The organism is Pseudomonas sp. TH41, from assembly GCF_016650695.1.
Taxonomy (GTDB): domain Bacteria; phylum Pseudomonadota; class Gammaproteobacteria; order Pseudomonadales; family Pseudomonadaceae; genus Aquipseudomonas.
Map to the genome: position 1 here is coordinate 859,609 of NZ_JAEKFH010000005.1, position 57,671 is coordinate 917,279.

Sequence of the window (57,671 nt, forward strand, 5' to 3'; positions counted from 1 at the left end):
AATGCCCCGACTAACGCTTCGCGGGTCTGTTCGATTCGCTGCAGTACAAGACTCATGGTGATCTCCTTAAAACTGCGGACCTGGCGCGGCGATGGCGTCCCAACCTTCTTTGACGGTGCGAAGCAAACCTGCGACTTCGTCGAGAATCTTTGGGTCGGTCTGGATGTTGGCGTCAACCAGACGCTTCATCATGTAGGCATAGAGGTTATCCAGCTGCCCCACTTCATCGGCCTTGTTCTCAAGATCCAGGCCTTCTCGCAAGCCGCCAATGATGCCGATGGCCTTGCTGATCAATACACCTTTACCCGGAATATCGTTGCGCTCCATGGCGCCTTTTGCCTGAGCAATACGATCCAACCCACCCTCCATCAGCATCTGCACCAAACGGTGCGGACTGGCTTCGGAGACTTGGGCTTGCGCTCCAACTTTTTGATATTGCCGAAGGGCCAACATCGGATTCATGTTTCTACCTCATCACAACTCATGGACTCGCTTAACCAATATATCGTCTGCGAGCCAAAAAACTTTAAATCAAAAGACAAAAACCCGGCGCGCTAAAACACAGCCGGGTTTTTTTCTGTCACATCATCGCTGCTTAGCTGCGTTGTTGTGCATCCAGGCTATTGAAGAACGAGCTGATGTTAGTCGCCGTCGCCTTCATTTGCCCAACCAACAGGTCCATGGCGTTGTACTTGGCGGTCAATGTCGCCGTCAGCGTGGTGACACGCAGATCCAGCGCCGCCTGCTGGTCAGTCAGGTCGCTTTTCTGCTTGTTCAGGCTGGTGGAGCGCTGATCCAGGATACCGCCGGTCTGCGAATAAGGGCTGATCGCCGCACTCATTCGGGCCAGCAGGCCATTCTTGCTGTCGGTACCGGTAAACAGTGTTTGAATCTGACTGCCCAAACCCTTGGTGGTCATCGCCGTATTGAACTTTACGGAGTCAAAATTCAGCGTACCGGCCTTCTGGTCGGTCGTGATACCCAGTTGCGCCAGTACCGAGAGCTGCCCACCCGGACCTGGAGTCACCAGCTCCTTGCGGATATCAGCCAGGAGCGAACGAGGCATGGAGTCACCGGTCATTGGAGCAGAGACCGTCAGTTTGCCATCGCTATCGGCGGAGGCCTGGGTCAGTGAGGTGACCGTCTTCACCAAGGTGTTATAGGCGTCGACGAAGGACTGCAACGAAGTCTGCAACCCGGTCGTGTTATTTGCCACGGTCACTGTCGAAGTGCCCGCCGCCACCAGCGTCATGCTCAAGCCGCTCACGGCACCATTGACGGTGTTGGTTTTGCTGGTCACTGCCAGACCATCAATCGTCAGACTCGCATCGGCAGCCAGCGCACCAATCGTACCTGCACTGTTTGGATCAGGAATGGTCTGGCCCGGGTTGCTCGGATCAGGGATAGTGCCCATGACTTGAGTACCGTCGATTGCCAGACCGGCAATACCACTGACCTTCAGGTCCGACCCCTTGCCGGTCGTAGTCGACCCGATAACCAGGCGTGAGCCGGAGCTGTCAGTGACGATGTTGGCCGAGATGCCTTGAGCACTCAGCGTGGAGTTGATCGCGTCACGAGTGGACTGCAACGTCGCACTCGTCGGAATAGTAACGTTGTAGTCAGTGCCATTTTGACTGATGGTCAAATTACCACTCGGAATGGCACTGGTAGCACCGCCCGCAAAAGAAGCACTGGCCACTTTCGAACCGGTAGCCAGGTTGTTGACCTTGATGTTGTACGTACCGTTGACAGCCGTGTTGTCGGAGGTCGCCGTCAAGGTTGTCGCAGTCGACGAGGTTGCCGCAAAACCCGCAAACGCTGGAGCTGTGGAGCTGTTGAGCTTGTCCATTGCGGCCTGATAAGCGGCCAGGGCACTTTTGAGCGAGCCCACACCCGATATCTTCGATGTAGTGAGCGTGGTCTGGGTGGTGATCTGGTTCTGCTTGGCTGATTTGTCACTATTGACCAGCGCTGTCACGATCGAACCAATATCCAGACCGGAACCAAGACCTGTACCCGGTGTAATTGGACTTGCCATGTGCATCTCCCTTTCTGTCAGTCGCCGGCCTTTTGACCGGATGCGCCGTCAACTCAACGTACAAACACGATTCATGCCATTTCTCAGGCTTTCGCGTCGAATAGCACGTTGCTGGCCGTATTCAAACTTTCCGCCAGTTTCAGGACTTCTTCGGAAGGGATCTGCCGCACTACCAAACCCGATTCACTGGCAATCACTTTCACAACCACTTTGCCGGAAGCCTCGTCGATAGAGAACTCCAGATTGCGTTTGACCGACTGTACGAATTTTTCGATCTCTTGCACGGCCTGCTTCAACTTGCTCGGATCCAAGCTTTTGCTTTCAGCCACAGGTTGAACGGTATCGTTGTCGCTGCGAGACACAGTAGCCGGTTTATCGGCAGCGGTGCCGGGGGCGGCCGGGTAAGACAAATTCAGCTTAACGCTCATGTCCATATCCATCACCTTCTAAAGCAAAAAAGCGAGAGAGCACGACCAGCGCACCCCCCCGCCAAAACTCATTCAGAAATTACTGAAGCAGTTTCAGTACAGCGGAAGGCAGCTGGTTGGCTTGAGCCAGAACAGCGGTGGAAGCTTGTTGCAGGGTTTGTTGCTTGGTCAGCTCAGAAGTCTCTGCTGCGAAGTCAGTGTCTTGTACACGACCCAATGCAGAGGTAACGTTCTCGTTGACGTTTTGCAGGTTGGCGATGGTGCTGGTCAGACGGTTTTGCGAAGCACCGAGGTTTGCACGGTTGGCAGTTACGACGGCGATAGCGGCGTCGATTGCGGTGATTGCACCGTCGATAGCCGAACCGGCGGCAGCACTGGTAGCACCGGTCAGAACAACAGTACCGGAACCCACGGACAGGCTGGCGGCGTCAAACTTGCTGCTCAAGGTCAGGGTGATCTGGTTGGTAGTACCGGTGTTGGCACCTACTTGTATAGTCATGGAGCCGGCAGAACCGTCCAGCAGGAATTTGCCGTTCAGGTTGGTGCTGCTCGCGATACGAGTCAGTTCGTCCGACATCTGGGTGAATTCAGAGTTGGTCGCGGTACGGTCAGCAGTGCCGTTGGTGCCGTTACGTGCTTGTACAGCCAGTTCACGCATACGCTGCAGAATGTTGGTGGTTTCTTGCAGAGCGCCTTCAGCGGTCTGAGCCATCGAGATACCGTCGTTGGCGTTTTTGATCGCTACGGTCTGGCCGCGGATCTGGCTGCTCATGCGGGTAGCAATCTGCAGGCCGGCAGCGTCGTCTTTTGCGCTGTTGATTTTCAGGCCGGAAGACAGGCGAGTCATGGAAGTAGACAGGGCGTCCGATGCACGGCCCAGGTTCTTCTGGACGTTCAGGGAAGTAACGTTAGTGTTTACGCCTAAAGACATGTTGAGTTCCTCGTTGGTTGGGTGCTGCGGCTTCCGGCCCTGGCAACCGCCGGGTATGGCCTAGAGAACCTTCGTAGTAGTTATCGTCGCGATTGCAGGTTGCTTGAGGGCTTTTTTGAAAAAAGTTGCCATCACACTGCCACCCCTCCGAAAACAAAGGCTTGCACGGGACCCACGAGAGAAAAATGACGCCAGAGAGTTGCCGGCAAATGGGACACGAGAGGATCGCGCTGGCCGGCAAAATATCGCTCAGAGGTGAGCCTGGGCCGCTTCCAGCAACTCGATCAATTCATACTCCATCGAATCAGCCAGCCCCAGCCAGTCCTGTGCTTCTTGAGCCGCGAACATCGACATGAGCAAGTGCGCCCACTGCTGCTGGATCGCTTGCGGTGTTTGACTGAACAGGTCTTGCGACTTTTCAAAGACGTCGACCATGGCCAGCGCCGCCTCGACATCTCGCCCGAGGCGAAACAGCCCGGCGCATTGACGGCAATCACTGATGCATTGTGCAAATCCACTCACTGCACGAACTCCTGATTGAACGTCGTACCGACAATCATCGCACCTGCCCGACTACTGTTAAAAAAGCGTACCTGCGGATGCCCGGCGATGTAGCGCTCCAACTCACACAGGTAACTGCGAAAATTCAGCTGCGTGCGCACACGCTGCCCATGCCCGTCGAGCACCCAGTGCTTGGCCTGGCTCACCCCGGGACCCAGCTCGCCATCATTCCAGCCGGCATGGGTTTTGTTCATGGGGAACGCGAAGTCGGCGCCGAACAGCGTAATGCGGTCCGCGCCCATCTTCACGGCCAGATCCACCGCTGGATGGATCACACTGCCGCCGACATACAGTTCAGCCTTGCGGATTTGCTGGCGGATAGCGGCATAGACCGGACTGGCGGAATACCCGACGTAACGAGCCCCTTGCCACGCGGCCAAGACCTGAGGGTCGCTCAGCGGCAGATAGACCAGAAGGATGTCGCCCGTGTCCTCGGGCGGCAAATGCCTGAAGCTGATGCGTTGGTCGATACTGACCACCAGGTCCGGCGTGATGCCGTGCTCACGCAAGGGTCGATAGGCGGTATCGACACTGATGAACAAGGGCCGCTGTGCCTGCGCGCGCACCGCTCGAAGTTGCTCGAAATGCTGCTCCAGGCTCGGCCCCGTGGCAATCACGTACACTTCCCGACCCTGGCATGTCGCAAACAACGCGGCGACATCGGCATCCTGGCTGACGAGTTCAACACTCTCTTCCAGCCGCTGAACAATCTCCGGGGACTGCGGGTCGAACTCGCGATTATTGAAGGCAAGGTGCACTTCGCTGATCAGTCGGTCGCGAATCTTGGCATTGAAATCATCGGCCAGCAGCATCTCGGAGGGCAACGCAAAAAACGGCAGGTGGATGTCCGGCGAATCCCCGGCATACCTCAACTCGACCCGTGGATCACTGAGCCACTGCCGCTGATCGAGCAACTGCAGCGTCAACAGGAAAATCGCACCATTGAGGATATGCACGTACAAACGCTGAAGATCGGTGCTTTCAAGCAAGACGGCCGGCAAGTCACCCAGCCCGGTGCCATAGACATGCACTACCGGGCTGGCCGGGGGCAGGCTGGCGGCTTGCAGTTGTGCTTCACGCGTACGGTCATGGCGACTGGTGAGCTGAATGCCGGCAATGCTCAGGGTCGAGCCCAAACCTTCGACCAGCTCAGCCTGCTCTTCCATGCTCGCTTCGATGATCAACCGCGCAAACAGTGCCGGCCAGCGTCGCTCTATCACCGGAGCATTGTGGTCAAAGCTGTCGCTCATATCGCCTCGCTCGCCATACAAAAAAATAGCGCTCAAGGTTACACCCTGAACGCTATTTTTTATGCCCCAACGTCAGCTCAAGGACGATAAATGATCGCCGAACCCCAGGACAATCCAACGCCAAAACCGCTCAACGCGACGCGCTTCCAGCTGGAATTCAGAACGTGTTTTTCCAGCAGCAACGGAATGCTCGACGACACGGTATTACCGGTCTCGACCATGTCCTTGATGAACTTTTCCGGCTCTCCTTCGAAGCGTCGTGCCACCGCATCGACAATTGCCGCACTGCCCTGGTGAATGCAGAAGGCATCGACATCGTCAGCCGTCAGTTGCGCCTCAGCGAGCAGCTCATGCAAATGCGCCGGAACCTTGAGCAGTGCGAAGTTGAAGACCTGACGGCCGTTCATGTAGAACACGCCATCGGTCACCTTCAGGTGCGGTGCACCGGAACCGTCGGTGCCGAACTTGGCCTTGCCCAGCTGCCATGGTGCGTCTTCGCCCATCCAGGTGGCGGTAGCAGCGTCACCGAAGAGCATGGTGGTGTTGCGATCTTCCGGGTCGACGATCTTCGAGTACGGGTCAGCCGTTACCAGCAGGCCATTTTTCAGGCCCGCGGCTTCCATGAAACCTTTGATCGCATAGATGCCGTAGACGTAGCCAGAACAGCCCAGGGAGATATCGAACGCGGCGACGGTGGTCGGCAGGCCCAGCTTGTCCTGAACGATCGCCGCGGTATGGGGCAGGCCTTCTTCATCGCCGTTCTGTGTGACGACGATCAGCACGTCGATCGCTTCACGTTTCAAACCGGGATTGTTGGCAAACAGCGCGTTGACTGCTTCGACACACAGGTCCGATGTTTCCTGCCCGGCGTCTTTGCGCGGCAGGAAGGCCGAACCGATCTTGCCCAGGATGAATTCTTCATCCTTTTCGAATTTTGCACCTTGTGCGTAATTGTCCACGCCGGCTACAGGAACGTAGCTCGCAATGCTTTTTATGCCAATCATTACGACTTCCCAATAATAAACAGCCAAAAACCACCACTCGCAAGGAATTGAGGGGCGCCGACAAACGGAGAAAAACGTCACCTCGAAGAGGCGACAGCAAGAAGAATAAAAAGCTATCACTGGCCAAAAACTGAGACCAGGCGCCACCTTCCCGATTAATACAATACAGTGAAGATGCGCGTTCTGACTCGCAGGTCACTCTATTTTGCCGAATCAGGGCGATAAGGCGTTATTCGACCAATGACCAGTCCAGTGGCGTCCCACGCTTGATAGCGTGGCGCGCGCGGCGTCCCAGAAGGGTTTGCGCGTGTTTGGGGGCCAGCCCCAGCCCTGGACGAATGGCACGCAAATTGGCGACGGTGAAGGGTTCACCGGCCGTCATGTCCTCGGTGACGTAGAGGGAACGGCGGTACACCAGCGACTTTCGCTCGGCCTCGGTCACACCGTAATGCACGTGCCCCATGGCCTGCCAGGCGCGTTCGGTTTCGATCACCAGGCTGGCGAGCTCAGCAGGCTCGAGCGAAAAACTGGCGTCCACGCCCCCGGCGGCACGGTCGAGGGTGAAGTGTTTTTCCACCACCGTCGCCCCCAGCGCGACCGCTGCCACCGACACGCCGACGCCCATGGAGTGATCGGACAGGCCCACTTCACAACCAAACAATTCGCGCAGATGAGGAATCGTCCGCACATTGCTATTGGCTGGCGTCGCCGGGTAGGTGCTGGTGCACTTGAGTAACACCAAATCCTGGCAACCGGCCTCGCGGGCGGCACGCACGGTTTCGTCGAGTTCCGCGAGGCTGGCCATGCCCGTGGAAATGATCAACGGTTTGCCGGTAGCAGCAACCCGTCGTATCAGCGGCAGGTCGGTGTTCTCGAAACTGGCAATCTTGTACGCCGGCACGTCGAGGCTTTCCAGGAAGTCCACCGCGCTGCCATCAAACGGCGTGGAGAACGCCAGCATGCCCAGCTCCCTGGCACGGGCGAAAATCGGGGCATGCCACTCCCAGGGTGTATGGGCCTTCTCATACAGCGCGTACAGCGAAGTACCCGCCCACAGGCTGTTCGGGTCCTTGATGAAGAACTCCCCTTCGGACAAGTCCAGCGTCATGGTGTCGGCGGTGTAGGTTTGCAGCTTCAAGGCATGCGCGCCGGCCCTGGCCGCGGCTTCGACGATCTGCAGCGCCACTTCCAGGGACTGGTTATGGTTGCCACTCATCTCGGCAATGATGAACGGCGGCGCATCAGCACCAATGGAGCGGTTGCCAATCTTGAAGCTAGTCATTTAGGTGATCCTTCAATATGCGCGTGAAGGCGCAAGCACTCTGGGTGAAGCCGGCTTCGCGAAACACTTTCAGCGACGGCTGATTCGCCGGTAAAACCTGCGCGGTGATGGTGTGCAGTTGCGGCCAATGCTGCGTCACGAAAACTTCGCCTCGCGCCAGCAACGCCCTGCCCCAGCCCAGGCCGAATCGCCCTTCGAACAGGTAAATCGAGACTTCGGCTTCGAAGCCGCGCAGGTCGTAACGCAGCACCCCGACCGGGCCGTCATCGGCTTCGGCGATCAACAGCACGCGCTGATCATTGCTCAAACTGGCAGTCAGCCAGTTTTGATGCGACTGCCATTTAATCACCCCGGTTTCCAGCGACCAGCGCCGCACCGCCTCGGCATTGCGTCCTTCAAACAACAACTGTGCATCGCCTGCTGTTGCCGGCCGGACCCGCAACACCGCACCGGCCAGCGCTGCCGCAACGCGCTGCGCGCCTCGCCCATCGACTAATTGCCGTGAGCGTTCGGCCAGACTCTGGCGTAATCCCTGATTGCCGGCGACAAAACCGATGGCCTGACGCAACTGCTCGACGCTGACCTGCTCGCGGGTGCCCAGATAAACATGAGCCCCCGAGGTCGCCATCACCTCGCCGTTGGCTTGCTGATTATTCGAGACCGCAATGCAGATCGTCGGCAGCCCCATGGCCGCCCTCTCCCAACTGGTTCCGCCGCCGGCACCGACAAACAGGTCGGCTTCGGTCATCAAGCGGTAAAAGTCGTCGACAAAACGATGCAAGCGCCAGTTCGGATGATGTGCCGCCAGAGCCCGCATTGCCTCCCACGCCGGGTTATCGCCACCGGCAACAAAATCGACTTCAAGTTGATGAAGATCCGCCAGTGCCAGCATCGCGTGGTGAGTCTGCATCGCGGCATCGAAGCCGCCGAAGTTCACCAGCACCCGCTTCGCCTGGCGCTTGATCTTGATCGCCGGGCAGCAGAACTCATCCCGCAGCATGGCGAAACGTGGACCGATCAAGGTCCGACAATCGGGTGCAAGCAGTCCGGCATAAGCCTCAGGCGTACCCGACAGATTCTGGTTCAGCAGCAAATCGACGCTGTAGGTGCGCGTCGCCAGATCATCCACCGCTGCAATCCGCGACGCCCAGCGACGAGCCGCTGTCTGCCAGTGATGATCGAGCCCGTAGTGGTCGACAATGATCCAGTCGAAGGCCGGATGGTGTTCCAGCGCCTGCCCCAGCGCGGCAATGTCTGCCTGCCACGGCAACAGGGCTTCGATGGCTTGCTGCGGGTCTTCGTCGGGATAGCGATCCGGTAACGCAAAGGTTTCAAAACCTTCGGCGGCGAGGCTGTCGAGTCGATGGCCCGGCAACCGGCGACAGGCAAATGCCACGTGCCCGCCCTGCTGGCGCAACACCCTGGCCAGGGTCAGGCAACGGGCAATGTGACCGCTGCCAATGGTCGGTGAGGCGTCGGCACGGATCAGCACTCTCATTGCAGCTCCCCACCCGCCTTCAGCGCCGTGTAAAGGTATTCGGCACGCTTCCAGTCTTCGAGGGTATCGATGTCTTGCACCAGATAGCGCGGCAGGATCACCGGCAGGCTTTGCGGTGAATACAACACCTCGCCCTGCAGCCAGGCACTGCTGCGGCCCCAGTAGAACTGCCCGGCGTCCTGATAGGCCGGCGGCAGGTCCTGGGAGCGCGTCTCGCGAAACTGCGGGTACAACGCCGTCAAGGCACCCTGCTCATCGAGGGTCAGCGCACGCTGCACCGGGAAGCCGAAATCGCAGACCGAGAAGGCGAAGGACTTGTCCGGATGCTGCTCCAGCAGGTTTAAACCCTGCTGCAAAAACCGGGTTTGCAACAGCGGTGCCGTGGCGTAGATACAGCAGGCAAAATCAAAGTCGTGGCCCTGAGCGAGCAACGCTTCCAGGGCATGGGCAATGACCGCTGCCGTACCGGTGAAATCATCGGCCAATGCCGCCGGCCGCATGAACGGTACTTGCGCACCGCAGGCCCGGGCCAGTTCGGCAATTTCCGCATCGTCGGTGCTGACCACCACCTGGGTGAACAGCCCTGAATCGAGGGCGGTTTGAATCGAGCGGGCAATCATCGGCACGCCGTCGAACGGCTTGAGGTTCTTGCGCGGTATGCGCTTACTGCCACCGCGAGCCGGGATGATTGCGACGTTGTTCACGAGCGTTTTTCCAGCAGGAACCATGTGATGTCGTCTACCGGGAACTGCGGGTCGCGGTGATAACCAAAACCGTAATCCAGCAGTTGCAGGTCGTCGTAACGATCAAGCATTTCACCGGCAAAATCGCGCTTGAACAGTTTGCCGCTGTTACCGCGATAGGACACGTCGACCGGCGCCGGGTTGTAGTACTCGGCGATCAGGATATAACGCTGGCTCAACGCATACAGCTGGTCATACGCGGCAGCCAGCAGTTCCGGCGCCAGATGAATCAGCACGCCTTTGCTCAGGGTCAGGTCAAAGCTGCGCTCGCGGGGGAAATCGAACAGCGAACCGTGCCAGATCTGCGCGATGTCCAGCGCCTGGGCCTGGGCACAGGCGCTGGCATTGATCTCCACACCGAACAGTTCGCACCGGGGCAACAGCTGGCGCAGCGCCTGCAAGTTATTGCCGGCATTGGTGCCCAGCTCAACCAGGCTGTCAATCCGCCCGGCACGTGTCAGCGCCTTGGCGAACAACGCCAGGTTGGCTGCTACCAGGGGTTGCCCGACGTTGCGGTCAACGTACTGGTTACCGAAGTCGCCCTGCCAGAATCTTTCCTGCTCACTCAGTTCGCGCATCACACAGTTCCCATTCGCTCACGTAGGAGCTGCCGAAGGCTGCGATCTTTTGATCTTTTACAACTCACCAAAAAACAGGTCAAAAGATCGCAGCCTTCGGCAGCTCCTACAGTAAGCCTGAAGATATTTATTCGGTCAGTCGGCGCAGTTGCTCGACCACATAGTCCTGTTGTTCATCGCTCAGCAACGGAAACAACGGCAGGCTGATGGCCTCGGCGTAGTAACGTTCGGCCTGCGGAAAATCGCCCTCGGCGAACCCCAGGTCGCGATAGTACGGCTGTAAATGCACCGGAATGTAGTGCAGGTTCACACCGACCCCGGCGGCCCGCAACCCTTCAAAGACCTGTCGATGGCTGAGGTTGATGCGATCAAGCTGCAAGCGCACCACGTACAGGTGCCACGCCGACTCAGCCTCGGGCTGAACGCTCGGCAAGGTCAGCGGCAAGTTCGCCAGCAACCGGTCATAACGCGCCGCCAGTTCACGCCGGCGCTCGATGAAGCCATCCAGCTTGCTCAGTTGCGACAGCCCGAGGGCGGCTTGCAGGTCGGTGATGCGGTAATTGAAGCCCAGTTCCACTTGCTGGTAATACCAGGGGCCATGACTGGCCTCGGTCATGTGCTGCGGGTCGCGAGTCATGCCGTGGCTGCGCAAGCGTTGCAGGCGCTCGGCGAGGTTCTGGCGATTGGTCAGGACCATGCCACCCTCGGCGCTGGTGATGATTTTCACCGGGTGAAAGCTGAACACCGTCATCGCCGCGAAATCACCGCAGCCCACCGGTCGACCGGCATAGGACGCGCCGACCGCGTGGGAGGCGTCCTCAATGACCGTGAACGCATAACGCTCGGCCAGCTCGGCGATCATCCGCATGTCGCAGCTCTGGCCGGAGAACGCCACCGCCACCAGCACCTTGGGCAGCGTACCGTTGTCCTCCGCCGCTTCCAGCCTGGCTTTCAGGGCGTAAGCATCGAGGTTCCAGGTCAGCGGATCGATGTCGACGAAGTCCACCTCGGCACCGCAATAACGACCGCAATTGGCCGACGCCAGAAAGGTGTTGGGCGTGGTCCACAAACGATCACCCGGCCCGAGCCCGGCCGCCAGGCAAGCGATGTGCAACGCCGCCGTGGCGTTACACACTGCCACCGCATAATCGGCCTCGCAACGGTCGGCCATGGCCTGTTCGAATCGCTCGATGGTCGGCCCTTGAGTCAGCCAGTCCGACTGCAACACGGCGACCACCGCGTCGATGTCCGCCTGATCGAGACTCTGCCGACCGTAGGGAATCATGCCGACAGCTCCGCGTGCAGATCAGCAATCTGCCCCACCGTCAGGAACTGCGGGTTGGTGTCGGAGCGATACTCGAAGTCTTCGCTCACCGGCTGGCCCTGCTCGCCCAGTTTGTCCACGGCAAAATCCACGTCGACGCTGGTGAAGCGGATCGACGGTTGAATCGTGTAGTGATCGTCGAACTCCAGGGTCATACGCGCGTCGTCCAGCGGCACCATCAGCTCATGGAGTTTTTCGCCCGGACGAATGCCCACGTTCTTGTGCGGCAAGTGCCCGGCCATGCCCACCGCCAGATCGACGATGCGGATCGACGGAATCTTCGGCACGAACACTTCACCGCCATGCATGCGGGCGAAGCTGTCGAGCACAAACTGCACACCGTGATCGAGGGTGATCCAAAAGCGCGTCATGCGCTCATCGGTGATCGGCAACTCTGTCGCGCCCTCGGTAATCAGCTTGCTGAAGAACGGCACGACCGAACCTCGGGAGCCGGCCACGTTACCGTAACGGACCACCGAAAAACGGGTGTTCTGGTCCCCGGCAATATTGTTCGCGGCGACGAACAACTTGTCCGACAGCAGCTTGGTTGCGCCGTACAGGTTGATCGGGCTGGCGGCTTTGTCGGTGGACAACGCAACAACTTTTTTCACGCCGTTATCGATGGCCGCGGCAATGATATTTTCCGCGCCATTGACGTTGGTACGAATGCATTCGGTGGGGTTGTACTCGGCGGCCGGCACTTGCTTCAGGGCGGCGGCGTGCACGACGTAGTCAATGCCGCGCATGGCCTGGCGCAAACGCTCGGCGTCGCGTACATCGCCCAGGAAGTAACGCATGCACGGCGCGTTGAACGTCTGCTGCATCTCGTATTGCTTGAGCTCATCACGCGAAAACACCACCACCCGCTTGGGCTGATATTGCTCGAGCAGGCGGCGGATGAAGTTGCGACCGAACGAGCCGGTGCCGCCGGAGATGAAAATCGATTTACCGTTGAACATGCCGCGAATCCTTCTACCTGTGCACCAGACTTAAGCCAGCAACCGCGCCCAATCCACGCTGGTCGCGCTACCAAGGGTGAAACCCTTGCCGGTCAAGGCGAGGTTCTTGTTGTACGCCAGATCATGCTGGAACGGCCCCGCCCACTTTTCACGCAAGGCCTGAAGGGCCTGCGGCGCATCGGGCAAGTTGCCTAGGTGAATGACCTGTACTTGCGGCGTCCACACCACCAGATAACCCGCTTGACCGACCTTCAGGCACAGATCGACATCGCCGAAGGCATCGCTGAAGGCGCCTTCGTCCAGACCGCCGACCTCGTCGAACAACACTTTAGGGATCATCAGGCACACAGCCGAGACGGCCGAATAGTTCTGTTCCAGCACCAGACGATTCAGGTAGCCCTTGGCATCCTTCGGCTCACCGACAAAGGCCGAACCGACACCGTCGTTCATGCCCAGAATCAACCCGGCCTGGGTAACGTTGCCGTCGCGATCCTGCAACTTGGCACCGACCACGCCGACTTCCGGGCGCTGGGCCTGGTTGAGCAGGGATTCGAGCCAGTTCGGGTTGACCACTTCACTGTCCGCCGCCAGCAATACCAGGTATTCACCCTGGGCCTGCTGACTGGCTTCGTTGTACAAGGCCGATGCGCTGAGACGCTCCTGCGCGCGCACGACACGGACCCGGTCGCCCGGCTGCCCGAGACCGTCCAGCCATTGCAGGAGGTCGGGGGACTGACTCGCGTTATCGGCAATCAGCACTTCGTAACGGGTGTAGCGGGTACGTTGCACGATGCCGGTCAGGCAACGTTGAAGCTGCGCCAGGTTGTCCTGGCTCGCCACAATGATTGTCACCAGCGGACGTTCAGTGTGACGGTAGTCGATACGGTAAGTGCCAGGTTCGTCCGAGCTGACTTGCGCCTTGTAGCCACGGGTCGCGAGGTGACGGATCAACGCCTGACGCTCGTGGGCGTTTTCCTCCAGTACCGGTGCACGGGCGATCAGCAGCGGCTCGTCCAGATGAGCCAGCCAGGCCAGGCCGCCCTGTTCGATGATGCGCAGCAGCAGGTCGAATTCCAGCGCCTTGCTGAAGTCGGCCTGGTAACCGCCGGCGTCCAGCAACACATCCTTGCGAATCAGCCAGTGCCGCGCCATCAGCGCTGGCAGGCTTTGCAGCAGGTCGAGGTTAAAGCCCGGACGGAACACATCGATCAACGCGCCATTGGCATCGCGATGAATCTCGTCGCAGGCCACCGCTCGGCATTCAGGCGCAGCGCGCAGTTCCAGTCCGGCGCGCAGCAGACCACCCGCGGTGAACTCATCGCCCGCCTCGGTCAGCAGCAACCAGTCACACGTCGATTGACGCGCGATCTGATTGAGCTTGTCGACATAGTTGACCGGGGTCACGCGAACAAAGTGCAGCGTGTTGTGCTCTGTGGTTGCAGCCAACGATTCGCCCGTGGTGAACACCACGATTTTGAAGGCGTGGTTGTGACCTTCCAGCAAACTGTCGAGGGTGATTTGCAGTTTGGCCGCGTCGTTTTCGAGGTCCAGCACCAAAATGCCAAATTGTGGACCGCCGTTGTGGTCGGCCAGGAAACGCGAAGTCGCGGCGACTTCGTCAGCATCCGGGGCGCGCGCCGCCAGCCACTTGAGCAGGCGACCGGAGCGCATGGCACCGAACGCCTCGTCATTGCCTTGCGTCGATACGGCATCTAGGCGCTCGGCCCAGGCAAACATGTCCCGCGCCTCGTCGGCTTCGCCCAACAGCTCCAATTGCTGCGCCAGACGCTTGACCACCTGACGGTTGAACGGGCCGCTGGCAAACGCATGCCACAGCCGATCGACGACGCTTTCGGCGGTGTCGTTGTTGCGCGGGCGCATCATGTTTTCCTGCTCGGTCCAGATGCCTTCGAGCCCTTGAAGCTGAACACGGCCGGCCGGCATGGCGTGCAACAGAAACTCATACTGGCTCAACAGATCGAAGAACGGCTGATTGTAGTAAGGCAACTCAACGTACTGCAAAAACCCGAATCGACGATCCGGTCCCTTCTGCACATTGGTCCAGCGCGACTCGATAATCGGTTCGGCGGTCAGCGAGCGCCCGCTGCGCAGGCAATCGGCCATCGCCTCGAAACTGTCCAGTGCCAACTGCTTGCCCTGCGCCGGGTCTAGACCGGTCTGTGTGCTTGGCAATGTCGACAGCAGCTCAGCGAATACCTCACGCTCCTCCACCGATTTGGCATCGCTGGCGGTCAGAGTGGTGTAGATCTCGGTCTTGTGCTCCGAGGCCAGGTAATTGACCTCGCGGACCACGTAAGGGATCGGCAGAAGTCGTGCCTTGGCCCGTGCCAGCATGTAGTACGCATGGCCGATTTCCTGCCATTCGAAACTGGTGTTCTCCGGCATGACCGCGTACCAGTCCCGCAACAGCTCGACGCGGTGAACGGCGTAGAACGGCGGAATGTACTGCTGCATGAAATCGAGGACCCGGTCCTGAGCACGCTCGGACGAATAGTCTTCACAGACTTTTTTGTCCCGGCGGTAGTAGCTCACGCTGCTTGCCAGGGTCAGGTACATCAGGCAGTAGCCGTGGCACATGCCATAGTCCGGGTTCGACTCCAGGAACGAGACCGACGCGGCGAGCGCGTCATGCACGATGAAGTCATCGTCGGAGGCGAACACCATGTACGGCGTGGTGACCTGCTGCACGCCGTAGTCAAGCTTGGCGCGCAGGCCCTGGTAGCCGAACTGCGGCACATGCCGGTAGTCGACCGAAGGGTACACGCCTTCGATGCCATCGGTGACGTCAGTCGAAGAGTCCAGCAGCAAAATCCTGCAAGGCAAGGTGCTGTAAAACGTGACTGCCCGGCGCACAAAGGCCGGACGGTTATGGGTGACCAGCACCACCGTCAACAACTCGTTCAGTGGTAATCCGCTTTCAGAACCGTACTTGCCTTGCATTTTCTTCCCCGCAACCGGCGTATCGCCCGATGAACTCGACAATGATGGTGTTGCTTAACGAACCCGACGCAGATAGCCGTCCGGCGCCACGGTGATCAGCAGCTTGTTCTGCAACTGACGATCGATCTCGAAGTCAGCGTTCTCTTCCAGGTATTTCCACACGGCGGTTTTCGGGTTGTCGCCCGGGCCCCAAGGACGATCCGGGAAGAAATCGGCTGGCATGTCTTCGACCACGGTGTCCATGACCACGCAATAGCTGTCCACCGAAACCAGTGGCGCGTACAGGCGCAGCTCTTCCAGCACGTGATCGTGGGTGTGGTTGGAGTCCAGCACCAGAATGACTTTTTTACCTTCGGCGGCAGCGCGTACTTGCTCGGCGATGGCCGCATCAATGCTCGAACCTTCGATCATTTTGATGCGTTTGCTCATCGGGTGGCTTTCGATGGCTTCGCGGTTGTGCGGGCGAATGTCGAGGTCAATACCGAGCACTTCACCGTGGCCTTGCAGTTCCAGCAGCGATGCGTAGTAGATGATCGAACCGCCGTGGGCGATACCGCATTCGATCACCAGGTCGGGTTTGACCTGCCAGATGATTTCCTGCATCGCCATCATGTCTTGCGGCAGCTGGATGATCGGACGGCCCATCCACGAGAAGTGGTAGCTGTACTTGTGCTTGGCCGATTGATTAAAGAAATCCTGAGCCAGACCGGTCAGTTTCTGGTCATCGCCCTGACGCGCGATTTCTGCCTGGCATTCGGCTTCGAAGGCTTCATTGATGGTGGTGTCGGTCATTTTTATAGAATCTCAATAGTCACTGGAACGAAGCGCTGTCGACGGCGTGATAGACGTAGCGTCCACCGGTCATCCGCTTGATTTCTTCGAGGTAATTGGAGTTCATCACAAACAGGTTGGCGCCTTCGGGCAAGGCGTCCATGGCTTCTTGCGGCGAGGACACACGCGCGCCGCTCAGGGGCAGATAGCGGCCCTGTTTGGCCGGGTTGATATCCACCACGCGATCCACCGCCACACCGGCCCGCTGCAGGAACAGCGAATAGATCACGCCCTTGGACGACGCGCCCCAGATCGCCGAACCTTGTTCGGGTGCGGCTTGAATAATCCGCACTGCGTGCTCAAGGCTGCTGGTGAAACCTTCCGGCAGCGCCAGGCTCGGCACCGGTTGTTCCGGCGTCAGGCGCAAGGTCGCCAGGTCCGCAACGATGTACAGGTATTGGCCACCGAACAGGTGACCGGCTTCATGCACGGTGCCGAACATCCGGCGCAGGTCATCGAGGCGAAAATAATTGACGTGCTCGTAGAACAGGTCGAACCAGGCGCGGTGCTCGAGGATCCAGTCGAAGCACGGCACTTCGATGTAGATCTGCCCGCCCTGATTGGCGTCGGCCATCTCGGACAGAAAACTCACCGGGTCCTGAATATGCTCCAGCACATGGCGCAGCACGATGGCATCCGCCGCCAGGCCCAGGCCACGCGTAAACGGCGCCTTGATCACATCGGCGTTGCTGCCTTCGTAGGCCGGGTCGATACCGGTGATGGCGTAACCCAGGTCTTTCAGGCGTTCAAGAAAGTAGCCCTTGCCGCAGCCGACTTCGATCAGTTCCTGACCCTTGAAATGCCGGGCAATAATGCCTTCGACGTCGCTCAGGTGCTTCTGGAACTGGCCGGAATGCGCCTGCTCGTTCTGGTAGTCGACGTCGTAGCTGAGCTTGTCGGCATCAAAAGCCTGGTTGAAGATCAACCCGCTCTTTTCATCCTGCACCAACACCATGTCGGCACACGCCGAAGCCTTGGCCGATGCCGGGTCGGCAAAGGTGCGGTTCTGCAACACCGGCAGGTCGGCAACCCGATACAGCTCATGCCTCATGCTCTGCTCCCAGTAGCTGTTGCAAACGGTCCGTCACGCCCCAGAACGCCATCGGCTCGTGGGTCGGGTATGGGTAATGACCCAGGTTCAAATGGATCGACGCGCCGCGTTCACGCAGCCGCTGCTCGACCAGCGCCCGCACCGACATCGGCTTGCCACTGGCACAATTGATCACGCCGTCGAAGTCGCGTTGTTGCAGGATCGCGGCGAGGTAACCGGCAGCGGTATTGATCGCCAGGTAATCACGCAACTGTTCGCCCGCCGACATGTTGAAGCGCTCGTCGCCAGCGTCGATCGCCCGGTCCAGTGAGGCCAGCAAACTGTTGGGGTTCTGCCCGGCGCCGTGCAGGTAAAACAGCCGCGCCCATTGCAGGGTGAACGGTTGAACGCGCTGTAAATTTTCGAGAAACAGACGCAACGTGTTTTTCGCCAACCCGTAAGGATTGCTCGGCTGCGGTTCGGTCTGCTCGCTGAGCGGTCCGCTCTGCAAGCCGTATTCGAAACAGGTCCCGGTGACCAGCACTTGCGAGACACCCGCCTCGACCGCGTTCTTGATGAACCGGTAATCGGCCATCAGATTGTGTTCGAAGTGAAACAGCGCCTGATAGTTCGGCAACCCCGGCCAGGCCAGATGTGCCAAGGCGTCAATGCCATCGGTCAGCGCAGCGATGTCGAGGTCAACGGCATGAATATCCGCTGCAACAAACTCCACCGCATTGATCCACGGCAGGTTCGCGGCGGTCTCGGCGTTGCGCGCCACGGCCCGGACTTCGCAGCCACAGGCGAGCAAGGCTTCAACCAGATGGCGGCCGACAAACCCGGTGGCACCGGTCACGAGCACTTTCACAGGACGGTCAACTCAGGCACGGCGATCACGAAGCGGCCATCCCATTGACGCACCTGGGCCAATTGTTGACTGACTTCATGCAGCAGGTTCCACGGCAGGACCAGCACGTAATCCGGTTTTTCCTGTTCGATTTGCGCCGGCGAAACAATCGGGATGCGACTGCCCGGCAGGTACTTGCCTTGCTTGTGCGGATTGGCGTCGGCGACCCAGGCCAACAGGTCCGGTTTGACCCCGGCGTAGTTGAGTAACGTGTTGCCCTTGGCGGCAGCGCCGTAACCGACCACGCGTTTGCCATCAGCCTTGGCCTGCAACAGGAAACGCAGCAGTTCGTGTTTGATGCGTTCGGCAGCAGGCGCGAGGGTCGAGTAGTACTCGGCGGTTTTTACGCCGGCGTCGAGCTCGGCCTGCAGTTGCTGTTGAACCGTCGGCTGCACGTCGCGGCGAACGCCATCGGCGCGCTGGACGAAGACCCGCAGCGACCCGCCATGGGTGGTCAGCTGACTGACGTCGAATACTTCCAGACCGTTGCGCTCGCACAGCTTCTGCACGGCAGTCAACGACAGGTAGGAATAGTGCTCGTGGTACAGCGTGTCGAACTGCTGGCCAGCCATCAGCGTCAGCAATTGCGGAAACTCGAACGTCGCCACGCCGGTCGGTTTGAGCAAGGTTGCGAAACCGCCCAGGAAATCGTTGATGTCCGGCACGTGGGCCAACACGTTGTTGGCGGCCATCAGGTCGGCGGCCCAGCCTTCACTGTTCAGCTGCGACGCGGTGTCGCGACCGAAGAACAGTTCACGGATCTCCAGGCCTTTTTCCCGCGCCGCTTGCGCGGTGCTGCGGGTCGGCTCAACGCCCAGGCAAGGAATGCCGCGCTTGGCCACATACTGCAACAGGTAACCGTCGTTCGCGGCGATTTCCACCACGCGGCTGTCGGCGGTCAAGCCGAAACGCTCGACCATCTCGGCCACATAGCGCTCGGCGTGGGCCAGCCAGGTGCTGGAGAACGAACTGAAATAGGCGTACTCGGCGTCGAACAGACTGTCGGCGCGGGTGTAGTCCTCGGTCTGCACCAGCCAACAGTGCTGACACACCACCACTTTCAGCGGCACCCATTGCTCGGCGTGCTCAAGCTGATCGGCGCGCACATAGGCGTTGGACGGCGGCGACGTGCCGAGATCGATCAGCGGCAAGTCCAGAGGAGTCCCGCAACCACGGCAGTTCATACACGTACTCCAGCGAAGTACTGATCGAGCAAGGGATGGCTGGAATCCCTGGCCGACAGATTATTGACAGGCAGCGGCCAGGCGATCGCCAGCCGTGGATCGTTGACACTCAAACCGCCTTCATGCGCAGGCGTGTAGTCCGCGCTGTGCAGGTAAAGCAACTCGGCGTCGTCGGTGAGGGTCTGGAAACCGTGGGCGAACCCGGCCGGGATCAGCAAGCTGCGGCCATCGCCGGCCCGCAGGTGTTCGGCGTGCCAGTGCAGGAACGTCTCGGAGTCGGGGCGCAAGTCCACTGCCACATCCCAGACTTCACCGCGCAGGCAGGTGATCAACTTGGCTTCCGGCGCGCTGGCGTTCTGATAATGCAGACCGCGCACACTGCCGCGTTCACGGGTGCAGGAATGGTTGATCTGACGGATATGAAACGGCTGGCCGAACGCGCTCAGGCTGCCTTCGCAAAACAGCCGCGCGAAATGCCCGCGCTCATCCTCGAAGCGTTTTTGTTGCACGCTGAACAAGCCGGCCAGCGGCAACGGTTCCAACAGAAACTCGCTCACAGCGCGCCTCGGTACAGGTTCAATTGACCCAGGGTAATGGCGCGCATGTCGTCGCCGTTCTGCCAGGCCAGGTGCCAATCCAAGGTGTGGGTCAGGCACTGCTGCAACGACCAGCGCGGCTGCCAGGCCAACAATTGGCGAGCACGGCTGCTGTCCAGACGCAACAGACCCGCTTCATGCAAATCACTCGGTTCGATACGCAAGCCACGCGCTTGCGGCCAGCGGTTGGCAAGCAACTTGACCACTTCGCCAACGCTGCACATGTCCGCTTCGCTCGGGCCGAAGTTCCACGCGCCGGCAAACTCCGGGCCGTGCTCGTAGAGGCCGGCGGCCAGTTGCAGGTAACCGGCCAGCGGTTCCAGCGCGTGCTGCCATGGGCGCACGGCGTGGGGGTAGCGCAGGGTCACGGGTTCGTCGGCGGACCACGCCTTCAAGACGTCGGGAATCAAACGCTCCGGAGCAAAATCACCACCGCCCAGCACGTTGCCGGCGCGCGCCGTGGCCAGGGCCAGGCCATGCTCGGCATATTTTTCGGCCGGGAAGAATGACGCCGCATAAGACTGCGCCAGCAACTCGCAACAGGCCTTGCTGCTGCTGTAAGGATCATGTCCACCGAGGGCTTCGTTTTCACGGTAGGGCCACACCCATTCCTGATTGGCATAGACCTTGTCGGTGGTCACCAGCACACACGCGCGAACGCCGCCGACCTGACGGATCGCTTCGAGCAGATTGAGCGTGCCCATGACATTGCTGGAGTAAGTCCCCAGCGGATCGCGATAAGCTTCGCGCACCAGCGGTTGGGCCGCCAGGTGCAGGACGATTTCCGGTTGGGTTTCAGCGATCAATTCCAGCAAGGCGCCCAGGTCACGCAGGTCTCCGCGCTGATCGTTGATGCCTTCGTGAACACGCGCCAGTTCGAACAGGCTCGGCTCGGTGGACGGATCAAGGGAAAACCCGCTGACCTCGGCACCGAGGCTTTGCAGCCACAACGTCAGCCAACTGCCTTTGAAACCGGTGTGGCCGGTCAGCAGAACCCGCTTGCCGCGCCAGAACTCCGGGCTCAGTCCCATTGTTTCCATGGGGCCTCCCCACTCAGCCACAGGTGCTCAAGGTGGTTTTTGTCGCGCAGGGTGTCCATCGGATGCCAGAAGCCATCGTGCTGGAACGCTTGCAGTTGCTGTTCGTTGGCCAACGCGGCCAGCGGCTCGGCCTCCCAGGAGGTTTGATCGTCGGCGATGTACGGCAGCACTTTTGGCGAGAGTACAAAGAAACCGCCATTGATCCAGCCGCCGTCACCACGGGGCTTTTCAATGAACCCTTTGACGCTGTCGCCATCGCGTTCCAGGGCGCCGTAACGGCCCGGCGGCTGCACGGCCGTCACGGTCGCGAGCTTGCCGTGCGTCAGGTGGAAATCCACCAGGGCGCCGATGTTGAGGTCCGAGACGCCGTCGCCATAGGTGAAGCAGAACGCCTGTTCGCCTTCAACGTAACGGGCGGCACGACGCAGGCGGCCACCGGTCATGGTGTCTTCGCCGGTGTCGATCAGGGTCACGCGCCACGGCTCGCTGTAGTTCTGGTGGACGTCCATACGGTTGTTGGACATGTCGAACGTGACGTCAGAGGTGTGCAGGAAGTAGTTGGCGAAGAAATCCTTGATCGCATAGCCCTTGTAGCCGAGGCAAATCACGAAGTCGTGAATTCCGTGAGCGGAATATTGCTTCATGATGTGCCAGAGAATTGGCTTGCCACCGATCTCGATCATTGGCTTGGGCTTGAGGTGCGACTCTTCGCTGATACGCGTGCCCAGACCACCCGCCAGAATAACTGCCTTCATCTTTTCCCCTCTTGTTCGTCACAGGGCTTGCCCAAGCCTGACAAGGCTTTGCGGCCATCTGGATAAATCGCATGAGGCGGCACCCATCAGCTTCTGGCTGCGTCGCACATGCTAGATTTATGGCGATTTTCAGGGGACTTGCAGGAAACGCGCCAGCTAACACTGACACCAGGAACGGGAACGGGAACGGGTGTAGGAGCTGCCGCAGGCTGCGATCTTTTGATTGTGCTATTGAAAAGATCGCAGCCTGCGGCAGCTCCTACGAAGGCAAGGGGTGGGTCAATCGGCCAGCCAGCCATTTTCCCAGTACCGCACGTTATCGCCGCGCAGCATGAAATCGCGCAGTACCGCCTCGCGCAGTTCATCGCCCATGCGGTAGCTCGCCTCCGGGTCCGCCAGGTGCATGCGGATGGCTTGCAGCCACTCATCGGTGGAGTTGCTGACCACACGCGTGCAAGGCAGGTAACCGCGGTATGCCTCGGTATCGGTGCAGACCACCGGGTAGCCGCACGCGCCATACTCCAGCAGGCGCAAGTTGCTCTTGCAGTCGTTGAAGATATGGAACTCCAGCGGTGCCAGCGCCAGGTCCAGGTTCAGACTGGCCAGCTTCGCCGGGTAGACGCTCAGGTCGATCACCCCATGGAACTCATGCATGTAGGGCTTCAACTCTTCGGGACACATGCCGAAGAACACCCAATCGACCTCGTTGGCCAGTTCGCGAACCACGTCAGCAATGATCGCCAGGTCACCGGAGTGGCTGGTGCCGCCACCCCAGCCAACCCGTGGTTTTTTCGACGTGCGACGCTGGCTGCGCAGATCACTCCACAGATGAGTGGCGAGCATGTTCGGCACGACCCGAATATCGTGGTGCATGGACGACAACGCATCGGCCAGCGACTGGGTCGAAACCACCACGCGATCGCACAGGCCGATGCCGCGACGGACCAGTCGCTCCATCTCGACGTTGTCCGGCATATTGCGAATGTGCGCGTTCTTCTTCGGCGCCTTGATGACATAGTCATCCAGCTCGAAAATCAGACGGGCATTGGTGTAGGGCTTGAAGGCGGCGATCTCGTTGATCGGTCCTTCGCTGTAGCGCCCCTGCAAAATGATCACGTCAGGTGACTCGCGCTCGATCTCGAAAATCGACGGCAAATCGTAGTAGACCCGTCCGGTTGCCCGGCCAGCCTTCTCCAGCTCGATCAGCGGCTGGATCGCCCGATAGTGCCCGACCGCCGAGGAGTTGACCGGCAGCGCCATGACCTTCGGCAACTGGCGAACGGAGAACGGGCTCCACCCTGTACGCAAGCCCGGCTCTAAACTGTAGCTGGAGCCGCCCCACGTATTGAGCATCAAGTTGGGATTGTAGGCCGGGTCGCGAGCGACAATGGGCAGCCAACGGCGGTAGAACGTGTCCTGTTCTTGACTGCGCAGCGCAATCTCGGCCGCGTCAGCCACGGCCGCAGGGGCTGTGCCAAGGGCCAGTTGGGCATACGGCGTCCAGACCACCAGGTATCCGTTTTGGCGAATCCGCAAACACAGATCCACCTCGTTAAGGGTCAAGGCAAAGTCCTGCGCCTGAAAACCACCCACGCTTTCGAACAGCGATCTTCGCACCATCAGGCAATCGGCACCGACCGCGCTCAGGTCCTGCACCACCTGCATACGGTGCATGTAACCGGCCGCATTAAGGGGGTCGCCGAAAAACGGTGAGGTTGCCGGCCCTTGCAGCCCGAGAATCAGACCGGCATGCAGAACCCGGCCATCGGAGTTGAACAGCTTGGCCCCCACGACCCCGACTTCCGGGCGCTGGGCATGATTGAGCAGCTCATCCAGCCAGTCCTCACGAGTGACTACCGCATACGGATCGAGCATCAGCAAATACTCGCCACGGGCCTGCTGCGCGGCGAAATTGCGCGTTGCCGCGACATTACCTTGCGGCGCAAACGCCTTCACCCGCAATCGGTCACTGCCCATCTGAGCCATGGCGCTCAACCACTCAAGCATCGGCGGCGACTCACTGCCATTGTCGATCAACAGCAACTCGTACTCGCTGTATGCCGTTTTCTCCAGGAGCGTTTCGACACAACGCTGCACAGCAGCCAACTGGTCTTTGCAGACAATGATGATCGACACCAGCGGCCGGCCCGCATGCCGGTAATCGACACGATTGAGCAAGGTAAAACTGCCCTGGCGTATATCATGGGCAACGCCCAATCGTTGCAGATGCGCCTCCAGCACCTGCGGGTTGAATTCAATGACTTGCGGCAGTGCCAGCCATTGCGCCAGCCCGAGCGTCGACTCCAGCATCACCTCGGCAATATGCTCGACGACCTTGATGCCGTCCTTCTCGACCATGCGCCACAGCACATCGTGAGGCGCCAGTTCGCCGTAATTCGAATTGAAGCCACCCAGCGCCAGGAACTGCTCGCGCTGAAATGCCAGGGCGCGCCCGACGTAGGGATAACTGCGCATCAGGTCCAGGTTGAAGTCTGGCTTCAGGATCGGGTCCACCGACTCACCGTCACGCAAACTGCCTTCATCGCTATAAACACACAACGCCTCTGGCGACGCGCTGATCTTCTCGGCCAGCAGCAACAAGGCCGGCTCGACCAGACGATCACCGGCGCGCAACACATAAAACCAGTCGACGCCGTCGAGCTGTGGCAGCAAGCCGTTGAGCTGTTCATAGCCGTCATCCTGCAACGGCAGGTTGAATACTTTGCCGTCGAGTTGCGCTTCGGTGCAGGCGCTGGACAACACCAGGATCAGATCCGATGCATAGAGCTGCCCGGCAAGGCTGTCGAGGGTGAGATCCAGACTGGCGCGACGCCCCAGATCATCAATAATGATCGGCAGAATTTTGGGTTGCCGCGACCAGCCAGCCAACGTGTCCGGCAGAAGACTGCGCTGGGTTTCGCTGAGCGTGCGACACGCCAGCCATTGCGCGTAAACCTCGGAAAAACTCTCGCTGGCGATACCGACACGATATCCCTGGTTGGCCTGGCGGGCACCCAGAGTCCGGCTCAGGGGCAGTTCGTCCCAGACGCGGGGTGCCTCGTCGCTGCGGCTCAAGGGCAGGTAACGCACCCAACCGGCCGCCGGTGCGCCTTCGCCACCGCGAACCTTGAGCATTTGCACCAGCCACTGTCTTTCCTGTTCCGCCGCATCTTTCATCGACTGCTGACGGCTCAAACGCTCCGGATACAGGCGCTCGATACTCAATACATAATTGAGCAGCGCCAGGTTACCCCGACGCAGCAGGCAGATGTACAGGGCCAGATCGAGTGACGCAACAAAACAATGGCCGGGCTGAGTCAACGCGGGCATTAGTTCCTGTAGATCCTTGCGGCGGAACAGCGCACCACTCAAACCACCGAGGAAGTTGACCGGAAAGCTCTCGAAAATCGCCAGCAGGTCATCGCCCTTGAAGATTCCGCAAACAGGCGACAGCGTGCTGTTCTCCAGACGAGACGGCAACGGATGATCGTCAGCATCCCAGAAGGTCCGCTGGGCCAGCACCAGATTGATGTCCTCCTGCTGGTCCAGCACTTGTGCCTGGCGCTCGATACAGGCCGGCGACAACTGATCGTCATCACACAGAAATTTGATGTACTCGCCTTTGGCTTCGTCCAGGCACGCCAGCAGATTGCCAACAAAACCCAATGTCCCAGGGTTTCGTACGTAACGCACTCGCTGCGCGGCATCGCCCGTCAGCGACTCGACAACCTGACGAATTTCATCGCCACGACTGTCGTCGCACACGATGATTTCAAGGTTGGCGTACTGCTGGATAAGGGCGGTGTGCAGGGTCCCGGCAAAAAAGCGCGGATTGAAGGCGGGGATGACAAGGCTGACAAGCGAAACTGGATTCACGGCGGAGCTCTCAAGTGGTGGCCGCCCACCCGGCCGGATGAGCGCCTCAAACCGCTGAAAAAAGACGATGGGGATTCGGCGGTTTACGGCCGTGCGCTGACGCGCAAGGCCCCGTTAGATTTTGTTGAACAGACCCAGTTGAGTGATTTTGCTGAACGCCAGTTGCGAAGCCTGCAACATCGTCTGCTGCAAGGTCAGACGTGTCATCACCTCTGCCGGATCGGAATCGCGAATCGACGCCTGGGTCTGGGTGTTGGCCAGCGACAGGCCCTGGTTGGTATCGTTTTGGGTATCGAGGGCAGACCCACGCGCACCCACCGAACTCAGGGCACTGGATAACTGGTCAGTACCACTTGCCAGGTTGGCGATGCCCGAGCCCACTGCCGCTTGCAGCTTTTGCATCGCGATCGCATTGCCATTGGTTGGCGTGCTCAGTGCGGTTTTCAATTGGCTCACGGTATCCAGAATGCTCTGGGTTTCATGTGAGTCGACGGCAACGTTGAACTGATCGCCGGCACTCGGACCTGGCGTCGGCGCGGGACCGCTCGCCACGGTGAAGGTCACACCGGACGCGGTGCCAACGCCAGCCACTACCGTGCCACTGGACACAGGCTTGCTGTCGGCGGTCAGAGGCGCCGCATACAGATCAAAGTTAGTGGCATCCTTGAACTTGACGATGGCCGAACTGCTCGGAAAACTGGCGTGATAATCGGTAGCGTTGGTGATACTGCTGCCCGTTATTTGTGCCGAGCTCGGATTGCCAGGGCTGCGGGTCGTGGTGAACGTATCAGGCTTGGATTCCAGCGTAAAAACGTTAGGCAGCGTGGCCGCCGGACTGTCCGCAGCGCTCAGATTGATGTTAAGACTCAGCTCTACGCCGCGAAAACTGACGGCTTGGCCAGCCGTGGTGGTCGGATCGAACGTTCCGCCCTGACTGGCTTCTGCCGTTACGTCGTTACCGGCCGAGTCAGTGATTTTCAGCTGGGTACCACTGGCGAACGCCACCGTGTAAGGCTCGCCGCTGCGGAACTTGCTGTTGTAGGTGATGTTCGACGAAACCTGGCCATTGGAAAGCGTTACCTTCCCGTTATCCGGCGACGGAGCCGTCATGGTGACCTGACTGCGACTGGTGTTGACTGCCTGCTCGAACGCTTCCCAACCGGTGCTGTTAGTGGCCATCGACATGGTGTCGCCAACGGCAAGATTCAGCGTCGTCTGATCGCCGTTGTAGCTGTAGGTGCCGTCGCTGTTACGCGAGAACGGAGCGGTATCACCCTTGGAGCCGGCGAAAATGTACTTGCCGTTTTCATCCTTGGTATTCATCAGGCTCAGCAGCTGATCTTCAATCTGGCCGAGTTCGGACGCATTCGCCTGACGGTCAGCGTCGCTGTAACCGGTGTTACCGACACCGATTGCCAGCTCCTTGGCGCGCTGCAAGACGCTGGTGATGCTGGTCATGACCGACTCGGTCTGACCCAGCGTCGCCTTGATCGTGTTGGAATTGGCCGCGTACTGATCAAGCATCGAAGCCTGCTGACCCAATTGCAGCAGACGCGAAGCCCCTACCGGATCATCGGCGGCGGTGTTGACGCGAACCAGACTGCTCGCCTCTTCGCTGGTCTTGACGGCGTTGGCGAAGTTCTTCTGATAGTTCGCCGCAGTGGACTCGTAAAACTGGCCGGTGGAAATGCGCATGGGCTACGACTCCTTAGAGACTGTTGATCAGTGTGCTGAAAATTTCCTGCGCAGCCTTGATGATCTGCGAAGAGGCGGTGTAGTACTGCTGATATTTGACCAGGTTGCCGGTTTCCTCATCGAGGTCAACGCCCGACACCGAGTCGCGCGCACTCTTGGCGTTCGCCAGGATGGCGGTGGTCGCGGCACTGTCGAGGTTGCCTTGCGCAGCTTTGGAGCCCACGCCCTCGACCAGTTTGCCGTAGGCGTCGGCCAGGGAAATGCCGTTGCTGGCCGAGCCGGTGTCGACGGTTTGTGCCGTCTGCAAACCTGCCAGAACGGTACCGTTGCGGTTGTCCAACGTGCCCGGCTGGCTAAGCGTGACGTTGATCCCGGTGCCTTTGCCAGGCGAACCTGCCACAGTCATGTCAAAGCTGACGGTGCGTTGAACAACGGGCGGACCCGGATCATTGATCGGCGCCCCGGTGGAATCCTTGAGCGGAACACTCAGGCTCAGGGTGTTGTTTTCACCAGGCTTGATCGTGCCGTTGCTGATCTCGGCACCATTGGCGTCGAGCAACTGGTAAGTCTGGCTGGTGCCGTCGGTCGACGTGTCACCGAACACCACTTTGACCGGCATGGAATTCTTGATGCCGTTCTGGATAGCGGTCGTCGTTGCGGTGTCGTAGATGTCGAACTGCGTCGTCATGGTCGGCTGACCACTGGACGGAATCGTCAACGAACCGGTGGCACCTGGCGCAATCGCCGCCCCCAATGGCGCCGCGATCGCCAGGCGCTTGGAGTCGGTCATCTCGGTCTTGATGCTGCCCGATGCATTGCGAGTCGGGGTGATCTTGAACGTATCGCCAGTGGCACCGCCGCCAGTGAACTTCAACGAGAAGCCGTCGATGACCGGCGGTGTCGTGGCCAGCGTACTGAAGCTGCCCATTGAAGTATTGTCGGGCAAGCGCTGCACGGTGTAGTCAGTGGGCCCGGTGAACGTCACCTTGTAATCGTTGATGGTCAGCTTGCCGGAGTCCGCGATGTTCACATCGAAGTTGCCGCCGCCGGTGTTGCCGCCGGACGCGATACTGCGCTGAGCGACCTGGGCCGCGCTATTGATGCTGCTGAACAGGTTCGAACCAAAATCACCGTTCTTGTCGATGCCCTGGGACTGGATGCTGTTCATCTGATCGGTGACGACCAGGGCCACACGACCCAGTTCGTTCATGGCCGGATCCAGCACGGTGCTGCGATAACGCAGCAGGCCACCGATTTCGCCGCCGGTCATGATCGAGGTGATATCGATAGTGCTTGAACCACGATTGAGTTGCAGCGATAAACGTCCCGGATCGTCTGTGCCCGGGACCGCTTCAAGCTTGTTCACCGTATTGCCCATCACCAACGGCTGACCGCTGCCCAGATAGATGTCGATGTTGCCATCGCGTTCAACCGTTTGGGCGCCGGTGAGGCTAGAGAGCTGGCGAATCGTTTCGTTGCGGGAGTCGAGCAGATCGTTCGGCGAGCCGCCGGAACTGGAGACTTCAGAAATTTTCTGGTTCAACTGCGCCACGGTAGCGGCCAGTTTGTTGACCTGATCGGCCATGCTCGTCAGGTTGCCGTTGATGTTGGTGTTCTGCGAATTCAACTGCGTGGAGATCGAGTTGAAGCGGCTGCTCAAGGCCTGGGCATCGCTGAGCAGCAACTGGCGAGAGGCGTCGTCGCCCGGCTTGGCGTTGACGTTCTGGACCGAGGCGAAAAACTTGACCAGTGCGCCGTTCATGCCGGTGCCGCTGTCCGAAAGCAAGGAATCGAGTGGGGTGACCTGGCCCTGATACGCCGCCGCATCGCTATTGAGCGACGTGGTGGTCTGCAATTGTGCATCGAGGTAGCTGTTGTACACCCGACGAACATCGGCCAGGGTCGTGCCGGTGCCGATGTAGACATTGCCGAACTGCTGCGAAGCCTTGGTGCCCTGCACGGTCTGCTGACGCGAATAACCAGCGGTATCGACGTTGGCGATGTTGTTACCCGTAGTCATCAACGACGATTGGCTGGATGACAGCCCCGACATCCCGATATTGAGCAAACTCATGGTTCAGACCTTATACCTTGTGCCTATAAAGGCGTGGTGGAAACGCCCGCCGCAGCGTAGTTCTGGTAACTCGTCATCTGCTTGGCTATCTGCGAAATCTTGCTTGCGTAGTCCGGGTCGGTTGCGTAACCGGCCTTTTGCAACTCGCGCACAAACTGTTCTGGGTTATCGGCCGACTTCACAACATCTTGATAGCGATTGTTGGTTTGCAGCAACGTCACAAGGTCATGGAAGCTGTCCTTGTACGAGTCATAGGAACGGAACTCAGCCGTCTCCTTGACCATCTCGCCATTCCTGAATTCGCTGGTAATCGCCCGCGCCGAATCGCCCTTCCAACTGCTGCCGGCCTTGATGCCGAACAGGTTGTGACTGCTACTGCCATCCTGGGCACGCATGACCGATTTACCCCAACCGGTTTCCAGGGCGGCCTGAGCCACCAGGTAACGCGGATCGACACCGATACGATCGGCGGCTTCTTTGGCCATTGGCAGCATGGTGTTGACGAATTCGTCGGCGGAGCTGAAGGCTTTCTTCGCCGGCGCCAGGGGAATTTGCGCCATGGCACGGCCGTAAACCTGAAGGCGACCGCTGGATGGCGCATCCACTTTGGTCAGCCAATCGCCGTTGTACAGAGGCCCCGAACCGGTGGTCGTGGCGCGCTCTGCCAATTGAGTTTTGTTGACTGTCGCAGGGGCGGTCGCGGCGGACGGCACCAGGCCCGCGAGCAACCGGTCGGCCAGTTTCGGCGGCAACGCCAGACGCCGCTGATTGATCAGCGCCATGTCATTGCGATGTGCACCCTCACCCGCCGCTTGCGGGGTACGGACCGAGCGCGACGCCCACAACGGACGCTCGCCATTAAGGCGCGACAATGGCCCGCCGGTGGCGGTCGTACCGGCGGCAATCGGCGTTTCCACGGCGGCTTTCGCAGCCGCTTGTTTGGCCGCCGACGCGGCCGCCGCTTCGCCGGAAGCCAGTGGCTTGTTCTTCGACATCTGGCGCATTAGCACGTCCGCCAGGCCGATACCACCGCCCTCACGGGACATGGAAACGGCCAACTGCTGGTCGTACATTTCCTGGTATTGCTTGGCGGCCGGCGTGTTGAGCGGATTGTCCTGACCCAGCGCCTCGGTGGCCGAGCGCATGGACTTGAGCATTTCACCGAGGAACAGCGACTCGAATTCCTGCGCCACCTTGCGCATGTTGCCGTCACTGTCCTTGTCGCCGACCTTGAGCTGGTTCAGACGATTAAGGTCCGAATAGGAACCCGAGTCGCTACTACTGACCACACCGCTCTTGCGCATGTCCATGGTCGCCGTCCTCAGATCACAATCAGGTCGGCTTGCAATGCGCCGGCCTGTTTCAGCGCTTCGAGGATGGCCATCAAGTCACCCGGTGCCGCGCCGACCTGGTTCACCGCACGCACGATTTCGTCGAGGGTGGTCCCGGGGCCGAACTTGAACATCGGCTTGGCTTCTTGCTGAGCGTTGACTCGCGAGCGCGGCACGACCGCCGTCTGACCATTGGACAGAGGGCCGGGCTGGCTGACGATCGGGTCTTCGGTGATCGTTACGGTCAGGCTGCCGTGGGTCACGGCGGCCGGGGAAACCTTGACGTTCTGGCCAATCACGATGGTGCCGGTGCGGGAGTTGATGATGACTTTCGCCACCGCCTGACCCGGATCGACTTCGAGGTTCTCCAGGATCGACAGGTAGTCGACCCGCTGGCTTGGATCAAGCGGCGCGCTGACGCGAATCGAACCGCCGTCGATGGCCTGGGCAACGCCAGGGCCGAGCATGTCGTTGATCTTGTCGACGATACGCTTGGCGGTGGTGAAGTCCGAACGGTTGAGGTTCAGGGTCAGGCTGTTGCCCTGGTTGAAACCACTCGGCACCGCACGCTCCACCGATGCACCGCCCGGGATGCGACCGGCCGACGGAACGTTGACGGTGATCTTCGAACCGTCGCGACCTTCAGCATCAAAACCGCCAACCACCAGGTTGCCCTGGGCGACCGCATAGACGTTGCCGTCGATACCTTTGAGCGGTGTCAGCAACAAGGTGCCGCCGCGCAGGCTCTTGGAGTTACCGATGGACGATACGGTGATGTCGATCTGCTGACCCGGTTTGGCGAACGCCGGCAAGTCGGCACTGATCGACACCGCCGCGACGTTCTTCAACTGCACGTTGCCCGAACCCGGCGGCACCTTGATGCCGAACTGCGAGAGCATGTTGTTGAAGGTTTGCAGGGTGAAGGGGGTCTGCGTCGTCTGGTCACCGGTGCCGTTAAGCCCGACCACCAGGCCATAACCGATCAATTGGTTGGACCGCACGCCGGAAATACTGGCGATGTCCTTCAGCCGCTCGGCTTGAACGTTGAAGGCCGCGGACAACAAAAGCGCGGCCACCATGAGGCTTCTGAAATTCAACGTAGCCACCTAGAAAGGGAACAGCGGGCTGAGGAAGAAACGGTCGAACCAGCCTGGCTGACTCGCATCGGCAAACGATCCGGTGCCCGAATAGGTGATGCGTGCATCGGCAATGCGCGTCGACGAAACCGTGTTATCGGTGGCGATGTCGTCGGCCCGAACCAGGCCGGCAATCCGCACCAGTTCGTCACCGGTGTTGAGCGTCATCCACTTCTCGCCGCGCACGGCAATGATGCCGTTGGGCAACACGTCGGCGACGGTCACGGTGATCGAGCCGACGAGGCTGTTGCCCTGTCCGGCCTTGCTGTCGCCCTTGGTCGCGCGGTCGCCGCTGTAGGCGGCATCCAGACTCAGGTCACCGCTGCCGAACGGGTTATTCGTGTTGGGCGTACTGCCGAACAACGAGGTCAGGCCAATGCTGGTCTTGCTGGTCTTGCCGATCTGGGAGTTGGCATTCTTGCTGGCCTGGGTCTTCTCGTTCAGGGTGATGGTAATGATGTCACCGACCCGGAACGCCTTGCGGTCGCCATACAGGTTTTGTTCAAAACCGGCCTGGTAGATCGAACCATTGTTCGCGGCAGCCGGCAACGGCGTACGCGGCAATACCGGGGCGTAGTAAGGGTCATTGGGCTTCGGCGTCGAAGGGACGCAGCCCGCGAGCACGGTGATCCCACTCAGTGCCAGAACAGATACAAAGCGATTCATGACCCTACCTCACGGTGTTGCAGGCAGCCTCATGGCCGCCTCATAGACTTGATTACAGATTCTGCGTTACGAACGAGAGCATCTGGTCGGCGGTGGAGATCACCTTGGAGTTCATCTCGTAAGCGCGCTGAGTGGTGATCATGTTGACCATCTCCTCAACGGTGCTGACGTTCGAGGTTTCCAGGGTGTTCTGCAGCGTGGTACCGAAACCGGCGAGGCCTGGCGTACCGACTTGCGGCGCGCCGCTGGCTGCGGTTTCCAGGAACAGGTTGTTGCCCACCGCTTGCAGGCCGGCCGGGTTGATGAAGTCGGCGGTTTGCAAGTTGCCGATCACCTGCGATGCCGGGTTGCCGGCAACGGTAATGGACACGGTGCCATCGCGACCGACCGTAAAGGTCTGGGCATCGTTGGGGATGACAATGGCCGGTTCCAGGGCGAAGCCGCTGGCGTTCACGATCTGGCCGGTGGAGTCCAGGTGAAACGTACCGTCACGGGTGTACGCCGTGGTGCCGTCCGGCTGCAGAATCTGGAAGAAACCGCGACCGTCTACTGCCAGGTCGAGCGGCTGTTCAGTGGTTTGCAGGCTACCGGCGGTGAAATTCTTCTGGGTGCCGACAATGCGCACACCGGTACCCAGTTGCAGACCCGACGGCAGTTCACTGTCCTGGGTCGATTGGGCGCCGGGCTGGCGTTTGATCTGGTAGAGCAAGTCCTGGAACTCGGCACGGTCACGTTTGAAACCCGTGGTCGACACGTTCGCCAGGTTGTTGGAAATGGTCGTCAGGTTGGTGTCCTGGGCGGACAGACCTGTTTTGGCAACCCATAGAGCCGGAAGCATTCGATTCTCCTCGTGCGCCTGTTTTACGGCGCGACGTTCTGATAATTAGCTGATCTGCAAGACCCGAGCCATGGCCTGGTCATCGTCTTTGGCGGTGTTCATCATCTTGATGTGCAGTTCAAATTGCTTCGACAAGGCCAGCACCGAGGTCATTTCTTCCACGGCATTGACGTTGCTCGACTCGAGGAAACCGGAGATCAGTTTGACGCCGGAATCGGCTTGCGCCGGCTTGCCGTCCTTGGTGTGGATCGAGCCGTCCAGCCCCTTGGTCATGTTCTTGAAGTCTGGGTTGACCAGTTTGATACGGTCGACTTCGGCCATTACGCGAGGGCCTTCGCCCATCGCCCGAATGCTGACGGTGCCGTCCTCGCCCACTTCGATTTGCTGTTCGGGCGGCACGGCAATTGGCCCGCCATTGCCGATCACCGGCATTCCGTTGCCGGCACGCAGCACGCCCAGGGCGTCAACGTTAAGGCTGCCGGTGCGCACGTAGCTTTCGCCGCCGTCGGGGTTCTGCACCGCCATCCAGCCACTGCCTTGCACGGCGACATCGAGGTCGCGACCGGTTTGCACCAATGCACCCGGGGAGAAGTCGGTGGCTGGACGTTCGGACATGGCATACGCACGCGCCGGAAAGCTGTCACCGAACACCGGCATCGAACGTGCCTGCTCCAGGTCTTTCTGGAAGCCGTTCGTGGAGATGTTCGCGAGGTTGTTGGCATGTGCCTTCTGCGCCAGTGCATTCTGGCTGGCGCCGGTCATTGCCACATAAAGGTACTTGTCCACACTCTTTCCTCTGCATGCCGGACGTTTGCCGCCCACCGCTGTACTGCTGAGCCATAAGCAATTTGCAGACCAACTTTTTTCTGGCGGCGCGGGGCCCGGCAAACAAAGGACTTGCCGCGTTCAGGAGGGAATTGAGGATTGTGTCAAAGACGAAAAACCGGCGGTGTTATGCCGCTTGGTGGCAACAGATCAAAGATCGTCCGAACGCGGCCCGAACCTTCGGCAGCTCCTACAGGTGTACGCATTCCCCTGTAGGAGCTGCCGCAGGCTGCGATCTTTTGATCTTCAGCTGTTATCTTTTCCGACTTCATATTCACGCAACTTGTTGGCAATGGTGGTATGCGAAACCCCCAATCGCTTACCCAATTGGCGACTGCTGGGGTGCTCCGAATACAAACGCTCCAGCACAGCCTTCTCGAATCGCCCGACGATCGCATCCAGCCCGCCCTCGAGCGAAAAATCGCCAAGGGGCTGACGCACGCCGTAGTCCGGCAAGCGAATATGCTCCGCCTTGACGGTCCCGCCGTCGCACAGGGAAACCGCCTGGAACAGCACGTTCTCCAGCTGCCGCACATTGCCCGGCCAATGGTAGTGACTGAGCCGCTCCATCGCCGCCGGCGCCAGCTTCGGCAGTGGACAACCGATCTGCCGACTGGCCTGGTCGAGGAAGTGCTCCACCAGCGGCGTCAAACCATCGAGGCATTCACGCAACGGCGGAATGTGCAACGACAGCACGTTCAAGCGGTGATACAAATCCTGGCGAAACTCCCCGCGCGCGCACAATTCGGAAAGATCGACCTGCGTCGCGCAGATCACTCGCACATCGAGATAGACCTCTTCATCACTGCCCACGCGACGGAAGCATCCGTCCTGCAGGAAGCGCAGCAATTTCACCTGCAAGCGCGGGCTCATTTCCCCAACACCATCGAGAAACAGCGTACCGCCGGCCGTCAGCTCCAGCAGCCCGAGCTTGCCCTCGGCCCGCGCCCCTTCGAAGGCACCGGGGCCGTAGCCAAACAACTCGGTCTCGGCCATGGATTCCGGCAGGCCGGCGCAATTCAGCGCCATCAATGGCGACTGCCCGCGCGGACTTGCCAGGTGGCAGGCTCGCGCCAGCAACTCTTTGCCGGTGCCGGTTTCACCTTCTATCAATAGCGGCGCATCCAGCGGCGCCATGCGTCGAGCTTCGCGCACCACGGCGGCCATCACTTTCGAGCTTTGAAAGATGCTGTCGAACCCACGCAGTTCCTGCTTGCGCACGTTATAGATGCGCTCCCCCACCCGGTCAGCGCGGTGCAGCGTGAGGACCGCGCCGGCCATGGCTTCGCTGTCATCATGCTCCGACTGCAGCGGTGCGATATCGGCGAGAAACACGTCACCCTTGACCTTGACCCGCAGCCCGTTGATCCGCGATTTATTGGCGCGCACCAACTCCGGCAGGTCGAAATCCTCGGCGTACCGCGACAGCGGAATTCCCGGCACCTCGTCCACTCGCACGCCGAGCAACTGCGCCGCCGCGCGGTTAGCCGCGACGATGGAACCGCCCATGTCAATCGATAGCACCGGGAACTCCAAGGCGCCGAGCAGGGCATTGAGCTCCATGTGCCGACGTTCACTGGGCATAAGCCCTACACGCTTGACGCCAAAAACGCCCGCAATGGCTTCGAACTTCGGACGCAGCGCCTGGAACTGAATGTTGATCAGGTTCGGGCAGTGCAGGTAAATCGCGTTGCCATGCTCGCCCCCCACTTCGCCGCGAGCAACGTTGACCCCGTACTCCACCAGCAAGTTGAGAATGTCACGCAGGATGCCAATGCGGTTCTGGCAGTGGACTTTGATACGCATATAAAAGGCCCGAAAAAACGGTGAGTAAGGTTAATGCCAGACACAAAACCTGTGGGAGCGGGCTTGCTCGCGAAAGCGATCTGTCTGATACATCAATGTCGGATATGCCGACGCTTTCGCGAGCAAGCCCGCTCCCACACGGGAATTGCAGCGCCCTCGAAAGTATATTTTTGCCAAGCAGCTCAGTTAGTCGTCAAGATTATGTGACATGGATGAGCCTTTTCAAACCCGGAAACCCCAATACCTGCGCGTCAACCGACAAACGTAACGAAATCTTTACGAAAACCGAGGATTTTTCCTACGATCAATGAGGAACACCTGCTGCAACCTCGCCACGCTTGAGGTATTTCTAAGTCCATAGCAGGACATAACAAGAACGAAATCCCCTAGCAGGAGACCAGCATGAAGCAGACGCAATACGTGGCTCGCGAGCCCGATGCGCAAGGTTTTATCGACTACCCCGCCGAAGAACACGCGGTGTGGAACACGCTGATCACTCGCCAACTGAAAGTGATCGAAGGGCGTGCGTGCCAGGAATACCTGGACGGTATCGAAAAACTCGGTCTGCCCCACGACCGCATTCCGCAACTCGGTGAAATCAACAAAGTCCTTGGTGAAACCACCGGCTGGCAAGTTGCCCGAGTCCCGGCACTGATTCCTTTCCAGACCTTTTTTGAATTGCTCGCCAATAAGCAGTTTCCCGTGGCGACGTTTATTCGTACCCGCGAAGAGCTGGACTACCTGCAAGAGCCGGACATTTTCCACGAGATCTTTGGCCACTGCCCGCTGCTGACCAATCCCTGGTTTGCCGAATTCACCCACACCTACGGCAAACTTGGCCTACAGGCTTCCAAGGAAGAACGCGTGTATCTGGCGCGTCTGTACTGGATGACCATCGAATTCGGCCTGGTGGATACCCCGCAAGGTCAGCGCATTTACGGTGGCGGTATCTTGTCCTCACCGAAAGAAACTGTTTATTGCCTGTCGGACGAACCGGAACACCAGGCCTTCGACCCGCTGGAATGCATGCGTACGCCTTACCGCATCGACATCCTGCAACCGCTGTACTTTGTCCTGCCGAACCTGAAGCGCCTGTTCGACCTGGCACACGAAGACATCATGGGCATGGTCAAGCAAGGTATGCAGCTGGGCTTGCATGCACCAAAATTTCCGCCAAAACCAAAAGCTGCGTGATCCGCAGCTTTTAGAATCAAGTGAGCCTGTCAGGAACCGACGCTTTGGTTTAGCGTGGTGACACTGACGGCCGATTTCCAATAATTCGATTTCAGGAACCCATCATGTCCACATTGAACCAAGCCCACTGCGAAGCCTGCCAGGCCGGCGCCCCTCAAGTCAGCGACGAAGAGCTGCCGGTCCTGATCAAGCAGATCCCTGACTGGAACATCGAAGTTCGCGATGGCGTGATGCAGCTGGAAAAAATTTTCCTGTTCAAGAACTTCAAACACGCGCTGGCGTTCACCAATGCCGTCGGTGAAATATCCGAGGCCGAAGGTCATCACCCTGGGCTGCTGACCGAGTGGGGCAAAGTCACCGTGACCTGGTGGAGCCATTCCATCAAGGGCCTGCACCGCAACGACTTCATCATGGCCGCGCGCACTGACGAAGTGGCCAAGGATGCCGAGGGCCGTAAATAATGCATTTCGACGCCATCGGCCGGGTACCCGGCGACCCGATCCTCGGTCTGATGGAGGCCTATGCGCAGGACCCTAATCCGCGCAAGTTCGACCTCGGCGTGGGCGTCTACAAAGACGCCCAGGGCCTGACACCGATTCCTCAAGCGGTGAAACTCGCCGAGGCGCGCCTGGTGGATCGACAGACCACCAAGACCTACATCGGCGGTCACGGCGAAACGGCGTTCGGCAAGGTTATCAATGAGCTGGTGCTGGGCGCCGATTCGACGCTGATTGCCGAACAACGCGCCGGCGTCACCCAGACCCCGGGCGGCACTGGCGCGTTGCGCTTGAGCGCGGATTTCATCGCGCAATGCCTGCCCGGCCGTGGCGTATGGTTGAGCAATCCGACCTGGCCGATTCACGAAACCATCTTCGCGGCAGCCGGGGTCAAGGTCAGTCATTACCCGTATGTGGGCAGTGACAACCGTCTCGACGTCGACGCGATGCTGGCGGTGCTCAATGAAGTGCCAACGGGCGATGTGGTGCTGCTGCACGCCTGCTGTCATAACCCGACCGGTTTCGATCTGTCCCATGACGACTGGCGCCGAGTGCTGGAGGTGGTACGTCGCCGTGATCTGCTGCCGCTGATCGACTTCGCTTATCAGGGCTTCGGTGACGGTCTGGAACAGGACGCCTGGTCGACCCGGCTCTTCGCCGCCGAACTGCCGGAAGTGTTGATCACCAGCTCCTGCTCGAAAAACTTCGGGTTGTACCGGGACCGCACTGGCGCGCTGATTGTCTGCGCGACAACCGCCGACAAACTGGTGGATATCCGCAGCCAACTGGCCAACATCGCGCGCAATCTGTGGTCGACGCCGCCGGACCACGGTGCTGCCGTGGTAGCGACCATCCTGGGCGATCCGGAGCTGAAAAGCCTCTGGGCCGATGAAGTGGAAGCCATGCGCTTGCGTATCGCCCAATTGCGCAGTGGCTTGGTGGAAGCCCTTGAGCCTCACGGTTTGCGCGAGCGCTTTGCGCACATTGGCGTGCAACGCGGGATGTTTTCCTACACCGGTTTGACGCCGGAGCAGGTAAAAAACCTGCGCGACAACCACAGCGTCTACATGGTCGGCACTGGCCGGGCGAACGTGGCGGGGATTGATGCGACGCGTCTGGATCTGTTGGCCGAAGCCATTGCTGAAGTCTGTAAATAACCATCAATCGCCCCCCTCCTGTAGGAGCGAGCTTGCTCGCGATGGTGTGTCAGTCGAATGAACTTTGCCTGACACTCCATCGCGAGCAAGCTCGCTCCTACATTGACCTGTCTAGACAACCCCATCCGTCGTAACAAATGGATATAAAAGTCTATTTGTCATTCCTCGTGCTGTATCCTTCCCAGGCTTTTTTAAAAGCGCGGATCTACCAGATCTATCAACAGACTTTGCGAGGAGCGCGAACATGCACGAGATTCCTAATCTCCCCTTCCCAAGCCTGCACAAAACTGAGCAGACACCCACGCACCAAGCCGGCGCCCAACAGCCCGAGCCGAAAGAAGGCACTGACAGTCGCAAGGCTGACAGGGAAGACTGAAACACCTGCAATGCCAGACCGTGTGGAAAGCGCTAACATGCGCTTTCCACACCGCCTGAACCCCGAGCCCCGCCCCATGACCGATGAATTCAGCGACACCCAGGCCAGCGTCCTGATCGGCACCGCCGAAAAGATGATCGAGCTCTGGAATCGCCTCTCCCCCGAAAAACAAGCCGCCCTGCTGGCCCGTTTCGGCAGCGAAGAAAACGCCTTGGCCGCCCTGGTCACGACGCAACTGGTCGCCCCCGCCAAGCCCTGAACCACCGCCGCCCGGCAAATAGTTTTACTTTTTCACGCCCCACGACCGCTCGCGCCGTTATCATAAGCAGCCTATCTATCCTGCTTTCCCGTGGACCTTTACCCATGCCTGAAAACCAGCGCCCCCTGACGGTCACGCTGCAAGTCGTATCCATCGTTCTGTTCACTTTTATTGGCTACCTGAATATCGGCATTCCCCTCGCCGTACTGCCGGGCTATGTCCACAGCGACCTGGGCTTCGGCGCAGTCATCGCCGGATTAGTGATCAGCGTGCAATACCTGGCCACCCTGCTCAGCCGTCCCTATGCCGGGAAAATAATCGACAACAAGGGCAGCAAGCTGGCGGTGATGTATGGCCTCGCCGGCTGTGGTTTGAGCGGTGTGTTCATGTTGATTTCGGCCTGGACTCAGAGCCTGCCAACCTTGAGCCTGATCAGCCTGTTGGTGGGTCGTTTGGTGCTCGGCAGCGCAGAAAGCCTGGTGGGTTCGGGCTCGATCGGCTGGGGCATTGGCCGGGTCGGCGCGGCGCACACCGCCAAAGTCATCTCGTGGAACGGCATCGCCAGTTATGGCGCGCTGGCGGTCGGGGCACCGTTTGGGGTGCTGCTGGTCAGCCAACTGGGCTTGTGGAGCATGGGCGTGAGCATTGTGCTGTTGGCCGTCCTTGGGCTGGCGCTGGCCTGGCCTAAAACCGCCGCGCCGATTGTGGTCGGTGAACGCCTGCCGTTCATGCACGTGCTCGGGCGAGTACTGCCGCATGGATGCGGACTGGCGCTGGGCTCCATTGGGTTTGGCACCATCGCCACCTTCATCACCCTGTATTACGCCACTCAGCATTGGTCCAACGCGGTGCTGTGCCTGAGCCTGTTTGGTGCCAGCTTCATTGGTGCGCGATTGTTGTTCGGCAACCTGATCAACCGCCTCGGCGGCTTTCGTGTGGCAATTGCGTGCCTGTCGGTGGAGACGCTGGGACTATTGTTGTTGTGGCTGGCGCCAGATGCCCATTGGGCGCTGGCAGGTGCGGCGCTCAGCGGCTTCGGGTTCTCGCTGGTGTTCCCGGCACTGGGCGTCGAAGCGGTCAACCTGGTACCAGCCTCCAGTCGTGGTGCGGCGGTCGGGGCCTATTCGCTGTTTATCGATTTGTCGCTGGGGATTACCGGGCCGGTGGCAGGTGCGATTGCAGCAGGTTTCGGCTTTGCCTCGATCTTCCTGTTTGCTGCCTTCGCCGCTTTAAGCGGATTGATGCTGAGCGTTTATCTGTACCGGCAGGCCCCCAAGTATCGCGAAGAAAGAAACGCGCGTTAAAAATCGACCTTGCCGCGTCCGGCCTTGATGCTGCCGCGCTTGGTCTTTGATTCCAGCCGACGCTTCTTCGAACCGAGGGTCGGCTTGGTTGGACGACGCTTCTTCTCGACCTTGGTGGCGCTGAGGATCAACTCGGTCAGCCGCTCCAGCGCATCGGCGCGATTGGCTTCCTGCGTCCGGTATTGCTGGGCCTTGATGATCAACACGCCTTCGCTGGTGATGCGACTGTCCCGCAGCGCCAGCAGCCGTTCCTTGTAGAACTCGGGCAACGACGAGGCCGGAATGTCGAAGCGCAAGTGCACAGCACTGGAGACCTTGTTGACGTTCTGCCCGCCGGCGCCTTGGGCGCGGATGGCCGTCAATTCGATCTCGGCATCCGGCAGATGCACGTTGTTGGAAATCACCAGCATGGAAAGGGGTCCGGGTTCGGGGGCGTTCAGGATACCGCGAATAACATTCTGAATAGCACGTGATTACTGGAGCAGGCGAGATCAGGAAGGCGATGCCAGACGTTTCTTACAGTCTTCTCGGATTTACAATAGAGGAGTTGCTTTGTTTCGCAGGGCAATACTAATCTAAGGCTACACCTCAACGAATTATAAATTATCTTATGAACATTGAGAACATTCGATACCATTTGGCGGTAACCTGTTTGGTTTTGGGTTGTTCAATTCCGATTATGGGAGCGGTTGTCTGGCTCATCACCGCGATTTTCCCACTAAAGAATTGTTACTTAAATATTGCCTACGTAGCAACGTATATCCCTATCGCAATATTTGGCATGCAGTTCTACCTTCCAAGACTACGTGGCTGGACATAACGACAGCAATGCAAAATTACATCACCATTACTCATGTGCATGCCGAATTTTCCTATCTGGGAATCCTATTTCTGCAACTTAAAATATAAAGGACACAATGGCATTGACTCTCGAAAACCTCCGCTACAATTTAGCTGTAACTTGCTTAGTACTTGGTTGCTCCGGTTTACCTGCAGCAATTGTTGTTTTGTGCATAACTCAAATAATTCCACTGGAGGGGAAGCACCTGAACATTACCTACTTAATAATTTACGTAACCATCGCTATTTTTGGCTTGCGATTCTACATTCCGAGATTGCGTGGCTTAACGTAGATAAAAAATGATACTCACCTGTCATTCACTTCGATATTCATCTTGAAGCAGTGTATTCAGTGTAAAAAAATCCACCATCGCTTCTAGAGACAAAGCCAATTTCCCCATTTGCCGATAAGCCTTTTCATGAGTAATTGGGTCATATCTAAACAATTCGAACGAGCCACGCTTTGGCACTTGCCTGAATATTCCGTACCCGGATAAATACAAGTCTATAGAGTAATAAATCGTACTCCCTAGATGATCATCTTTCAGCGCGCTTTGATAAATGTATCTAACAGGCCCGATCGTACCTGGCATGCCGGGGCCGTGGTATAAATTTCCCGCCCCCTCATAGATATTATTAGCACCGTGGGCGATTAAAAGTCCGCCTGGTATTGCGCCAACGCCTCCGGGCATTGCAATAGCCGAAAAGCCCGTTCGAACTTGCATGACGCCCGCCGCCACACCGATGCCGTTCTGCAGGTAAAAACGCGCCTTCGACGATAACTCTTCGTACTCGCTTCTGAGCTCCTGAACCCCTTGCCACGCAGTAATTAGCCCCTCATCGACGGCTTGAATGACCTCATTGGCGCAGGCAGAAATAATCGAACTAAATCGTAACCGTGTAACACCGTCCGGCAAATGTATCATGCCAATATTGCATCCAACCGCTACCAGATCAGAAGCAGCCCTGGTCACGTCATGAATATCGCACGAAGTTTCATTCATCCTCATTTGCCCACGTACTGTATGCACTTGTCGCCCCAGGAACATGCGCCCAAGCAATATCCCTATAACGAATAGCCACCTGTTCTTGGGGCTCTGCATCGTTCATACGAATAGCGTGAGGGACTTGCAGGCCGATATACGCTATACGCGCACCGGTGAGATGTATTGAATAATATCGTTCTTGCCCTCCAGTAGAGGCTGTTCGGTAAAAATTTATTATGCACTCCACTTCTTCACGCTCATGCAATGCGCTCGCTAGCAGGGGCGATGATTTATCGACAGCCTTGGTGATCGTGACTGGCATGTGCTTGCCGCGACCTCCTGCCATGCTGCCATCAATACCTGCCAACATATCGTGCGAGTATGCCAATACCATGATTTCATCCTGGTGGCCGGTTTGGCATTTGTTACCGATAGAACTATGACCGGAGCAACCAGCAGATATTAACCCTTGCCGTTTCCCGGTAATACTCATGTAGCTGTGACTGGCCATACATGCCGCTCCTTAATTTAATCGGAGCGCCAGACTATGACAAAACGTAATAGCCAAGTTGTAGGCCGTTTCCGAACTTACGAACCGCCCTCTATTTTTTACAAAGTTCAGAAATCACTGTAGGAGACAGCGACCATCATGTAGGAACAGGACCTCAGAGCAATCGCAAAGTCAGGCATCAAAAACAACAAACCCGGCACATGGCCGGGTTTGTTGTTTCTACGTTAGGCATTACTTCACGGTAGAACCTGCAGCCTGCAACACCTGCTGCGCACTACGCTTGTTCTTGATGCCATAGCAAACCCACATGAACGCCACCCACACCGGAATCGCGTACACCGAGATCTGGATCCCCGGAATCAGCAGCATCACGCAAAGGATGAACACCACGAACGCCAGGCAGATGTAGTTCCCGTACGGGTACCACAGCGCCTTGAACAGTGGCGTCTGTTTGGTCTTGTTCATGTGCTGGCGGAACTTGAAGTGGGAGAAGCTGATCATCGCCCAGTTGATCACCAGGGTAGCCACCACCAGCGACATCAACAGTTCCAGCGCGTTTTGCGGGATCAGGTAGTTCAGCAACACCGCGATCAGCGTCACTGCCGCCGAGGCGAGGATCGAACGCACCGGCACGCCGCGCTTGTCGATCTTCGACAAGGCTTTCGGCGCATCCCCCTGCTCGGCCATGCCCAGCAGCATGCGGCTGTTGCAGTAGGTGCCACTGTTGTACACCGACAACGCCGCGGTCAGCACCACGAAGTTGAGGATGTGCGCAGCGGTGTTGCTGCCGAGCATTGAGAACACTTGTACGAACGGGCTGCCGCTGTAGGAATCGCCTGATGCATTCAGGGTGGCCAGCAGGCTGTCCCATGGCGTCAGCGACAGCAGAATGACCAGCGCACCGATGTAGAAAATCAGGATCCGGTAGATCACTTGATTGATGGCTTTCGGGATCACGGTTTTCGGCTTATCGGCTTCAGCGGCAGTGAAACCGAGCATTTCCAGGCCGCCAAAGGAGAACATGATGATCGCCATGGCCATCACCAGACCGCTGACCCCGTTCGGGAAGAAGCCACCGTGGGACCACAGGTTGGAGACCGACGCTTGCGGGCCGCCGTGACCGCTCACCAGCAGGTAGCTGCCAAGGGCAATCATGCCGACGATTGCCACGACCTTGATGATCGCGAACCAGAACTCGGCCTCACCGAAGACTTTTACGTTGGCCAGGTTGATCAGGTTGATCACGACGAAGAACACGGCTGCCGAGACCCAGGTCGGAATGTCCGGCGCCCAGTAGTGGATGTATTTGCCGACCGCGGTCAGCTCCGACATGCCCACCAGAATGTACAGAATCCAGCAGTTCCAGCCTGACAGGAAGCCGGCAAAACCGCCCCAGTATTTATGCGCGAAGTGGCTGAAAGAACCGGCCACCGGCTCTTCGACGATCATTTCGCCCAACTGGCGCATGATCATGAAGGCTATGAAGCCGCAAATGGCGTAGCCGAGGATCATCGACGGGCCAGCGGATTTCAGGACGCCCGCCGAGCCCAGAAACAACCCGGTGCCAATCGCGCCACCGAGGGCGATCAGTTGAATATGGCGATTTTTCAGGCCGCGCTTCAGCTCGCCTGAATGCGAGTTTTGTCCACTCATGAAAAGGGTCTCACGTTCAGCGTATTTACAACGGTCATGCGTCACCTGTTTGTTTTTATCTGTGACGAAATCGAACCCGACACGCTCGTGACGCGCCGGAGTGAACAAGGCGGATAGCCTTGAGGTTTGCGTAGGTACGCAGGAGGTCACAGGGAAAACGCGGCGCATTGTACACCTGTAACCCCCTGCTGCCAGACATCACTGATCAGTGTGCTGGAAGCCGGGATTGCCTGTGTCCGCCTCGACGTTCTCGGGCGGCTGCAAAAATAGGGTCAGACCTTTGCGGGTCTTCGACGGGAACGACGGAATAATCGCCCCACAGAGAGAAGTAAAAATGAGTGACGGCGTTCATTGCGCCTCCTTGTTGTTATTCACCTGCACGACAGGCATGGCGCGCATAACACCCTGCGGAAGGCGATGAAACAAGCGGACCAGAGCGCTGGAGGGAGTCCGGAAAGGTAATGGCCGTAAGTATTTTCTTACAGTGTTTGAGGGGATGACGGTTTCACTTGGCCAATCAGCGGACTTCGTCAAACTTTCGTTACATGCCGTAACGTCGGCATTCCAACCTGGATAGCGCAGCGCCGCGCCTGACGCCTTCGCGAGCAAGCCCGCTCCCACAGGTGACCGAGTTCTTTGGGTAAATGCGATCAAGTGTGGGAGCGGGCTTGCTCGCGAAGGGGCCCTCAAAAACAACACAGAACTGAAGCCAGAACAAAAAAAAACGCCAACACAAAGGTTGGCGTTTTTTAGGTACCGCTTACCGATTACTCAGGCTTGCGACGACCAAAGCCCGGACGCTGGCCCGAACCGGCTGGCGCACCACGGCGTTTGCCCGATGGCGCATCCTTGTTGACCAGAACGATGCCTGGGCGTTTCTTCGCCGGCGCCTTGGCCGGGCGCTTGGTGTCGGCCGGACGGTCTGCCACTGGCGTACCGCGACTCGAGTCACCGCGAGACTCACCGCGACCGGCTGGAGCACCGCGATCGCTACGACCACCAGACGGAGCACCACGGCCTTCGCCACGCTCGGTGCGACCGTTGGCCGGACGTGGCGTGCGTGGACCGCGCTCGCCATCAGCGCGTGGCGCTGCTGGTTTGCGGGCTGGACGCTCGCCTTCGATTTGCGGTTCACGGGAGTCACGCGGTGTAGCAGCGGTCTGGTTACCGATGGCTGGACGCAACGAACGCACGCGCTCGGTCTTGCCCATTGGACGCGACGATTTACGCTGCATGCGATCAAGCTTGTCTTTGCTCTTGGCGTTCATCTGCGGCATGGCCACAGGCGTCAGGCCCACTTCAGCACTTAGAATGTCGACTTCGTACTGGCTCATTTCGCGCCAGCGGCCCATCGGCAGGTCGGAGTTGAGGAATACCGGACCGAAACGCACACGTTTCAGACGGCTGACCACCAGGCCCTGGGATTCCCACAGACGACGAACTTCGCGGTTGCGACCTTCCATCACCACGCAGTGGTACCAGTGGTTGAAACCTTCGCCACCGGGTGCTTGCTTGATGTCGGTGAACTTGGCCGGGCCGTCTTCGAGGACGACGCCTGCTTTCAGACGCTCGATCATCTCGTCGTCAACTTCGCCACGGACACGTACCGCGTATTCACGGTCCATTTCGTAGGAAGGGTGCATCAGGCGGTTAGCCAACTCACCGTCAGTGGTGAACATCAGCAAACCGGTGGTGTTGATGTCGAGACGACCGATGTTGATCCAGCGACCTTCTTTCGGGCGCGGCATCTTGTCGAAAACGGTCGGACGGCCTTCCGGATCAAGACGGGTGCAGATTTCACCATCGGGTTTGTTGTACATGATCACGCGGCGTACCGACTCGGCGGCTTCTTCGCGCTTGATCACCTTGCCATCAATGGTGATGGCGTCGTGCATATCGACGCGCTGCCCGAGGGTGGCGTCTTTGCCATTGACCTTGATGCGGCCGTGGCTGATCCAGGCTTCTACGTCACGGCGCGAGCCGACGCCGATACGGGCGAGGACTTTCTGCAGTTTTTCGCCTGCTGGGCCGATTTCCTGGTCGTCTTTCTGGTCGTTGATACTCATCTGGGCACCTCCCGGTGTGGTCTGTTCAGGCAGCTCTGAAGTGAGGGTCCTGAAGAGTTGAAAGCTGGACCTCGGGCGAAGGGATCGCCGGAGGGTCGCGAATCATACGCTCATGGGAGCGTTCGCGCATCAGAGACTAGCTGATGAATGGAGACTTACCGGGATTTCCGCCGACCGGTGGCGCCGAGTTTGACCCACTGTAGGAGCGAGCTTGCTCCGGGCGGCGTTCCGACGATGGTATTTCAGTCGACTACAACGTTGCCTGACATACCATCGTCGGAACGCCGCCCGGAGCAAGCTCGCTCCTACAGTGATTTTTCAGTGCCCACTGGATTTGGGTCAATCGTCGAATTCGCGGCGTTCGGCCTCGATTGCTTCGGCCAAGGCCCGGGCTTCGGCTTCTTCGTCGGTCAACTCGGGCTCGGGCTTGTGTTGTTCAAGGGCGGCAACAGCGGCCAGGAGCTTTTCCCGTGCTTCGGCGACACCCAGCACGTCTTCTTCCAGCTCCTGTTCGATGTCGGCTTTGGGTTCGACCTGCTGTTCAACTTCGATTTCCGGCTCCGGCTCCGGCTGTACCAAATCCTCTTCGGTCTGGGTCAACTCGCCATCGCGCAGGATATCGTCGAAATCGGTCTTGAGCCCCTCTTCCATGGTGTCCAGTTCCAGCAACAGCGTATGGAAACTGGTTTCCTCCTTGGGCTCCTCGGGCTCGGCGCTGGCATCGGCCAGTTCCTGCAGACCGGCCGGCACCGGCGCGTCGTCGAAGTCGAGCACCGGATCGGGCTCCAACTCACGCAAATCGGCCAGCGGAGGCAGGTCATCGAGATTTTTCAGGTTGAAGTGATCGAGAAAGGCCTTGGTGGTCGCAAACATCGCCGGCTTACCGGGGACGTCGCGATAACCAACGATGCGAATCCACTCACGCTCCAGCAAGGTTTTGACAATGTGACTGTTAACCGCCACACCGCGCACATCTTCGATCTCGCCACGTGTGATCGGCTGGCGATAAGCGATCAGGGCCATGGTTTCGAGCATGGCGCGCGAGTAACGCTGCGGACGCTCTTCCCACAAGCGTCCTACCCACGGAGAGAACTTTTCGCGGATTTGCAGGCGATAGCCGGAAGCGACTTCCTTCAGTTCAAAGGCACGGCCATCGCAGGACTTGGCGAGAATCGTCAGCGCTTTCTTGAAGACCGGCGGTTCTGGCCGTTCGCCCTCTTCGAAGAGTTCGAACAGGCGTTCCAGGGATTGCGGTTTTCCCGAGGCCAACAGAAAGGCTTCAAGCAGGGGCGCCAGCTCGCGGGGTTCAGTCAGGTTCATGATTCAACTCGTTATTCGGCTCGGGCTCGCACGTGGATCGCCGCGAACGGCTCATTCTGCACCAGCTCGACCAAAGATTCCTTGACCAGTTCGAGGACTGCCATAAAGGTCACCACAACCCCCAGACGTCCTTCTTCAGCGGTGAACAGTTCGACGAAGGGCACAAAGCCGCCGCCCTTGAGCCGTTCCAGCACATCGCTCATGCGTTCACGCGTGGACAGCGCCTCGCGGCTGACCTGGTGACTTTCAAACATGTCGCCACGGCGCAGGACCTCGGCCATGGACATCAATAATTCTTCCAGGCTCACGTCCGGCAACAGCTTACGCGCCCGAGCTTCCGGGGCATCCAGCTTCGGCACCACCACGTCACGGCCCACCCGGCTCAGGCCATCGATGCCTTCGGCAGCGGCCTTGAAGCGTTCGTATTCCTGCAAGCGGCGGATCAACTCGGCGCGCGGGTCGTCTTCTTCGGCTTCGATGGTTTCGGCTCGCGGCAGCAGCATCCGCGATTTGATCTCGGCCAGCATTGCGGCCATTACCAGGTATTCGGCGGCCAACTCCAGGCGCACCGACTGCATCAACTCGACATAACCCATGTACTGACGGGTAATTTCCGCCACAGGAATGTCGAGGATGTTGATGTTCTGTTTGCGGATCAGGTACAGCAGCAGGTCGAGGGGGCCTTCGAAGGCTTCGAGAAAGACTTCAAGGGCATCCGGCGGGATGTACAGGTCCAGCGGCATTTCCATGACCGCCTGGCCATAGACCATGGCGAAGGGCAGCTCTTGCTGGGCTCCGGCCTGACTGTCGACGGGTTCTACTGCGGACATCTACGCCTCAGCCATGAACGGCGTCGGGTCACCGCAACCGACGCGGATGACTTCCGGCTCGCCGTCGGCGAGGTTGATCACGGTGGACGCCTTGATCCCGCCGAAACCGCCGTCGATGATCAGTTCGACCTGATGCTCGAGCAACTGGCGCATTTCAAAAGGGTCGGTCAACGGGTCAGTGTCGCCGGGCATGATCAGGGTCACGCTCATCAACGGTTCGCCGAGTTCTTCCAGCAGCGCCAACGCGATCGGATGGCTTGGCACGCGCAGGCCGATGGTACGTTTTTTCGGGTGTAACAACAGCCGCGGGACTTCACGGGTGGCGTTGAGGATGAAGGTGTAAGGCCCCGGCAGGTGCGCCTTGAGCAGGCGGAAAGTGCCAGTGTCGATCTTGGCGAACAGCCCCAATTGCGACAGGTCGCTGCAAATCAGCGCGAAGTTGTGCTTTTCGTCCAGCTGTCTCAACCGGCGCACGCGCTCCACGGCATTCTTGTCGCCGATCTGGCAACCAATGGCGTAGGACGAGTCTGTGGGATAAATCACCACCCCGCCGTTGCGGATGATCTCGACAGCCTGTTTGATCAGGCGCGCTTGCGGGTTTTCCGGATGAATCTGGAAAAATTGACTCACATTCTCTACCTGTTCAGACGGCGGCAATAATTGGGTCATGTTTGAATCGACACCACAGTGGTGGCAGATCCTCCGGGAGCGGGCGGTATTCACCGATCTCGGACCAGCCTCCAGGTCCATGAAAATCACTGCCGGCGCTGACCAGCAGACCGAATTCGCGAGCAAGAATCGCCAGGCTGCCCACCTGTTCGGCAGGCTGATGGCCATTGACCACTTCGATGGCGTGGCCTCCCGCTTGAATATAGTCAGAAATCAGGCGACGGCGCTTGCTGCGAGTGAAATCGTAATGCCACGGATGCGCCAGGCTGACCCAGGCCTTCGCGGCCCGCAGGGTTTCAACCGTGTCTTCCAGGGTTGGCCAATGTTGCTTGACGTCACCCAACTTGCCGGCCCCCAGCCATTTGCGGAACGCTTCGGCGCGATCCTTGACGAAACCTTCGCGCACCATCCAGTCGGCGAAATGCGGACGGGCCGGCGCGTTGCCGCTGTCGCCCAGTTCCTGCTGGATTTTGCGTGCGCCGTCGAGCGCCCCCGGCATGCCTTTCAACGCCAACTTGCGGCTTATTTCTTCGGACCGTAGCCAGCGGCCATCGTGCAATTTTGCGATTGCCTCGACCAACGGTGCGGCATTGACATCAAATCCGTAGCCCAGCACATGAATGGTCGCGCCCCCCCAGGTACAGGACAACTCGACGCCGTTGACCAGTTGCATCCCCAGCGCCGTCGCAGCGAGACGGGCCTCATCGAGGCCTTCGAGGGTGTCGTGATCGGTCAAGGCCAGGACTTGCACGCCTTTCTCGAACGCACGCGCAACCAAAACTGCTGGCGCGAGAGCGCCATCGGAGGCCGTGCTATGGCAGTGCAAATCAACATTCACGGGGAAGTGTTACCTCAAATCAGCTGGCGCTATCGCGCGCCCATATGTTTGTTATTATGCCGCCACATCCTGCTTCTGGCTGCCACTGTGAAACAATTCATCGATTTCATCCCGCTTCTGCTGTTTTTCATTGTCTACAAGCTCGATCCACGGGTCGTCGACATCGCCGGTCATGAGTTGACTGTAGGCGGTATTTACAGCGCCACGGCGATGCTGATCATCAGCTCCCTCGTGGTGTACGGCACACTCTTCATCAAGCAGCGCAAGCTGGAGAAGAGCCAGTGGCTGACCCTCGTTGCCTGCCTGGTCTTTGGTAGCCTGACGCTGGCGTTCCACAGTGAGACTTTCCTCAAGTGGAAAGCCCCCGTGGTCAACTGGCTGTTCGCCCTGGCCTTCATCGGCAGCCACTTCGTCGGTGATCAATTGCTGATCAAGCGCATCATGGGCCACGCACTGACCCTGCCAGACATGGTCTGGAGCCGCCTGAACATCGCCTGGATTGCGTTTTTCCTGTTTTGCGGTGCCGCCAACCTGTTCGTCGCGTTCACGTTCCAGAGCTATTGGGTCGACTTCAAAGTCTTCGGCAGCCTGGGCATGACATTGCTGTTCCTGGTCGGCCAGGGCATCTACCTGTCCCGCCACCTGCACGACGCCGATACCACCACGCCAAAAACCGAGGACTGACATGCTTTACGCAATCATTGCCACAGACGTCGCCAACTCCCTGGAAGCCCGCCTGGCCGCCCGGCCTGCACACCTTGAGCGTCTGCAAGTGCTCAAAGGCGAAGGTCGCATCGTATTGGCCGGCCCACACCCGGCGGTCGACAGCAACGATCCGGGCGCTGCGGGTTTCACCGGCAGCCTGATCGTCGCCGAATTCGATTCCCTGAGCGCCGCCCAGGCCTGGGCCGACGCCGATCCGTACATCGCCGCAGGCGTCTACGCCAACGTTTCGGTCAAGCCGTTCAAGCAAGTCCTGCCCTAGTATCCTGTCTCGCGATGAACCTTGTTGGTTCATCGCGCTCTCAATCGCTCATTATTCTCGTTTGCCGGCCGACAACCTGCCCAATAATTCGATTGGAATCAGGAGTCGCGATGCGCAAGGGTCCGTTGTGTCTGATGTGGGTGACGTTGTCGATCATGGCTCCCGCCCACGGAGAAGAAAGCGCCAATAGCGGTGGTTCGACACCGCTGTCCTTGAGCGCCGGCAGCCAGATCACCGAGTTGCAGCAGCGCTTGAAGGTTAGCGAACAGCAACGAGAAGAACTGAGCAAACAACTGCAAAATACCGACGGTGAACGCGAGAGTGCTCAGTTGAGCCGGTTGCGCCAGGAGAATCAGCGCCTCAAGCTGCAACTCAAGGAAACCCAGGCCAGCAGTCCGCTGCCACGTCTGTTGACGGATCAGCAGCAGTGGTTCGTCATCGGCGCCGGAGTAGCGCTATTGGCCTTGCTCTGCGGTATCTTCGCCAGTGGTGCAAGTAGAAAACGTCGGCAATGGCTAAATTGAGTGAGTGATGAGCGAGCTGTTATTAATTGATGATGACCAGGAGCTGTGTGAGCTCCTGAGCAGTTGGTTGAGCCAGGAAGGTTTCCAGGTTCACGCCTGCCATGACGGCCAGAGCGCCCGTCGCGCACTGGCGCAAACTTCGCCGGCGGCCGTGGTGCTGGATGTGATGCTGCCAGACGGCAGCGGCCTGGAGCTGCTCAAGCAACTGCGCAGCGATCACCCGGACTTGCCAGTGCTGATGCTGTCGGCCCGCGGCGAACCGCTGGATCGCATCCTCGGCCTGGAGCTCGGCGCCGACGACTACCTGGCCAAACCCTGCGACCCACGGGAACTGACAGCCCGCCTGCGCGCGGTATTGCGCCGTAGCCATCCGGCGGCGGTGTCCAGCCAGATGGAACTGGGCGACCTGTGCTTCAGCCCGGTGCGCGGCGTGGTCAGTATCGATGAACAGGAATTCACCCTCACCGTCTCCGAAAGCCGACTGCTTGAAGCCTTGCTCAAGCAACCCGGCGAGCCGCTGGACAAACAGGAACTGGCGCAGATCGCCCTCGGCCGCAAGCTGACCCTGTACGACCGCAGTCTGGACATGCACGTCAGCAACCTGCGCAAAAAAATCGGCCCGCACCCCGACGGCCGCCCACGCATTGTTGCCCTGCGTAGCCGTGGTTACTACTACAGCCTCTGAAGCCGCACGATCCATACATGATCCGCCGAACACGGTAAATCCCTGTAGGAGCTGCCGCAGACTGCGATCTTTTGATCTTCAGCGATTCCAGCACCGCCGAAAATCAAGATCAAAAGATCGCAGCCTGCGGCAGCTCCTACAGGGACCGTATCGATTGGCGCAATGGCCAAGTCGGCGAGGGCCCCGTATAGATTGGCGCAATAGTCAGGTTGGCGAGGGACCGTGTAAATCAGCGGAATTGTCAGGTCGTTACCAAATCGTCTTTACCCAAGCTTTACGCTCCGCTGACCGCCGCTGACCTTGATCTCCGTAATCTGTACTCATCCGGAACGTACCGGGAACGAGACAAGGAGATTCACCATGCGCAAGACTCTTATCGCTCTGATGTTCGCTGCCGCCCTGCCGACCGTTGCCATGGCCATGCCTGAGGGTGCCGGCCCGATGGGTGGCTCGATGGACGGTTGGCACCACGGCGGTCAGATGCACGGCATGCACGGCAAAGGCCCGTACAGCCAGCTGGACCTGAGCCGCGAACAGCGTGAGCAGATCCGCAAAATCATGGGCGAGCAGATGCATGATCGCAAACAACTGGTCGAAAAATACCTGGAGAAACTCTCCCCGGCTGACCAGAAAGCCATGAAAGACGAAATGACCGCCAAGCATCAGAAAGCCGAAGCCGATGTCCGCGCCGTGCTGAAACCGGATCAACAGAAGAAATTCGACGAGATCCAGAAAAAACACGCAGAGCGTCGTGCCGAGTGGGCCGAGTTCAAGGCCTGGAAGGCGCAACAAGCGCAAAAAGCGCAATAATGCGCTGACCCTGGACCCAACGGCTAAACCCGTTGGGTCTGATACCACACAGCCTAATGTAGGAGCGAGCTTGCTCGCGATAGACGTCAACGATAACGCGCGGCATCAGGCAGCACGTTTCGTCCATTCGTTTTTCGTCGGAACGCCGCCCGGAGCAAGCTCGCTCCTACATTGGATTTTGTGTTTGTTTGAGGATTTTCTGTGCGCTCATTGTTCTGGCGTATTCTGGCCAGCTTCTGGCTGGCCATCGCCCTGGTAGCAGGGCTCTCTATTCTGCTCGGGCACATGCTCAACCAGGACGCGTGGATTCTCAGTCGCCACCCTGGACTCAACACCCTGGCCCAAGAGTGGACGCAAACCTATGAAGCCCAAGGCGAGGAAGCCGCCCAGGACATTCTCGAGCAGCGCAAACGCCAGTATCACATCGACGTTCAAGTCCTCAACGAGAGCGGCGACCCGGTGGTGCGCGGCACCTTTCCGCGCCGTGCGGCCGCCTTCGAAGCGCGCCAGAACAACGACGACCGTCGCCTGCCATGGCGTCGTCTGACCGCCGAGTACACCAGCGAAAAAACCGGCGAAACCTACCTGCTGATTTATCGCATTCCGCACCCGGAACTGGACGCATGGCATCGCGAAAGCTTGCTCTGGCCATTGAGTGCGCTGGGTATCGCATTGGTGGTACTGACCCTGTTCAGCTTGCTCGTGACCCTTTCCATCACGCGTCCCCTCAGCCGTTTGCGCGGTGCGGTGCACGATCTGGGGCAAACCACCTATCAGCAGAACAGTCTGGTAAAACTGGCGAACCGCCGCGATGAGTTCGGCGTGCTGGCCAACGATTTCAACCGTATGGGTGCGCGCCTGCAAAGCCTGATTGGCAGTCAGCGGCAATTGCTGCGGGATGTGTCCCACGAATTGCGCTCCCCTCTCGCTCGCCTGCGCATCGCGCTGGCATTGGCCGAACGGGCCAATCCTGAGGAACGGGCAAAACTCTGGCCGCGCCTCACTCGCGAATGTGACCGGCTCGAAGCATTGATCAGCGAAATCCTGGTACTGGCGCGGGTCGACGCCGACAATGCCAGCGCCGAAGACGTTGATCTGAATGCGTTGCTCAACACGCTGCAAAAGGATGCTCAGCTAGGTTCGCCAGAGCAAAACGTTCACCTTGATGCAGAATCGCACCTGAACCTTAAAGGCTGGCCGACAATGATCGAGCGCGCCGTGGACAACCTTCTGCGCAATGCTCAGAGGTTCAACCCGGTGGGGCAATCGATTGAGTTGCAGGCGGTACGTCAGAGTGAGCGGATTGTGGTCAGTGTGCGTGATCATGGGCCGGGGGTAGACGCCGCGCACTTGAATCAGCTGGGCGAACCGTTTTATCGCGCACCAGGGCAGACAGCGGCCGGGCATGGCCTGGGATTGGCGATTGCACGTCGTGCGGCGGAGCGGCATGGCGGGACGCTGGTATTGGCCAATCATCCGCAAGGCGGGTTTGTTGCGAGCCTGGAATTGCCCTTGGTGCCCGGAGCCGTGGTGCAACCTTAATCCCCCGTGGGAGCGGGCTTGCTCGCGAAGGCGGAGTGCCAGACGGCATCATCGTTGTCTGACACACCGCCTTCGCGAGCAAGCCCGCTCCCACATTTGATCGGCGGCGTCAGACGTTACCGGACCAGGCGCTGACAAACTCGGCCAGATCAACCTTCTCCGCCACGCGCGGCTCTTTCTGCGGCGTGCCCAGGTAAAGGAACGCGATCACCTCCTCCCCTTCCGCCAACCCCAACCCTTTGGCGACATGTGCCGAATACGCCAGCTCACCCGTACGCCATACCGCGCCAATGCCTTGCGCGTACGCCGCCAACAAAATCCCGTGGGCCGCACAGCCAGCCGCCAGCAATTGCTCGGACTTCGGGTATTTGGCGTGATCCTGCAAACGCGCGATCACCACCACGACCAGCGGCGCGCGCAATGGACCGTTGCGAGCCTTGTCCAGTGCCGCTTCGGTCACCTCGTTGTCTTGCAGTTTCGCAGCCTCGGCCAGCAACTCGCCCATTTGCTCACGCGCCGCGCCTTCGACTGTCAAAAAGCGCCACGGCTGCAAGTGGCCATGGTCCGGCGCACGCATCGCGGCGGCGAACAGCACCTCGCGTTGTTCGGCGGTGGGTGCTGGCTCCAGCAGTCGCGGAACGGAAACACGGTTGAGCAAAGCGTCGAGAGCCTGCATCGGCTACCTCCTGAAAAAATTGTCCGGCTATTCTAGCGGTATCCAGCACCGGCATGCCGGTTTACATGCCCCGCCCCGCAGGTAGAATGGCTCCCTTCCTCACTACAGCCCGAGCGGAACTCATGGCGTTGCCGACCATACGGATCATTGGTTTCATCATCGGCATCTTCCTGATAACCCTGGCCATCGCCATGGTCGTGCCCATGGCCACACTGGTGATCTTCGATCGCACCGGCGACCTGCCGTCGTTTCTCTGGGCCAGCATGATCACGTTTGTCGCCGGTTTGGCCCTGGTCATCCCCGGACGCCCCGAACACATTCACCTGCGCCCGCGAGACATGTACCTGCTGACCGTCAGCAGCTGGCTGGTGGTGTGCATTTTCGCCGCGCTGCCGTTCCTCTTGACCCAGCGCATCAGCTACACCGACTCGTTCTTCGAAAGCATGTCCGGCATCACGGCCACCGGTTCCACCGTGCTCAGCGGCCTGGACACCATGTCTCCCGGCATCCTGATTTGGCGCTCCTTGCTGCACTGGATCGGAGGCATCGGCTTTATCGGCATGGCGGTCGCGATTCTGCCACTGCTGCGCATCGGTGGCATGCGGCTGTTTCAGACCGAGTCGTCGGACCGTTCCGAAAAGGTCATGCCCCGTTCGCACATGGTGGCGCGCTTGATCGTGGCGGCCTATGTTGGCATTACCATTTTCGGCAGCCTCGCACTGTGGTGGGCGGGCATGAGCCCGTTCGATGCGATCAATCACGCAATGTCAGCGATTTCCACCGGCGGTTTTTCCACCTCCGACCAGTCCCTGGCCAAGTGGACACAACCGGCGGTGCACTGGGTGGCGATTGTCATCATGATTCTCGGCAGCCTGCCATTCACCTTGTACGTAGCGACCTTGCGCGGCAACCGTCGAGCATTGATCAAGGACCAGCAGGTCCAGGGTTTGCTCGGCATGTTGCTGGTGACGTGGCTGGTGCTGGGCACCTGGTACTGGTGGACGACCAAGCTGCACTGGTTGGACGCATTGCGCCACGTGGCGCTGAACGTGACTTCGGTAGTCACGACCACAGGTTTCGCACTGGGGGACTACAGCCTGTGGGGCAATTTCTCGCTGATGTTGTTCTTCTATCTGGGCTTTGTGGGGGGCTGCTCGGGTTCGACCGCCGGCGGGATCAAGATATTCCGCTTCCAGGTCGCTTACATTCTGCTCAAGGCCAACCTTAACCAGTTGATTCACCCGCGCGCGGTGATCAAGCAGAAGTACAACGGTCACCGTCTCGATGAAGAGATTGTGCGTTCGATCCTGACGTTTTCGTTCTTCTTCGCCATCACCATCTGCGTGATCGCGCTGCTGCTGTCGCTGCTCGGCGTGGACTGGATGACCGCCCTCACGGGCGCGGCCAGTACCGTGTCCGGCGTCGGTCCGGGACTGGGCGAGACCATTGGCCCGGCCGGTAACTTCGCCACCCTGCCGGATGCCGCCAAGTGGATTCTGTCGTTCGGCATGTTGCTGGGCCGACTGGAGATCATCACGGTGTTTGTGCTGTGTATTCCGGCGTTCTGGCGTCACTGACCAGCGCAGGCGCCGCCAACAGCCGCGCCCGGTATTCGCCGGGAGTGGCGTCGAACCAGCGGCGGAAGGCGCGGAAAAAGTTGCTCGGATCGGCGAACCCCAACAGGTAGGCGATTTCCAGCAGCGTCATGTTCGGTTGCGCCAGGTATTGCTCAGCCAATTCCCGTCGGGTGTCGTCCAGCAACGTCTGAAAACTCGTGCCTTCTTCCTGCAAACGACGCTGCA

At 59.2% G+C, this 57,671-nt stretch carries 55 protein-coding genes (2 of these 55 only partly in view); 13 read left to right on the forward strand and 42 right to left on the reverse strand.

What is annotated here, in order from left to right; translation table 11 throughout:
* From JFU37_RS22395 to JFU37_RS22545, 31 genes are all read right to left on the reverse strand, one after another.
* Positions 1-56 carry the 5' portion of a flagellar protein FliT gene (locus JFU37_RS22395; protein ID WP_201118879.1) on the reverse strand. 241 nt of this gene lie to the left of the window's left edge, so the window shows 56 of its 297 coding nt (coding positions 1-56); it begins with the start codon at positions 54-56; its stop codon lies beyond the left edge, outside the window.
* Positions 57-66: 10 nt separating this feature from the next.
* Positions 67-462, reverse strand: coding sequence for a flagellar export chaperone FliS (fliS, locus tag JFU37_RS22400; RefSeq protein ID WP_201118882.1), 396 nt, complete (start codon positions 460-462; stop codon positions 67-69).
* Between the two features lie 133 nt (positions 463-595).
* A complete protein-coding gene (gene fliD, locus JFU37_RS22405) occupies positions 596-2,038 on the reverse strand; it encodes a flagellar filament capping protein FliD (protein ID WP_201118891.1) in 1,443 nt (480 codons plus the stop codon).
* A gap of 83 nt (positions 2,039-2,121) precedes the next feature.
* A complete protein-coding gene (locus tag JFU37_RS22410; RefSeq protein ID WP_201118893.1) occupies positions 2,122-2,472 on the reverse strand; it encodes a flagellar protein FlaG in 351 nt (116 codons plus the stop codon).
* Between the two features lie 73 nt (positions 2,473-2,545).
* A complete protein-coding gene (locus tag JFU37_RS22415; protein ID WP_201118895.1) occupies positions 2,546-3,397 on the reverse strand; it encodes a flagellin domain-containing protein in 852 nt (283 codons plus the stop codon).
* 249 nt (positions 3,398-3,646) lie between these two features.
* Positions 3,647-3,919: a hypothetical protein gene (locus JFU37_RS22420; RefSeq protein ID WP_201118897.1), complete on the reverse strand. Its 273-nt coding sequence runs from the start codon at positions 3,917-3,919 to the stop codon at positions 3,647-3,649.
* Positions 3,916-5,208, reverse strand: a complete 1,293-nt coding sequence (locus tag JFU37_RS22425) for a motility associated factor glycosyltransferase family protein (protein WP_201118899.1) — start codon at positions 5,206-5,208, stop codon at positions 3,916-3,918. The genes JFU37_RS22420 and JFU37_RS22425 overlap by 4 nt, the downstream gene beginning before the upstream one ends.
* Positions 5,209-5,285: 77 nt before the next feature.
* Positions 5,286-6,212 carry a ketoacyl-ACP synthase III gene (locus JFU37_RS22430; RefSeq protein ID WP_201118902.1) on the reverse strand — a complete coding sequence of 309 codons (927 nt, stop codon included), beginning with the start codon at positions 6,210-6,212 and terminating at the stop codon, positions 5,286-5,288.
* 229 nt (positions 6,213-6,441) lie between these two features.
* Positions 6,442-7,494, reverse strand: coding sequence for a pseudaminic acid synthase (pseI, locus tag JFU37_RS22435; protein ID WP_201118904.1), 1,053 nt, complete (start codon positions 7,492-7,494; stop codon positions 6,442-6,444).
* A complete protein-coding gene (pseG, locus tag JFU37_RS22440; protein ID WP_201118914.1) occupies positions 7,487-8,992 on the reverse strand; it encodes a UDP-2,4-diacetamido-2,4,6-trideoxy-beta-L-altropyranose hydrolase in 1,506 nt (501 codons plus the stop codon). The genes pseI and pseG overlap by 8 nt, the downstream gene beginning before the upstream one ends.
* Positions 8,989-9,696 carry a pseudaminic acid cytidylyltransferase gene (gene pseF / locus JFU37_RS22445; RefSeq protein ID WP_201118916.1) on the reverse strand — a complete coding sequence of 236 codons (708 nt, stop codon included), beginning with the start codon at positions 9,694-9,696 and terminating at the stop codon, positions 8,989-8,991. The genes pseG and pseF overlap by 4 nt, the downstream gene beginning before the upstream one ends.
* Positions 9,693-10,313, reverse strand: a complete 621-nt coding sequence (locus JFU37_RS22450; protein ID WP_201118918.1) for a pseudaminic acid biosynthesis-associated methylase — start codon at positions 10,311-10,313, stop codon at positions 9,693-9,695. Before JFU37_RS22450 ends, pseF begins: the two co-directional genes overlap by 4 nt.
* 127 nt (positions 10,314-10,440) lie before the next feature.
* Positions 10,441-11,598 carry a UDP-4-amino-4,6-dideoxy-N-acetyl-beta-L-altrosamine transaminase gene (gene pseC, locus JFU37_RS22455; protein ID WP_201118925.1) on the reverse strand — a complete coding sequence of 386 codons (1,158 nt, stop codon included), beginning with the start codon at positions 11,596-11,598 and terminating at the stop codon, positions 10,441-10,443.
* Positions 11,595-12,596 (reverse strand): UDP-N-acetylglucosamine 4,6-dehydratase (inverting), encoded by a 1,002-nt coding sequence (pseB, locus tag JFU37_RS22460; protein WP_201118934.1) that lies wholly within the window; start codon positions 12,594-12,596, stop codon positions 11,595-11,597. The genes pseC and pseB overlap by 4 nt, the downstream gene beginning before the upstream one ends.
* 30 nt (positions 12,597-12,626) lie before the next feature.
* The gene (locus JFU37_RS22465) at positions 12,627-15,557 is read right to left on the reverse strand and encodes a TIGR00180 family glycosyltransferase (protein WP_201118936.1); all 2,931 of its coding nucleotides are present in this window, start codon (positions 15,555-15,557) and stop codon (positions 12,627-12,629) included.
* A 54-nt stretch (positions 15,558-15,611) separates the two neighbouring features.
* Positions 15,612-16,349, reverse strand: coding sequence for a cephalosporin hydroxylase family protein (locus tag JFU37_RS22470; protein ID WP_201118939.1), 738 nt, complete (start codon positions 16,347-16,349; stop codon positions 15,612-15,614).
* A 19-nt stretch (positions 16,350-16,368) separates the two neighbouring features.
* Positions 16,369-17,439: a class I SAM-dependent methyltransferase gene (locus JFU37_RS22475; protein WP_201118942.1), complete on the reverse strand. Its 1,071-nt coding sequence runs from the start codon at positions 17,437-17,439 to the stop codon at positions 16,369-16,371.
* Positions 17,429-18,286, reverse strand: a complete 858-nt coding sequence (locus JFU37_RS22480) for an NAD-dependent epimerase/dehydratase family protein (RefSeq protein WP_201118944.1) — start codon at positions 18,284-18,286, stop codon at positions 17,429-17,431. The genes JFU37_RS22475 and JFU37_RS22480 overlap by 11 nt, the downstream gene beginning before the upstream one ends.
* The gene (locus JFU37_RS22485; RefSeq protein WP_201118946.1) at positions 18,283-19,509 is read right to left on the reverse strand and encodes a class I SAM-dependent methyltransferase; all 1,227 of its coding nucleotides are present in this window, start codon (positions 19,507-19,509) and stop codon (positions 18,283-18,285) included. The genes JFU37_RS22480 and JFU37_RS22485 overlap by 4 nt, the downstream gene beginning before the upstream one ends.
* A complete protein-coding gene (locus tag JFU37_RS22490) occupies positions 19,506-20,066 on the reverse strand; it encodes a dTDP-4-dehydrorhamnose 3,5-epimerase family protein (RefSeq protein WP_201118948.1) in 561 nt (186 codons plus the stop codon). The genes JFU37_RS22485 and JFU37_RS22490 overlap by 4 nt, the downstream gene beginning before the upstream one ends.
* Positions 20,063-21,145, reverse strand: coding sequence for a CDP-glucose 4,6-dehydratase (gene rfbG, locus JFU37_RS22495; protein ID WP_201118951.1), 1,083 nt, complete (start codon positions 21,143-21,145; stop codon positions 20,063-20,065). The genes JFU37_RS22490 and rfbG overlap by 4 nt, the downstream gene beginning before the upstream one ends.
* A complete protein-coding gene (rfbF, locus tag JFU37_RS22500; RefSeq protein ID WP_201118953.1) occupies positions 21,127-21,900 on the reverse strand; it encodes a glucose-1-phosphate cytidylyltransferase in 774 nt (257 codons plus the stop codon). Before rfbF ends, rfbG begins: the two co-directional genes overlap by 19 nt.
* A gap of 279 nt (positions 21,901-22,179) precedes the next feature.
* Positions 22,180-25,776: a glycosyltransferase gene (locus JFU37_RS22505; protein WP_201118956.1), complete on the reverse strand. Its 3,597-nt coding sequence runs from the start codon at positions 25,774-25,776 to the stop codon at positions 22,180-22,182.
* Between the two features lie 114 nt (positions 25,777-25,890).
* Positions 25,891-27,471 carry a flagellar hook-associated protein 3 gene (locus JFU37_RS22510; protein WP_201118958.1) on the reverse strand — a complete coding sequence of 527 codons (1,581 nt, stop codon included), beginning with the start codon at positions 27,469-27,471 and terminating at the stop codon, positions 25,891-25,893.
* A gap of 13 nt (positions 27,472-27,484) precedes the next feature.
* Positions 27,485-29,545 carry a flagellar hook-associated protein FlgK gene (gene flgK, locus JFU37_RS22515; RefSeq protein WP_201118961.1) on the reverse strand — a complete coding sequence of 687 codons (2,061 nt, stop codon included), beginning with the start codon at positions 29,543-29,545 and terminating at the stop codon, positions 27,485-27,487.
* A gap of 23 nt (positions 29,546-29,568) precedes the next feature.
* Positions 29,569-30,855, reverse strand: a complete 1,287-nt coding sequence (gene flgJ, locus JFU37_RS22520) for a flagellar assembly peptidoglycan hydrolase FlgJ (RefSeq protein WP_201118963.1) — start codon at positions 30,853-30,855, stop codon at positions 29,569-29,571.
* Between the two features lie 11 nt (positions 30,856-30,866).
* Entirely contained in the window at positions 30,867-31,955 is a 1,089-nt protein-coding gene (locus tag JFU37_RS22525) for a flagellar basal body P-ring protein FlgI (protein WP_201119504.1), read from the reverse strand.
* A gap of 27 nt (positions 31,956-31,982) precedes the next feature.
* Entirely contained in the window at positions 31,983-32,678 is a 696-nt protein-coding gene (gene flgH / locus JFU37_RS22530) for a flagellar basal body L-ring protein FlgH (protein WP_201118965.1), read from the reverse strand.
* A gap of 52 nt (positions 32,679-32,730) precedes the next feature.
* Positions 32,731-33,516, reverse strand: coding sequence for a flagellar basal-body rod protein FlgG (gene flgG / locus JFU37_RS22535; RefSeq protein ID WP_201118967.1), 786 nt, complete (start codon positions 33,514-33,516; stop codon positions 32,731-32,733).
* Positions 33,517-33,561: 45 nt separating this feature from the next.
* Positions 33,562-34,302: a flagellar basal body rod protein FlgF gene (locus tag JFU37_RS22540; RefSeq protein WP_201118969.1), complete on the reverse strand. Its 741-nt coding sequence runs from the start codon at positions 34,300-34,302 to the stop codon at positions 33,562-33,564.
* Positions 34,303-34,587: 285 nt separating this feature from the next.
* On the reverse strand, positions 34,588-36,147 hold the full coding sequence (locus tag JFU37_RS22545) for a sigma-54-dependent transcriptional regulator (RefSeq protein WP_201118971.1): 1,560 nt from the start codon (positions 36,145-36,147) through the stop codon (positions 34,588-34,590).
* Between the two features lie 402 nt (positions 36,148-36,549).
* Here JFU37_RS22545 and phhA point away from each other — a divergent pair, with 402 nt between their 5' ends.
* The 6 genes from phhA to JFU37_RS22570 all read left to right on the forward strand — a co-directional run bounded on the left by phhA (position 36,550) and on the right by JFU37_RS22570 (position 40,934).
* Positions 36,550-37,341, forward strand: a complete 792-nt coding sequence (gene phhA, locus JFU37_RS22550) for a phenylalanine 4-monooxygenase (protein WP_059407586.1) — start codon at positions 36,550-36,552, stop codon at positions 37,339-37,341.
* A gap of 104 nt (positions 37,342-37,445) precedes the next feature.
* On the forward strand, positions 37,446-37,802 hold the full coding sequence (locus tag JFU37_RS22555) for a 4a-hydroxytetrahydrobiopterin dehydratase (RefSeq protein ID WP_150785005.1): 357 nt from the start codon (positions 37,446-37,448) through the stop codon (positions 37,800-37,802).
* A complete protein-coding gene (locus JFU37_RS22560) occupies positions 37,802-38,995 on the forward strand; it encodes an amino acid aminotransferase (RefSeq protein WP_207201689.1) in 1,194 nt (397 codons plus the stop codon). Before JFU37_RS22555 ends, JFU37_RS22560 begins: the two co-directional genes overlap by 1 nt.
* 244 nt (positions 38,996-39,239) lie before the next feature.
* Complete coding sequence (locus tag JFU37_RS31045; protein WP_274609954.1) at positions 39,240-39,371, forward strand: hypothetical protein; 132 nt, start codon at positions 39,240-39,242, stop codon at positions 39,369-39,371.
* Between the two features lie 76 nt (positions 39,372-39,447).
* Positions 39,448-39,630: a hypothetical protein gene (locus tag JFU37_RS22565; RefSeq protein WP_201119506.1), complete on the forward strand. Its 183-nt coding sequence runs from the start codon at positions 39,448-39,450 to the stop codon at positions 39,628-39,630.
* 104 nt (positions 39,631-39,734) lie between these two features.
* Positions 39,735-40,934, forward strand: coding sequence for an MFS transporter (locus tag JFU37_RS22570; protein ID WP_201118973.1), 1,200 nt, complete (start codon positions 39,735-39,737; stop codon positions 40,932-40,934).
* On the opposite strand, the gene arfB is transcribed toward JFU37_RS22570, so the two are convergent.
* From arfB to JFU37_RS22615, 9 genes are all read right to left on the reverse strand, one after another.
* Positions 40,931-41,344 (reverse strand): alternative ribosome rescue aminoacyl-tRNA hydrolase ArfB, encoded by a 414-nt coding sequence (gene arfB / locus JFU37_RS22575; protein ID WP_008010994.1) that lies wholly within the window; start codon positions 41,342-41,344, stop codon positions 40,931-40,933. The genes JFU37_RS22570 and arfB overlap by 4 nt on opposite strands.
* A gap of 744 nt (positions 41,345-42,088) precedes the next feature.
* Positions 42,089-42,778 (reverse strand): DUF4225 domain-containing protein, encoded by a 690-nt coding sequence (locus tag JFU37_RS22580; RefSeq protein WP_242485792.1) that lies wholly within the window; start codon positions 42,776-42,778, stop codon positions 42,089-42,091.
* On the reverse strand, positions 42,771-43,271 hold the full coding sequence (locus tag JFU37_RS22585) for an Hcp family type VI secretion system effector (RefSeq protein ID WP_201118978.1): 501 nt from the start codon (positions 43,269-43,271) through the stop codon (positions 42,771-42,773). The genes JFU37_RS22580 and JFU37_RS22585 overlap by 8 nt, the downstream gene beginning before the upstream one ends.
* Before the next feature lie 231 nt (positions 43,272-43,502).
* On the reverse strand, positions 43,503-44,924 hold the full coding sequence (locus JFU37_RS22590; RefSeq protein WP_201118981.1) for an amino acid permease: 1,422 nt from the start codon (positions 44,922-44,924) through the stop codon (positions 43,503-43,505).
* Positions 44,925-45,691: 767 nt separating this feature from the next.
* The gene (gene rluB, locus JFU37_RS22595; RefSeq protein WP_201118983.1) at positions 45,692-46,990 is read right to left on the reverse strand and encodes a 23S rRNA pseudouridine(2605) synthase RluB; all 1,299 of its coding nucleotides are present in this window, start codon (positions 46,988-46,990) and stop codon (positions 45,692-45,694) included.
* Between the two features lie 339 nt (positions 46,991-47,329).
* Complete coding sequence (scpB, locus tag JFU37_RS22600) at positions 47,330-48,310, reverse strand: SMC-Scp complex subunit ScpB (protein ID WP_201118985.1); 981 nt, start codon at positions 48,308-48,310, stop codon at positions 47,330-47,332.
* Between the two features lie 11 nt (positions 48,311-48,321).
* A complete protein-coding gene (locus JFU37_RS22605) occupies positions 48,322-49,080 on the reverse strand; it encodes a segregation and condensation protein A (protein WP_201119507.1) in 759 nt (252 codons plus the stop codon).
* Between the two features lie 60 nt (positions 49,081-49,140).
* A complete protein-coding gene (locus tag JFU37_RS22610; RefSeq protein ID WP_201118995.1) occupies positions 49,141-49,770 on the reverse strand; it encodes an L-threonylcarbamoyladenylate synthase in 630 nt (209 codons plus the stop codon).
* Between the two features lie 13 nt (positions 49,771-49,783).
* Complete coding sequence (locus tag JFU37_RS22615; protein ID WP_201118998.1) at positions 49,784-50,647, reverse strand: PHP domain-containing protein; 864 nt, start codon at positions 50,645-50,647, stop codon at positions 49,784-49,786.
* Positions 50,648-50,734: 87 nt separating this feature from the next.
* Here JFU37_RS22615 and JFU37_RS22620 point away from each other — a divergent pair, with 87 nt between their 5' ends.
* The 6 genes from JFU37_RS22620 to JFU37_RS22645 all read left to right on the forward strand — a co-directional run bounded on the left by JFU37_RS22620 (position 50,735) and on the right by JFU37_RS22645 (position 55,193).
* A complete protein-coding gene (locus tag JFU37_RS22620; RefSeq protein WP_201119000.1) occupies positions 50,735-51,331 on the forward strand; it encodes a septation protein A in 597 nt (198 codons plus the stop codon).
* Between the two features lies 1 nt (position 51,332).
* Positions 51,333-51,632 carry a YciI family protein gene (locus JFU37_RS22625; protein WP_008156126.1) on the forward strand — a complete coding sequence of 100 codons (300 nt, stop codon included), beginning with the start codon at positions 51,333-51,335 and terminating at the stop codon, positions 51,630-51,632.
* A 110-nt stretch (positions 51,633-51,742) separates the two neighbouring features.
* Positions 51,743-52,156: a translation initiation factor 2 gene (locus JFU37_RS22630; RefSeq protein ID WP_201119002.1), complete on the forward strand. Its 414-nt coding sequence runs from the start codon at positions 51,743-51,745 to the stop codon at positions 52,154-52,156.
* A gap of 7 nt (positions 52,157-52,163) precedes the next feature.
* Positions 52,164-52,841, forward strand: coding sequence for a response regulator transcription factor (locus JFU37_RS22635; protein WP_201119004.1), 678 nt, complete (start codon positions 52,164-52,166; stop codon positions 52,839-52,841).
* 360 nt (positions 52,842-53,201) lie between these two features.
* Positions 53,202-53,651, forward strand: a complete 450-nt coding sequence (locus tag JFU37_RS22640) for a Spy/CpxP family protein refolding chaperone (protein ID WP_201119007.1) — start codon at positions 53,202-53,204, stop codon at positions 53,649-53,651.
* 201 nt (positions 53,652-53,852) lie between these two features.
* Positions 53,853-55,193: an ATP-binding protein gene (locus tag JFU37_RS22645; protein ID WP_201119009.1), complete on the forward strand. Its 1,341-nt coding sequence runs from the start codon at positions 53,853-53,855 to the stop codon at positions 55,191-55,193.
* Positions 55,194-55,302: 109 nt separating this feature from the next.
* On the opposite strand, the gene JFU37_RS22650 is transcribed toward JFU37_RS22645, so the two are convergent.
* Positions 55,303-55,869, reverse strand: coding sequence for an NAD(P)H nitroreductase (locus tag JFU37_RS22650; RefSeq protein WP_201119011.1), 567 nt, complete (start codon positions 55,867-55,869; stop codon positions 55,303-55,305).
* Positions 55,870-55,991: 122 nt separating this feature from the next.
* Here JFU37_RS22650 and JFU37_RS22655 point away from each other — a divergent pair, with 122 nt between their 5' ends.
* Entirely contained in the window at positions 55,992-57,446 is a 1,455-nt protein-coding gene (locus JFU37_RS22655; RefSeq protein ID WP_201119013.1) for a TrkH family potassium uptake protein, read from the forward strand.
* On the opposite strand, the gene JFU37_RS22660 is transcribed toward JFU37_RS22655, so the two are convergent.
* A protein-coding gene (locus tag JFU37_RS22660; RefSeq protein ID WP_201119015.1) for an AraC family transcriptional regulator crosses the window boundary here: on the reverse strand, positions 57,403-57,671 show its end. Its footprint extends 793 nt past the window's final position; 269 of the gene's 1,062 nt are visible here — the last part of the coding sequence; the start codon falls outside the window, past its right edge; the stop codon is at positions 57,403-57,405. The genes JFU37_RS22655 and JFU37_RS22660 overlap by 44 nt on opposite strands.

Bases quoted from the DNA above. Each gene is read 5' to 3' on its own strand.
- fliS (WP_201118882.1), bottom strand. From the start codon at position 462: ATGAATCCGATGTTGGCCCTTCGGCAATATCAAAAAGTTGGAGCGCAA.
- JFU37_RS22640 (WP_201119007.1), top strand. From the start codon at position 53,202: ATGCGCAAGACTCTTATCGCTCTGATGTTCGCTGCCGCCCTGCCGACC.
- JFU37_RS22655 (WP_201119013.1), top strand. From the start codon at position 55,992: ATGGCGTTGCCGACCATACGGATCATTGGTTTCATCATCGGCATCTTC.
- JFU37_RS22565 (WP_201119506.1), top strand. From the start codon at position 39,448: ATGACCGATGAATTCAGCGACACCCAGGCCAGCGTCCTGATCGGCACC.
- JFU37_RS22410 (WP_201118893.1), bottom strand. From the start codon at position 2,472: ATGGACATGAGCGTTAAGCTGAATTTGTCTTACCCGGCCGCCCCCGGC.
- fliD (WP_201118891.1), bottom strand. From the start codon at position 2,038: ATGGCAAGTCCAATTACACCGGGTACAGGTCTTGGTTCCGGTCTGGAT.
- JFU37_RS22560 (WP_207201689.1), top strand. From the start codon at position 37,802: ATGCATTTCGACGCCATCGGCCGGGTACCCGGCGACCCGATCCTCGGT.
- JFU37_RS22450 (WP_201118918.1), bottom strand. From the start codon at position 10,313: ATGCGCGAACTGAGTGAGCAGGAAAGATTCTGGCAGGGCGACTTCGGT.
- arfB (WP_008010994.1), bottom strand. From the start codon at position 41,344: ATGCTGGTGATTTCCAACAACGTGCATCTGCCGGATGCCGAGATCGAA.
- JFU37_RS22570 (WP_201118973.1), top strand. From the start codon at position 39,735: ATGCCTGAAAACCAGCGCCCCCTGACGGTCACGCTGCAAGTCGTATCC.
- pseB (WP_201118934.1), bottom strand. From the start codon at position 12,596: ATGTTCAACGGTAAATCGATTTTCATCTCCGGCGGCACCGGCTCGTTC.
- rfbF (WP_201118953.1), bottom strand. From the start codon at position 21,900: ATGAAGGCAGTTATTCTGGCGGGTGGTCTGGGCACGCGTATCAGCGAA.
- JFU37_RS22475 (WP_201118942.1), bottom strand. From the start codon at position 17,439: ATGAGGCATGAGCTGTATCGGGTTGCCGACCTGCCGGTGTTGCAGAAC.
- JFU37_RS22415 (WP_201118895.1), bottom strand. From the start codon at position 3,397: ATGTCTTTAGGCGTAAACACTAACGTTACTTCCCTGAACGTCCAGAAG.
- JFU37_RS22545 (WP_201118971.1), bottom strand. From the start codon at position 36,147: ATGCGTATCAAAGTCCACTGCCAGAACCGCATTGGCATCCTGCGTGAC.
- flgK (WP_201118961.1), bottom strand. From the start codon at position 29,545: ATGAGTTTGCTCAATATCGGGATGTCGGGGCTGTCATCCAGCCAATCG.
- JFU37_RS22510 (WP_201118958.1), bottom strand. From the start codon at position 27,471: ATGCGCATTTCCACCGGCCAGTTTTACGAGTCCACTGCGGCGAACTAT.
- JFU37_RS22605 (WP_201119507.1), bottom strand. From the start codon at position 49,080: ATGGTCTATGGCCAGGCGGTCATGGAAATGCCGCTGGACCTGTACATC.
- JFU37_RS22580 (WP_242485792.1), bottom strand. From the start codon at position 42,778: ATGAATGAAACTTCGTGCGATATTCATGACGTGACCAGGGCTGCTTCT.
- JFU37_RS22590 (WP_201118981.1), bottom strand. From the start codon at position 44,924: ATGAGTGGACAAAACTCGCATTCAGGCGAGCTGAAGCGCGGCCTGAAA.
- rfbG (WP_201118951.1), bottom strand. From the start codon at position 21,145: ATGGAAACAATGGGACTGAGCCCGGAGTTCTGGCGCGGCAAGCGGGTT.
- JFU37_RS22650 (WP_201119011.1), bottom strand. From the start codon at position 55,869: ATGCAGGCTCTCGACGCTTTGCTCAACCGTGTTTCCGTTCCGCGACTG.
- pseC (WP_201118925.1), bottom strand. From the start codon at position 11,598: ATGATTCCCTACGGTCGGCAGAGTCTCGATCAGGCGGACATCGACGCG.
- JFU37_RS22525 (WP_201119504.1), bottom strand. From the start codon at position 31,955: ATGGTGGCCGCGCTTTTGTTGTCCGCGGCCTTCAACGTTCAAGCCGAG.
- pseG (WP_201118914.1), bottom strand. From the start codon at position 8,992: ATGAGAGTGCTGATCCGTGCCGACGCCTCACCGACCATTGGCAGCGGT.
- rluB (WP_201118983.1), bottom strand. From the start codon at position 46,990: ATGAGTATCAACGACCAGAAAGACGACCAGGAAATCGGCCCAGCAGGC.
- JFU37_RS22470 (WP_201118939.1), bottom strand. From the start codon at position 16,349: ATGACCGACACCACCATCAATGAAGCCTTCGAAGCCGAATGCCAGGCA.
- JFU37_RS22430 (WP_201118902.1), bottom strand. From the start codon at position 6,212: ATGATTGGCATAAAAAGCATTGCGAGCTACGTTCCTGTAGCCGGCGTG.
- phhA (WP_059407586.1), top strand. From the start codon at position 36,550: ATGAAGCAGACGCAATACGTGGCTCGCGAGCCCGATGCGCAAGGTTTT.
- scpB (WP_201118985.1), bottom strand. From the start codon at position 48,310: ATGAACCTGACTGAACCCCGCGAGCTGGCGCCCCTGCTTGAAGCCTTT.
- pseI (WP_201118904.1), bottom strand. From the start codon at position 7,494: ATGACTAGCTTCAAGATTGGCAACCGCTCCATTGGTGCTGATGCGCCG.
- JFU37_RS31045 (WP_274609954.1), top strand. From the start codon at position 39,240: ATGCACGAGATTCCTAATCTCCCCTTCCCAAGCCTGCACAAAACTGAG.
- flgJ (WP_201118963.1), bottom strand. From the start codon at position 30,855: ATGGACATGCGCAAGAGCGGTGTGGTCAGTAGTAGCGACTCGGGTTCC.
- flgH (WP_201118965.1), bottom strand. From the start codon at position 32,678: ATGAATCGCTTTGTATCTGTTCTGGCACTGAGTGGGATCACCGTGCTC.
- JFU37_RS22625 (WP_008156126.1), top strand. From the start codon at position 51,333: ATGCTTTACGCAATCATTGCCACAGACGTCGCCAACTCCCTGGAAGCC.
- JFU37_RS22630 (WP_201119002.1), top strand. From the start codon at position 51,743: ATGCGCAAGGGTCCGTTGTGTCTGATGTGGGTGACGTTGTCGATCATG.
- flgG (WP_201118967.1), bottom strand. From the start codon at position 33,516: ATGCTTCCGGCTCTATGGGTTGCCAAAACAGGTCTGTCCGCCCAGGAC.
- JFU37_RS22585 (WP_201118978.1), bottom strand. From the start codon at position 43,271: ATGGCCAGTCACAGCTACATGAGTATTACCGGGAAACGGCAAGGGTTA.
- JFU37_RS22465 (WP_201118936.1), bottom strand. From the start codon at position 15,557: ATGCAAGGCAAGTACGGTTCTGAAAGCGGATTACCACTGAACGAGTTG.
- JFU37_RS22425 (WP_201118899.1), bottom strand. From the start codon at position 5,208: ATGAGCGACAGCTTTGACCACAATGCTCCGGTGATAGAGCGACGCTGG.
- JFU37_RS22635 (WP_201119004.1), top strand. From the start codon at position 52,164: ATGAGCGAGCTGTTATTAATTGATGATGACCAGGAGCTGTGTGAGCTC.
- JFU37_RS22485 (WP_201118946.1), bottom strand. From the start codon at position 19,509: ATGAACTGCCGTGGTTGCGGGACTCCTCTGGACTTGCCGCTGATCGAT.
- JFU37_RS22555 (WP_150785005.1), top strand. From the start codon at position 37,446: ATGTCCACATTGAACCAAGCCCACTGCGAAGCCTGCCAGGCCGGCGCC.